Annotated in this window: 54 protein-coding genes and 4 pseudogenes (2 of these 58 running past the window's edge); 33 read left to right on the top strand and 25 right to left on the bottom strand. The window is 61.6% G+C overall.

From position 1 onward, the window contains the following. Positions 1–1,049: the 5' portion of a pyridoxal phosphate-dependent aminotransferase gene (locus M2281_RS25870; RefSeq protein WP_280824089.1), read on the bottom strand. The gene continues 163 nt to the left of window position 1, outside the view; the window shows 1,049 of its 1,212 coding nt (coding positions 1–1,049); it begins with the start codon at positions 1,047–1,049; the stop codon falls past the left edge of the window. A gap of 125 nt (positions 1,050–1,174) precedes the next feature. Between M2281_RS25870 and M2281_RS25865 the strand changes: the two genes are divergently transcribed. Beyond that, positions 1,175–2,041: a LysR family transcriptional regulator gene (locus tag M2281_RS25865; RefSeq protein WP_280824088.1), complete on the top strand. Its 867-nt coding sequence runs from the start codon at positions 1,175–1,177 to the stop codon at positions 2,039–2,041. Between the two features lie 105 nt (positions 2,042–2,146). Here M2281_RS25865 and M2281_RS25860 read toward each other — a convergent pair whose 3' ends face one another. The 8 genes from M2281_RS25860 to pxpB are packed head-to-tail and all read right to left on the bottom strand — an operon-like array spanning position 2,147 to position 9,320. Then, entirely contained in the window at positions 2,147–2,833 is a 687-nt protein-coding gene (locus M2281_RS25860) for a fumarylacetoacetate hydrolase family protein (protein WP_280824087.1), read from the bottom strand. Positions 2,834–2,852: 19 nt separating this feature from the next. Continuing rightward, entirely contained in the window at positions 2,853–4,055 is a 1,203-nt protein-coding gene (locus M2281_RS25855; protein WP_280824086.1) for a M24 family metallopeptidase, read from the bottom strand. A gap of 23 nt (positions 4,056–4,078) precedes the next feature. Beyond that, on the bottom strand, positions 4,079–4,711 hold the full coding sequence (locus tag M2281_RS25850; protein WP_280824085.1) for a GntR family transcriptional regulator: 633 nt from the start codon (positions 4,709–4,711) through the stop codon (positions 4,079–4,081). After that, positions 4,711–5,979 carry a hydantoinase/carbamoylase family amidase gene (locus tag M2281_RS25845; RefSeq protein WP_280824084.1) on the bottom strand — a complete coding sequence of 423 codons (1,269 nt, stop codon included), beginning with the start codon at positions 5,977–5,979 and terminating at the stop codon, positions 4,711–4,713. Before M2281_RS25845 ends, M2281_RS25850 begins: the two co-directional genes overlap by 1 nt. Then, a complete protein-coding gene (locus M2281_RS25840) occupies positions 5,976–6,926 on the bottom strand; it encodes a hydroxyacid dehydrogenase (RefSeq protein WP_280824083.1) in 951 nt (316 codons plus the stop codon). The genes M2281_RS25845 and M2281_RS25840 overlap by 4 nt, the downstream gene beginning before the upstream one ends. A gap of 8 nt (positions 6,927–6,934) precedes the next feature. Next, positions 6,935–7,585: a GntR family transcriptional regulator gene (locus tag M2281_RS25835; protein ID WP_280824082.1), complete on the bottom strand. Its 651-nt coding sequence runs from the start codon at positions 7,583–7,585 to the stop codon at positions 6,935–6,937. Next, positions 7,582–8,604, bottom strand: a complete 1,023-nt coding sequence (locus tag M2281_RS25830) for a biotin-dependent carboxyltransferase family protein (RefSeq protein ID WP_280824081.1) — start codon at positions 8,602–8,604, stop codon at positions 7,582–7,584. Before M2281_RS25830 ends, M2281_RS25835 begins: the two co-directional genes overlap by 4 nt. Continuing rightward, the gene (gene pxpB, locus M2281_RS25825; protein ID WP_280824080.1) at positions 8,601–9,320 is read right to left on the bottom strand and encodes a 5-oxoprolinase subunit PxpB; all 720 of its coding nucleotides are present in this window, start codon (positions 9,318–9,320) and stop codon (positions 8,601–8,603) included. Before pxpB ends, M2281_RS25830 begins: the two co-directional genes overlap by 4 nt. 245 nt (positions 9,321–9,565) lie before the next feature. On the opposite strand from pxpB, the gene M2281_RS25820 reads away from it, so the two are divergent. The 9 genes from M2281_RS25820 to M2281_RS25780 all read left to right on the top strand — a co-directional run bounded on the left by M2281_RS25820 (position 9,566) and on the right by M2281_RS25780 (position 18,375). Beyond that, positions 9,566–10,336, top strand: coding sequence for a LamB/YcsF family protein (locus M2281_RS25820; RefSeq protein WP_280824079.1), 771 nt, complete (start codon positions 9,566–9,568; stop codon positions 10,334–10,336). A gap of 11 nt (positions 10,337–10,347) precedes the next feature. Next, on the top strand, positions 10,348–11,205 hold the full coding sequence (locus tag M2281_RS25815) for a D-amino-acid transaminase (protein ID WP_280824078.1): 858 nt from the start codon (positions 10,348–10,350) through the stop codon (positions 11,203–11,205). A 177-nt stretch (positions 11,206–11,382) separates the two neighbouring features. Beyond that, a complete protein-coding gene (locus M2281_RS25810) occupies positions 11,383–12,003 on the top strand; it encodes an urea carboxylase-associated family protein (protein WP_280824077.1) in 621 nt (206 codons plus the stop codon). Between the two features lie 2 nt (positions 12,004–12,005). Continuing rightward, a complete protein-coding gene (locus M2281_RS25805) occupies positions 12,006–12,830 on the top strand; it encodes an amino acid ABC transporter ATP-binding protein (RefSeq protein ID WP_280824076.1) in 825 nt (274 codons plus the stop codon). Beyond that, positions 12,827–13,480, top strand: coding sequence for an amino acid ABC transporter permease (locus M2281_RS25800; protein ID WP_280824075.1), 654 nt, complete (start codon positions 12,827–12,829; stop codon positions 13,478–13,480). The genes M2281_RS25805 and M2281_RS25800 overlap by 4 nt, the downstream gene beginning before the upstream one ends. 115 nt (positions 13,481–13,595) lie before the next feature. Beyond that, on the top strand, positions 13,596–14,390 hold the full coding sequence (locus M2281_RS25795) for a transporter substrate-binding domain-containing protein (RefSeq protein WP_280824074.1): 795 nt from the start codon (positions 13,596–13,598) through the stop codon (positions 14,388–14,390). A gap of 83 nt (positions 14,391–14,473) precedes the next feature. After that, positions 14,474–15,649 carry a M24 family metallopeptidase gene (locus tag M2281_RS25790; protein WP_280824073.1) on the top strand — a complete coding sequence of 392 codons (1,176 nt, stop codon included), beginning with the start codon at positions 14,474–14,476 and terminating at the stop codon, positions 15,647–15,649. 11 nt (positions 15,650–15,660) lie between these two features. Continuing rightward, positions 15,661–16,689: a DMT family transporter gene (locus tag M2281_RS25785; protein WP_280824072.1), complete on the top strand. Its 1,029-nt coding sequence runs from the start codon at positions 15,661–15,663 to the stop codon at positions 16,687–16,689. 684 nt (positions 16,690–17,373) lie between these two features. After that, positions 17,374–18,375 (top strand): purine-nucleoside phosphorylase, encoded by a 1,002-nt coding sequence (locus M2281_RS25780; RefSeq protein ID WP_280824071.1) that lies wholly within the window; start codon positions 17,374–17,376, stop codon positions 18,373–18,375. A 182-nt stretch (positions 18,376–18,557) separates the two neighbouring features. Here M2281_RS25780 and M2281_RS25775 read toward each other — a convergent pair whose 3' ends face one another. Together M2281_RS25775 and M2281_RS25770 are read right to left on the bottom strand one after the other, a co-directional pair. Then, positions 18,558–18,848: a hypothetical protein gene (locus tag M2281_RS25775; protein ID WP_280824070.1), complete on the bottom strand. Its 291-nt coding sequence runs from the start codon at positions 18,846–18,848 to the stop codon at positions 18,558–18,560. After that, on the bottom strand, positions 18,842–19,180 hold the full coding sequence (locus M2281_RS25770; protein ID WP_280824069.1) for a zinc ribbon domain-containing protein: 339 nt from the start codon (positions 19,178–19,180) through the stop codon (positions 18,842–18,844). Before M2281_RS25770 ends, M2281_RS25775 begins: the two co-directional genes overlap by 7 nt. A gap of 173 nt (positions 19,181–19,353) precedes the next feature. On the opposite strand from M2281_RS25770, the pseudogene M2281_RS25765 reads away from it, so the two are divergent. Then, a pseudogene (locus M2281_RS25765) lies at positions 19,354–20,153 on the top strand (AraC family transcriptional regulator). Positions 20,154–20,278: 125 nt separating this feature from the next. On the opposite strand, the gene M2281_RS25760 reads toward M2281_RS25765, so the two are convergent. Further along, positions 20,279–20,809: a cytochrome b gene (locus tag M2281_RS25760; protein WP_280824068.1), complete on the bottom strand. Its 531-nt coding sequence runs from the start codon at positions 20,807–20,809 to the stop codon at positions 20,279–20,281. Positions 20,810–21,937: 1,128 nt separating this feature from the next. On the opposite strand from M2281_RS25760, the gene M2281_RS25755 reads away from it, so the two are divergent. Then, positions 21,938–25,093, top strand: coding sequence for an autotransporter outer membrane beta-barrel domain-containing protein (locus M2281_RS25755; RefSeq protein ID WP_280824067.1), 3,156 nt, complete (start codon positions 21,938–21,940; stop codon positions 25,091–25,093). 429 nt (positions 25,094–25,522) lie between these two features. On the opposite strand, the gene M2281_RS25750 is transcribed toward M2281_RS25755, so the two are convergent. Then, positions 25,523–26,686, bottom strand: a complete 1,164-nt coding sequence (locus M2281_RS25750) for an MFS transporter (RefSeq protein ID WP_280824066.1) — start codon at positions 26,684–26,686, stop codon at positions 25,523–25,525. Between the two features lie 42 nt (positions 26,687–26,728). Further along, positions 26,729–27,484 carry a sulfite exporter TauE/SafE family protein gene (locus M2281_RS25745; RefSeq protein WP_280824065.1) on the bottom strand — a complete coding sequence of 252 codons (756 nt, stop codon included), beginning with the start codon at positions 27,482–27,484 and terminating at the stop codon, positions 26,729–26,731. 95 nt (positions 27,485–27,579) lie between these two features. Between M2281_RS25745 and M2281_RS25740 the strand changes: the two genes are divergently transcribed. After that, on the top strand, positions 27,580–28,878 hold the full coding sequence (locus M2281_RS25740) for a PLP-dependent aminotransferase family protein (protein ID WP_280824064.1): 1,299 nt from the start codon (positions 27,580–27,582) through the stop codon (positions 28,876–28,878). A gap of 100 nt (positions 28,879–28,978) precedes the next feature. Here M2281_RS25740 and M2281_RS29285 read toward each other — a convergent pair whose 3' ends face one another. After that, the gene (locus tag M2281_RS29285; protein WP_425537804.1) at positions 28,979–29,416 is read right to left on the bottom strand and encodes a pyrroline-5-carboxylate reductase family protein; all 438 of its coding nucleotides are present in this window, start codon (positions 29,414–29,416) and stop codon (positions 28,979–28,981) included. Between the two features lie 62 nt (positions 29,417–29,478). On the opposite strand from M2281_RS29285, the gene M2281_RS25735 reads away from it, so the two are divergent. Together M2281_RS25735 and M2281_RS25730 are read left to right on the top strand one after the other, a co-directional pair. After that, positions 29,479–30,093 carry a TetR/AcrR family transcriptional regulator gene (locus tag M2281_RS25735; RefSeq protein ID WP_280824063.1) on the top strand — a complete coding sequence of 205 codons (615 nt, stop codon included), beginning with the start codon at positions 29,479–29,481 and terminating at the stop codon, positions 30,091–30,093. After that, on the top strand, positions 30,086–31,426 hold the full coding sequence (locus M2281_RS25730; protein ID WP_280824062.1) for a DUF418 domain-containing protein: 1,341 nt from the start codon (positions 30,086–30,088) through the stop codon (positions 31,424–31,426). Before M2281_RS25735 ends, M2281_RS25730 begins: the two co-directional genes overlap by 8 nt. A gap of 197 nt (positions 31,427–31,623) precedes the next feature. Here the strand turns inward: M2281_RS25730 and M2281_RS25725 are convergent. The 4 genes and pseudogenes from M2281_RS25725 to M2281_RS25710 form a co-directional block, all read right to left on the bottom strand. After that, positions 31,624–31,927 (bottom strand): annotated as a pseudogene (locus tag M2281_RS25725) (integrase); the annotation flags it as partial. A 100-nt stretch (positions 31,928–32,027) separates the two neighbouring features. Beyond that, positions 32,028–32,432: a type II toxin-antitoxin system VapC family toxin gene (locus M2281_RS25720; RefSeq protein ID WP_280824061.1), complete on the bottom strand. Its 405-nt coding sequence runs from the start codon at positions 32,430–32,432 to the stop codon at positions 32,028–32,030. Then, entirely contained in the window at positions 32,432–32,686 is a 255-nt protein-coding gene (locus M2281_RS25715) for a type II toxin-antitoxin system VapB family antitoxin (RefSeq protein WP_280824060.1), read from the bottom strand. The genes M2281_RS25720 and M2281_RS25715 overlap by 1 nt, the downstream gene beginning before the upstream one ends. 344 nt (positions 32,687–33,030) lie before the next feature. Next, on the bottom strand, positions 33,031–33,525 hold the full coding sequence (locus M2281_RS25710) for a transposase family protein (protein ID WP_280824059.1): 495 nt from the start codon (positions 33,523–33,525) through the stop codon (positions 33,031–33,033). A 273-nt stretch (positions 33,526–33,798) separates the two neighbouring features. On the opposite strand from M2281_RS25710, the gene M2281_RS25705 reads away from it, so the two are divergent. The 8 genes from M2281_RS25705 to M2281_RS25670 all read left to right on the top strand — a co-directional run bounded on the left by M2281_RS25705 (position 33,799) and on the right by M2281_RS25670 (position 41,978). Next, the gene (locus tag M2281_RS25705; RefSeq protein WP_280824121.1) at positions 33,799–34,662 is read left to right on the top strand and encodes a transketolase; all 864 of its coding nucleotides are present in this window, start codon (positions 33,799–33,801) and stop codon (positions 34,660–34,662) included. Next, positions 34,659–35,636 (top strand): transketolase family protein, encoded by a 978-nt coding sequence (locus M2281_RS25700; protein ID WP_280824058.1) that lies wholly within the window; start codon positions 34,659–34,661, stop codon positions 35,634–35,636. The genes M2281_RS25705 and M2281_RS25700 overlap by 4 nt, the downstream gene beginning before the upstream one ends. A gap of 11 nt (positions 35,637–35,647) precedes the next feature. After that, positions 35,648–36,949, top strand: coding sequence for an aspartate aminotransferase family protein (locus M2281_RS25695; RefSeq protein ID WP_280824057.1), 1,302 nt, complete (start codon positions 35,648–35,650; stop codon positions 36,947–36,949). Positions 36,950–36,986: 37 nt separating this feature from the next. Beyond that, positions 36,987–38,015, top strand: coding sequence for an ABC transporter substrate-binding protein (locus tag M2281_RS25690; RefSeq protein ID WP_280824056.1), 1,029 nt, complete (start codon positions 36,987–36,989; stop codon positions 38,013–38,015). Positions 38,016–38,026: 11 nt separating this feature from the next. Then, positions 38,027–39,073, top strand: coding sequence for an ABC transporter substrate-binding protein (locus M2281_RS25685; RefSeq protein ID WP_280824055.1), 1,047 nt, complete (start codon positions 38,027–38,029; stop codon positions 39,071–39,073). After that, complete coding sequence (locus M2281_RS25680) at positions 39,070–40,344, top strand: ABC transporter permease (protein WP_280824054.1); 1,275 nt, start codon at positions 39,070–39,072, stop codon at positions 40,342–40,344. The genes M2281_RS25685 and M2281_RS25680 overlap by 4 nt, the downstream gene beginning before the upstream one ends. A gap of 3 nt (positions 40,345–40,347) precedes the next feature. Beyond that, positions 40,348–41,151, top strand: a complete 804-nt coding sequence (locus M2281_RS25675) for an ABC transporter permease (RefSeq protein ID WP_280824053.1) — start codon at positions 40,348–40,350, stop codon at positions 41,149–41,151. Positions 41,152–41,234: 83 nt separating this feature from the next. Next, positions 41,235–41,978, top strand: a complete 744-nt coding sequence (locus tag M2281_RS25670) for an SDR family NAD(P)-dependent oxidoreductase (protein ID WP_280824052.1) — start codon at positions 41,235–41,237, stop codon at positions 41,976–41,978. A 19-nt stretch (positions 41,979–41,997) separates the two neighbouring features. Here the strand turns inward: M2281_RS25670 and M2281_RS25665 are convergent, their stop codons facing one another. After that, positions 41,998–42,675, bottom strand: coding sequence for a GntR family transcriptional regulator (locus tag M2281_RS25665; protein WP_280824051.1), 678 nt, complete (start codon positions 42,673–42,675; stop codon positions 41,998–42,000). 187 nt (positions 42,676–42,862) lie between these two features. Between M2281_RS25665 and M2281_RS25660 the strand changes: the two genes are divergently transcribed. From M2281_RS25660 to M2281_RS25645, 4 genes are read left to right on the top strand one after another with little or no spacing between them, the layout of a single operon-like run. Continuing rightward, complete coding sequence (locus M2281_RS25660) at positions 42,863–44,227, top strand: aminotransferase (RefSeq protein WP_280824050.1); 1,365 nt, start codon at positions 42,863–42,865, stop codon at positions 44,225–44,227. A 10-nt stretch (positions 44,228–44,237) separates the two neighbouring features. Beyond that, positions 44,238–45,674 (top strand): amidase, encoded by a 1,437-nt coding sequence (locus M2281_RS25655; protein ID WP_280824049.1) that lies wholly within the window; start codon positions 44,238–44,240, stop codon positions 45,672–45,674. Positions 45,675–45,694: 20 nt separating this feature from the next. After that, a complete protein-coding gene (locus tag M2281_RS25650) occupies positions 45,695–46,777 on the top strand; it encodes an ABC transporter ATP-binding protein (protein ID WP_280824048.1) in 1,083 nt (360 codons plus the stop codon). 1 nt (position 46,778) lies between these two features. Then, entirely contained in the window at positions 46,779–47,783 is a 1,005-nt protein-coding gene (locus M2281_RS25645) for a histone deacetylase family protein (protein WP_280824047.1), read from the top strand. Here M2281_RS25645 and M2281_RS29280 read toward each other — a convergent pair whose 3' ends face one another. Continuing rightward, positions 47,784–47,942 (bottom strand): helix-turn-helix domain-containing protein, encoded by a 159-nt coding sequence (locus M2281_RS29280; protein ID WP_425537807.1) that lies wholly within the window; start codon positions 47,940–47,942, stop codon positions 47,784–47,786. 485 nt (positions 47,943–48,427) lie between these two features. Between M2281_RS29280 and M2281_RS25640 the strand changes: the two genes are divergently transcribed. Together M2281_RS25640 and M2281_RS25635 are read left to right on the top strand one after the other, a co-directional pair. After that, the gene (locus tag M2281_RS25640; protein WP_280824046.1) at positions 48,428–49,000 is read left to right on the top strand and encodes an NADPH-dependent FMN reductase; all 573 of its coding nucleotides are present in this window, start codon (positions 48,428–48,430) and stop codon (positions 48,998–49,000) included. A gap of 20 nt (positions 49,001–49,020) precedes the next feature. Continuing rightward, a pseudogene (locus M2281_RS25635) lies at positions 49,021–49,314 on the top strand (Hsp70 family protein); the annotation flags it as partial. A 44-nt stretch (positions 49,315–49,358) separates the two neighbouring features. On the opposite strand, the gene M2281_RS25630 reads toward M2281_RS25635, so the two are convergent. The 3 genes and pseudogenes from M2281_RS25630 to M2281_RS25620 form a co-directional block, all read right to left on the bottom strand. Beyond that, positions 49,359–50,213, bottom strand: a complete 855-nt coding sequence (locus M2281_RS25630; RefSeq protein WP_425537803.1) for an endonuclease/exonuclease/phosphatase family protein — start codon at positions 50,211–50,213, stop codon at positions 49,359–49,361. Between the two features lie 118 nt (positions 50,214–50,331). Beyond that, positions 50,332–51,789, bottom strand: a complete 1,458-nt coding sequence (gene cls / locus M2281_RS25625; RefSeq protein WP_280824044.1) for a cardiolipin synthase — start codon at positions 51,787–51,789, stop codon at positions 50,332–50,334. Between the two features lie 97 nt (positions 51,790–51,886). Then, a pseudogene (locus tag M2281_RS25620) lies at positions 51,887–52,108 on the bottom strand (DDE-type integrase/transposase/recombinase); the annotation flags it as partial. Positions 52,109–52,499: 391 nt separating this feature from the next. On the opposite strand from M2281_RS25620, the gene M2281_RS25615 reads away from it, so the two are divergent. From M2281_RS25615 to M2281_RS25600, 4 genes are all read left to right on the top strand, one after another. Then, positions 52,500–52,655: a hypothetical protein gene (locus tag M2281_RS25615; protein ID WP_280824043.1), complete on the top strand. Its 156-nt coding sequence runs from the start codon at positions 52,500–52,502 to the stop codon at positions 52,653–52,655. A gap of 177 nt (positions 52,656–52,832) precedes the next feature. Next, entirely contained in the window at positions 52,833–54,056 is a 1,224-nt protein-coding gene (efeO, locus tag M2281_RS25610) for an iron uptake system protein EfeO (protein ID WP_280824042.1), read from the top strand. A 1-nt stretch (position 54,057) separates the two neighbouring features. Continuing rightward, complete coding sequence (locus M2281_RS25605) at positions 54,058–55,323, top strand: Dyp-type peroxidase (RefSeq protein ID WP_280824041.1); 1,266 nt, start codon at positions 54,058–54,060, stop codon at positions 55,321–55,323. Between the two features lie 355 nt (positions 55,324–55,678). Beyond that, positions 55,679–56,020 (top strand): hypothetical protein, encoded by a 342-nt coding sequence (locus tag M2281_RS25600; RefSeq protein WP_280824040.1) that lies wholly within the window; start codon positions 55,679–55,681, stop codon positions 56,018–56,020. Between the two features lie 77 nt (positions 56,021–56,097). Here M2281_RS25600 and M2281_RS25595 read toward each other — a convergent pair whose 3' ends face one another. Then, positions 56,098–56,422, bottom strand: partial view of a DNA polymerase thumb domain-containing protein gene (locus tag M2281_RS25595; protein ID WP_280824039.1) — the 3' portion only. It continues 59 nt past the right edge of the window; only the last 325 of its 384 coding nucleotides appear in the window; its start codon lies beyond the right edge, outside the window; it ends in the stop codon at positions 56,098–56,100.

Here is a 56,422-nt window from a genome sequence, read left to right as displayed (position 1 = left end):
AAGTCCACAGGGGACACGGCAAGTTCTGGTAGGCTCGGGAAGAGGTAGCTACCAGCCTGCGGGGCGCGGGCTTCGATACCCTCGACGGCTCGCAGAACCTTAAGCAGATCGTCACGGATGGCCTGATGCAGGCGGATACGCTCGTCCATCCAGCCTTCCGGCTCTGAGAACCATGTCTGCAGCACTGCTTGGTTGTAACCTGCAGCGCGCAGCGAGACGATGGCTTGCAGCTTTTCCATGCGCTCGATGAGCTTCGGTGCGCCGAAGGCCACGCCAAGCCGGTAGCCGCTCAGCGATTCCGTTTTGGACGGACCCATGATGGTGATCACGTTTGCCGGGTCGATGCCTGTCGCGCGCAGGTGGGTGTAGGCGACATCGGAATAGCGCAAGCGTGAGTAAAGCTGGTCCGCAATCACGGTCGCGCCATATTTGCCCGCCAGCGCGGCGATCTGATGAATCTCGGCCTCCGAATAAACAACACCTGCCGGGTTGTTCGGGTTGGAGAAGACGAAGACCTTCGCGCCCTGGCGGAAGGCATCTTCCAACTGGGCGAGGTCAAGGCCCGCTTCGGCATCCGACTTAAGATAGTCGAGCCGTACGGGAACGATCTCGCCCTCAAAGAACTCGACCAGCTTGCGGTTGGCGAAATAGTCGGGTTGAACAATGGCTACCTTGTCCCCGCGCGCGACCGTGCTGGCGACGGCGAGGAACAGAGCCCCCTGCGTGCCGGGCGTCAGGATCATCCCATCCGCATCGACCGGGGCGCCGGTGAAGGCGGCCAGTTTGCCTGCCAATTCTTCACGAATTTGGCTGGCGCCGCGATATTCGGTGTAGGCCTGTCGCCCGCCGCGGCGGACACCCTCGGCGAACACTTCAAAGGCGCCAGGCGTGGGAGTGAAGGCATCGACATCGCCGTGCGAGAAATCGACGGGCACGCCTGAAAGGGTCTCGCCACGCAGCAGGGTATGTAGGTCGCTCGTCGTCTGGCGCACCTCCTGGCCGGGAGCGTTGTCGGTGCCGAGCTTGCTGAATTTGTCCTGAACGGACATCGGGGAACTCCTTTAGATCGAGGACGGGAACTGAGGCGAATAGCCCGTTGGCACCTGTTGTAGATCGCAGCAACAGATAGTAAAATCTCTGTTCTCGTAGCATCAGAAGATAGAAAATATGACGTATGGACATACGCTTTCTAGAGAGCTTCGTTGAAGTCGCCGATTGTGACTCCATCGCCGAGGCCGCTCGGCGGCTGAATCTAACCCCAGCGGCAGTCGCGCAGCGACTGAAGGCACTCGAGCAGGAACTGGGGCATACATTGGTCGCCAGGGCAGGGCGGACGGTACGCCCTACGGCCTCAGGTCTTGCAGTACTGCAGAAGGCCCGTAAGCTGATTGAGGAGGCGCGGGACCTGCGCGCGATAGCCGCAAATGACCTACCCGCCGGAGAATTGCGGCTCGGCTCGACAGCAACAGGGTTGACCGGCCTTTTGCCTGAGGTCATTGCCTCGATGAGCCAGCGCTACCCGCGGATCGAGTTCTTCATTCGACCGGGGGCTTCCATGGACCTCTACCACAGCGTCCTATCGGAAGAAATCGATGCTGCTGTCGTTGTGCAGCCACCATTCCAAATTCCGAAATCAATTGAGTGGATGACTCTTCGCGAGGAACCGCTTGTCTTGATCACGCCTGAGGAAATGGAGGCCAGTTGCCTCGAGGAAGCCATCAGTACTGCGCGGTTCATCCGTTACGACCGAAACCAGTGGGGCGGGCAGATCGTGGACGGTTACCTGCGGCAGCATAGACTAAAGGTCCGCGAATGGCTGGAGCTTGACGCGCTCGACTCCATTGCCGCGCTGGTCAGTAGAGGGCTTGGGGTCGCCATCGTGCCGGATTGGTCGCCGCCCTGGCCTGAAGGGTTGCGGCTGCGCAAGATTTTGCTTGCCGATGGCAAACACCGCAAGGTGGGCGTGCTTTGGCGACGCTCCGGCCCCAGGATCGTGGCTATTCGCGCCTTCGTCGAGACCTGCGGCGCAACCCGTTGGTAGAAGGTTGCGCCGAGCAGAAGTGACCGGGTCGGAAACTCGCTTCAGTGAGGCCAACAGAAGTCGATTAGTCTGCTGGCATAAACCGGAATGAAGCCTATGCCTTGGTCAAGTGATGGGGGTGACCAGACTGCTGAGGCCATCAATGTCGACCCGCACGGTCTGGCCTCGCTCCACCGCGCCAACTCCGGCAGGGGTGCCCGTGTAAATCAGATCGCCGGGTTTCAGCGTTACCGAAGCGGACAGTGCCGATATGATCTCGTCTACAGACCAAATCATATCGGAAAGGTCGGCCTCCTGGCGCTGCACGCCGTCGACCGAAAGGGCGATCCGCCCCCGGGCGAGATGGCCGACGGCAGCGGCCGGAGAAAGCGCACCGCAGGCCGCCGAGAAGTCGAAACCTTTGGCAAGATCCCAAGGACGTCCGAGCTCTTTCGCCACAGCCTGCAAATCGCGCCGTGTGAAGTCGTTGCCTGCCGCATAACCCCAGATGTGTCCCAGCGCGGCTTCCTGGGAAATATTGTGGCCGCCAGTCCCGAGCGCAACCACCAGTTCGGCCTCGAAATGAAGGTTGCCGGTCTGCGGTGGATAGGGCAGGCCTTGCCCGTCAGTTAGCAGTGCATCCGCTGGCTTCGAAAAGAAGAACGGGGGCTCGCGGTCCGGATCATGGCCGAATTCGCGAGCATGTTCAGCATAGTTGCGTCCGACGCACCAGATGCGCCGCACCGGGAAACGCGCAGTCGTTCCCGCCACGGGAAGCGAAGGTTGGGTAGGTGGTGGAACTACGAAATCCATCTCAGTTCTCAGCAATAGGTCAGCGGATGGTCATGGTCCGGGGCAGGTCGGACAGCGGTTCGACCCCCGTTTCCGTGACAATCACAGTTTCCGACGCGCCCACGGTATAGGCACCGTAGCTGCGAAGCGTGGCCGGCAAATGGAAGACCATCCCGGGCTCCAACGGGCGTGACACGTCGGAAAAGAGCGACAGGATCGCCCCTTCGCCCCAGTCCGGGGCGAAAGCCGCACCCATGGAATATCCAATGCGTTTGCGGAAGGCGGCCGTATATCCTGCCGCGTCGATCACTCTCTGAGCCGCGTTGTGCGCGGCCGCGCAGGGCTCGCCCGGCCGCATGGCCGTCAGTGCGGCGTCCAGCGCCCGCAACGCGGTATCCATCATCGTCTGAACCTCGGCCGGCGGAGGTCCTATCCAAACGCTGCGCATCAGCGCGGCGTGATAGCGATCGTGACTGGCGGCGAGTTCGAGGAAGACGCCGTCTCCCGCGTTCATTCTGCGCCGCCGCCAAGTGGCGTGCGGAATGCCCGAGCGCGGACCAGATGAGACTAGCGGCTCCATGGCCATTGCCTCGGAGCCTGAGGAGATGGCGGCAGCCATCATCGCGGCCGTCACGCCATTTTCGTTTGCACCGTCGTGACAGGCCTCGATCGCGGCAACCATGCCGTCCTGCGCATAAGCGGCGGCGCACCGGATCGCGTCCAGCTCGGCCGGCGACTTGACTGCCCGCAGCCCCTCGACCAGGCCCGAGCCATCCGAAATCCGAATTGGCACCAACGCGGCAGCAATCCGCTCCGACAGTGCCTGGCTGACGAACCAGCTGTTCCGCTCGACCGCCAGATGGCGATAGCCCAACTCCGCTATCAGCGCGCCAAGTGCCTGTGCCGGATCCTCGCCATCTTGCCAGGCACGGATATCCGTCAGCCATGTCGAGGCGCGTGCGCCCGTCATCTCCAGTTGTCGAACCAGCAGGACGGGCTCGCCCGAAAGCGGCACCAAAAGGGTCTGAAACGCAAAGTAGCCGGCGGTCTGTCGGCCCGTCGCCCAGAAGATGTTCTCGGGCCCGGTCAGCATGAGCGCCTCTGCTCCGGTAAGGCTGAGCGCCCTCTGGATCATGGCGATGCGTTGCTCGAACTCGGCGGCGGGAAACACCGCCTGACTGCCAGTCAGCCCGTCAGGCAAGCCATAGGACGAGGTCGCGGCGCAAAGCGAAGCTTGGGGCATTTCATCTTTCTCGAATGGTAATGTCAGCGTGAGAGCCAGCCCAGGAATCGGGCTCGAACATTCTCGAAGTGCAGACTCATCGCAGCTCTGGCCGCTACACCGTCACCGGCGGCGATTGCGTCGATCACGGCGATATGTTCGCGCGCCTGATCCGCGAAGCTGTCATGGGTGCGGGTAATCGTGCAGCGTCTTGCGATAGCGCGCTGCTCGGCAAGTATGGCCGGCAGCAATTCCAGCCGCGCAGCGCGTGCAACGGCAAGATGGAACTTGTCGTCCTCGGCCCAGAAGTCGTCGAAGGCAACATTGCGCCCATTGGCGTAGGCCGTCATGACTTCCCGCAACCCGGCCAGTTCAGCAGTCAAACCGAACTCAGCGGCGCGGGCCGCAGCGGCGCTTTCAAGCGCCTGGCGCAGTTGCACGATCTCAATCAATTGCTCGACGGAGACGGAGCGCACCAGCAGGACGCCATTCTGAAGCCGGCTGATGACGTGTTCCCTCTCCAGGCGCGACAGGGCCGAGCGCAGCGGCGTGCGCGAAATGCCCTGCTGCTCGGCAAGCTCGCGCTCGGAGAGGACAGTGTCGGGCTTGATCCGGCCCTGAAGGATGTCTTGTTTGATTCGGCTGTAAGCCGCCTGCGCGAGCGTCTCTGAACTCATTAGCCCCCCTCCTGGCATATGGATTCATGCACGGATTCCACGGCAAGGGCGAGGTCTTCCAGGTGCATTCCTTCGTCAGGACAATGACTGCCGTTCCAATTGCGGATGAACACCATGACGCTATCCCAACCCGCGGCGGCAAAAGCCGCTGCATCGTGTCCTCCGCCTGAGAGCATGCGGCGCGGTTTGTCGCCCCGCGCCTCCGCGCCGCGTGCCACGAAATCCGCCATGGCAGGGGAAAGTTGCGCCGGCTGGCTGCGGCTCTGCTGGCCGAGATCGAAGCTAATGCCCGGGCGAGCCGCCTCAATGCGGGCGATTTCGACACGGAACCGGCGATCCGCCTCATCGAGGGTGGAAGCGTCAGACGAGCGCATGTCGAGACAGAAGCCTAGCGTTCCTGCAACCTTGGCCATGGCATGGGCGGAACTGGCTGCATCCACTCGGCCGAAGGTCACTGTCAGGTCGGCGCCTTCCGCGAGCATTTCGGCCCAGACCCGATCCATCGCCACGACAAGCTCCGAAAAGGCGACGACGGCGTCCGCCCGTCCCTCATAAGGCGCGGCGCCGGAATGCGCCCAAACCCCGTTCACGCGCGCCGAACGATAGCGCAACCCGCCGCGGATCGCTGTAACAATGCCATAGGGTTCCCCCGCAATGTGCAGGACCGGCCCCTGTTCGATGTGGAATTCAAGGAAGCGAGCCGGCTGCGGCGGCACCAGAGTGGCGACGGCTTCGGGATCATAGCCTTGGTCACGCATATGGTCGGCCAGGCTGCGCTGGGTGTCGACCCGCTTCGCTTCCATCTCTTCGCGGGTGAGGCGTCCGAGTCCGGCGCGGGACCCAACATATGAAACCGGAAACCACACGCTTTCCTCGGCCCGCGTTACGGTCACCACGAGGTCCGCTTCGGGTATGCGGCCTTCCGCCCGCAGCGCGGCGGCGAGCGCCAGCGCGCCGGCAACTCCGGCCTGCCCATCATAGGCCCCGCCTTCTGCGACCGTGTCCAGGTGAGACCCGACGTAGAGCGGCACCACATTGGAGTTGCGGCCTTTCATCCGCGCGAAGAGATTGCCCGCCGCATCGCGAGAGACAGTCAGCCCCAAAGAGAGAGCCTCTTCCTCGATCATCGCATGGGCAGCACTTTCGAGATCACTGTAAGACGGACGGGTCCAGCCCGGCCCCCCAGCCGAAAGTGTGTTTACCCGAGTAATGACGCGCTCGATGGTTGCGCGGATGCTCTGGGCGACAAGGGAGGAACGCCCGGTCATGCCCGAACCTTCCACACTTCAGGGTTAAGGGCGGTCGACGGAAGAGCGCCGGTGAGTGCTGTCATCACATGTCCGGCTGCGGCTTCAGCCACGCGACGAAGCGCATCCTCGGTCGTTGCGCCAAGATGGGGGGTGAAGATCACGTTCGGGAAGGCCGAAAGCGGCCCCGTAGGGGCGCCCGCCGAATAGACATCCAGCGCTGCGCCGCCCAGCCGCCCAGTGAGCAACGCCTCATGCAGGGCGTCTTCATCTACCAGCCCGGCCCGTGCCACATTCACCAGAATGGCTCCGGGCTTCATCAATGCGAGTGCTTCGCGCCCAATCATATGGGATGTTTCGGCCCGCATCGGGGTGTGAAGTGAAATGAGATCTGCCTCTGCGAGCCCCTCAGCGAGGGTGGTGGCACGTGCGTAGCCTCCGACATCCGGAGCCCGAGGGGAATGGACGATGATCCGCATTCCGAAGGCCTGATCCAGCATCCGGCCGACATCACGACCGATAGCGCCCCAGCCGACAATCAACGTCGTTTTGCCCGAAAGCTCCGTAAACCGCGCGGATTCTCGGAAGCCGGCGCGACCCAAGCGTTCGCTGCGGTCACCGGCCGAAATTCCGCGGGCGGCGGCAATCGCCAGGCCGACCGCAAGTTCCGCCACAGAGCGGGCATTCACTCCCGGCGTGTTTGCGACCAGAACGCCTTTCTCAGCAGCCGCATTCTTGTCCACCGAATCGTGCCCGGTGCCGTGGATTACCACGATGCGCAGACGGTCGGCCGCAGCGAAGGCGGCAGCCTTCAGCCCGGCGTCACGGGTAATCACCGCGTCACAACCCGCAATGTGGGCGGCGACGGTCTCCGTTTCCGAGGAAGGGCATAGGACAGGTTCAATCCCATGCTTCCTGAGCAGAATCAGACCGGCCTCATGAATGGGCTGGACGATTAGACATTTCATGATGGACCCTACGGTTGGATCTGGATCTGATGAAGGCGCGCGAAGATCGCGTCACGCGCATGAGTGAGGTGCCGGGCCATGGCGGCCTCGGCTGCTGCGCCATCGCCAAGGCGGATGGCCTGGAGTATTTCGAGATGCTCTTCGCAACCCTTGAGGAAACGTTCCGGCACTTGGGTATGGTCGAAGATGCAGGTCCGGCGATGCAGTCCGGCAATCACGTCGGCAACGGTGCGATTGCCTGCCGCACGGGCGATCATCCCATGCAAATCGCTATCGATATGCCATTGCACGTCATCTGGCGCAGCTTCCGGGCCGTCTGCCATAAGTACACGTATGCGGGCCTCAATTTCGTCGGTGCCGGAGGGAGGCGTCGCTGCGGCTGCCCGGGCGCAAATCGGCTCAAGTTCGAGCCGCAAGAAGAAGATTTCTTCGATTTCGGCGGCTCCCAACTGACGAACTCGGGTGAACCGGCCCTCGGTCGCGGCCAATCCCTCACTTTCGATGCGTTTGATCGCTTCGCGTACCGGGGTGCGGGACATACCTAGCGCTTCGCCCAAAGAAGCCTCCTGCAGGGCGTCACCAGGTTTGAGGACGCCTTCCAGAATCATGCCGATGATCCGTTGGTGTGCGTCGCGCGCAAGACTAGTGGTTGTGGTCATTCCGCTCCCCTCTCTTCTGGGGCGAAAATACCGCCAATCAGATTGCAGGAAAGCAGATATTCCGACGTAAGAAGTCCCTCGGGTTTCACCTGCAGGTCAGCCAGTGCAGCACGCAGAGCTCGCGTGTGTGCCAGCCAAATAGTCTCGCCCTCGTCACGCGAAACGACGGCAAAGCGGAAACGCCGGCCGATTGGCATTTGCGCCAACCGTGGCAGGTCTGCCGAGATGACGGTAGCGATCTTCGGATAACCGCCGGTCGTTTGGCTTTCAGCCATGAGGACGATGGGCTGGCACGAACCCGGAACCTGGATCGAGCCTGGGACTGTTGCGTCGGACACGATATCGTGTCCGCGGGCAGCCGGGAGCTCAGCCCCGCCCAGCACCATGGCCATACGGTCGCGCTGCGGCGTGACCGTGAACTCGGTTTCAGTCAGACTGGCAATGGTCTCGGGGGCAAAATAGTTGTCTTGGGGCCCTAGGACGATGCGGATCGGACCGCCTACATTAGCCGGCAAATGACTTGCAGTGCGCAGGCAGCGATCTGCGGCTTCGTCCTCATCTAGCGGCAGGATATCGCCGGTTCTCAGGGCGCGGCCTTCGAGGCCGCCCAACCCACTGCGAAGGTGAGTGGCTCGGGACCCCAATGCAGGTGGGACAGAGATCCCGCCGGAAAAAGCTATGTAGCCCCACACGGTATCCCGCATCGCCCCGATCTTAAGCGTTTCGCCGGGGTTCAGTCGATGACTCTCGCCCGGCAGGACGCGTCGGTCGGCGATGTGGATGTCGCAATCTCCGCCCGTCACAGCAAATCGAACCGGACGGGTGGTGCTGAAATGACCTCCTGTGCTTGCAAACTCCAACGCGGCCGCTTCTGGCGAGTTGCCACACAGAGCATTTGCAAGCGACATCGCCGGGCCATCCATCGGCCCCGCGTTCGAAACGCCGAAACACCTGAGCCCTTTCCTGCCTCCATCCTGGATGGTCAGCATCGGGCCTGCGGCAAGAACTTCTATACTCATGCCGCTTCCTCAGGTTCGATTACGGTTTCGCCGGCGGCAGCGCGCGCTGCAAGCCGTTCACCGGTCTCCGGATCGATCGGCACAAAGGACACGCGGTCGCCGGCTTGTAGAAGAAAGGGAATCTTGCGCGCCGGGTCGAATACCCTGATCGGCGTCCAACCAATGAAGCGCCAACCCGAAGGTCCTGCGACCGAATTTACACTGCCCTGTTGGCCGCCGATGCCGATGGCCCCGGCCGGAACGCTCTGGCGGGGCTTTTGCAAGCGGGGCGTATGAAGGATTGCTGGTAGCCCGCCGAGATAGGCAAAGCCCGGCGCAAACCCGATCATAAAAACGCGGTATTCACCGCCCGCATGCAGGGCAATCAGCTCTTCCGGCGAAAGGCCCTTCATGGCTGCGATCTCTTCCAGATCTTGTCCGACTTCGCCACCATAGACCACAGGAATGTTCCAGCTGCGCGCTTGAGCGCCAGACACCTCGAGGTGTTCTGAAAGATCCGCCAAACGCTCCTCGAGCTCCCGCCCGCGAATGATTTCAGGGTCGTAACGGACTAAAACCGAACGGTAGCTGGGCACGATCTCTACCACGCCTGGGATCGCAGCCGCTTCCACCGCCGCTGCCAGAGAAATGACGCGGGCGTTCACGTCGGCGTCTATGCGGTCGCCTAGCTCAATGACCAGCGCGCTGTCTCCGCAGGGAAGGAAGGTAGGAATCATGGCGTCACGCGTGCTTCGCATCGGTCACATCTGCGCCCGGGCAACGGGGAGGCGAGCCAACTCGTATCCATCGGCTTCCCCCCCGCGCATCGTCGAGCATTCATCAAAAGGGCTTGTGATTTCGGTATACCACATGTATCCATTATGCGGAGCCGGGGTGGTCCTGTCAATCAGGGCAGCGCGGGCTACCCACACTCAACAGACCAAAACGGGCCATAAACGTGCCCGATCCACGGGAACCCGGAATGACTAGAAAGGTCGATCTTAACTGCGACATGGGCGAAAGCTTCGGCGCCTACTCGATCGGTGACGACGCTGCGATGCTGCAGTTGGTCAGCACGGCGAACATTGCCTGCGGCTTCCATGCCGGCGATCCGGTGGTGATGCGTCGCACGATTCGTATGGCGCGCGAAAACGGCGTCTCAGTCGGCGCCCACCCCTCCTTTGCCGACCTCTATGGCTTCGGTCGCCGCCGCATCTCTGGCGAACGCCCCGAGGATCTGGAGACCCAGCTGATCTACCAGATCGTCGCCATGCAAGGCATGTGTGCACTGGAGGGTCACCCGATGACCCACGTGAAGACCCACGGTGCGCTGGGGAACATGGCGGCGGTGGATCCAGACCTGGCGGCGCTGTGTGTGCGGGCGGTGAAGGTGGTGGACCCAGCTCTCGTCTACGTTTCGCTACCTTATTCCGAGACTTACAAGGCAGCTGAAAAAGCGGGCCTTCGCGTCGCTTGCGAAATCTATGCTGATCGCACTTACACCGATGCGGGCGAGCTGACGCCCCGCAGCCAGCCTGGCGCAGTAATCCACGATCCGCAGCAAAGCCTCGACCAGGTTTTGGAAATGATCGTCGGTGGCCATATCCCGACTACGGGTGGCAAGCGGCTTCCGGTCGAGCCAGCAACGCTGTGCGTCCATGGCGATACGCCTGGCGCAGTTGAGATTGTCCGCGCCCTGCGTGCAGCCCTTTTGAAGAACGACGTGGAAATCGCGCCGTTCGCCAAACCCTGAAGGATCCCGAAATGAGCAGAGTTGTTTACCTTGACGGCGCTTGGCTGCCCGAGGAAGAGGCCAAGGTCTCTGTCTTCGACCGTGGCTTCCTCATGGCCGACGCCATCTATGAGGTGACCTGCGTCCTCGATGGCAAGCTGGTTGAATACCCCGGTCATGCCGCACGGCTTCAGCGCTCAGCCCGCGAACTGGGGATCGTTGTGCCACTGAGCGAGGAAGCGCTACTTGCGGTCCATCGTGAGATCGTGGCGCGCAATGCGTTGGATCAGGGCATGATCTATCTGCAGCTGACGCGCGGCGTGGCCGACCGTGATTTTGCCTACCCGCCTGCTGATACACCGCCCACGCTGGTGCTGTTCACGCAGGCGAAGAACGTGTTGGAAAACCGCGCCGCCGAAACCGGCATTGCGGTCTCGCTACTCCCGGACCTGCGCTGGGGACGCCGCGATATCAAGACGATTCAGTTGCTTTATCCCTCCATGGCCAAGATGGAGGCCAAGGCCCGCGGTGCCGACGACGCGTGGCTCGTCGAGGAAGGCCATGTGACCGAGGCCACTGCCGCGAGCGCCCACATCGTCAATGATCAGGGTGTGCTTGTGACCCGCGATCTCTCGCATGCGCTGCTGCCCGGGATCACTCGCGCTTCGGTGCTGGAATTGGCTGCACGGCACGGCATTCGCGTCGAGGAACGTGCCTTTACTCCAGAAGAGGCCAAGGTCGCGCGCGAAGCCTTCATCACTTCGGCTACCAATTTCGTCGTGCCGGTCACCCGGATCGACGAGACCTCTGTCGGGACGGGCGCGCCTGGCCCGCTGACCCGCGACCTGCGGCGGCTCTATGTCGAGACCCGTCGTGCCGCGGCAATCTGAGGTCCACAGTGCCGAACTGACCTCTTCAGCAGTCTCTTGGGCTGCCCATCTAGGAACAAAGTTTCCGGGGGAAATGCCTTGAGATTTGGCAATTCCATCTTTGCCGCGTAAGAATTCCAGCGGTATACTGAACAAGGCCATTCGACAAAAGATCGAAGGCCTCATCGGGGAAAAACAATGGACCGTCCAGGTCAAATCCTTCAAGCCTCGCAAGGAGTTGCTGTCACACTGCGGAGAGGGCAGGCGATCCGTATCGAGAACGTCCACGGTTCACAGGTCGTCGACACGTGGGCGGTTTCGGTGGACGATCCTCTGGAATACGCCTCGATGGAGCATACTCGCTCGTGGAACAGCAGCATCTTTGTCGAAGAGTCGATGGCAGTGGTCAGCATCCGGCGCCGGCAGATGCTGACCATGATCGCCGACAGTTCCCCGGGACGACACGATACTCAGCTATGCCCCTGCAGCGCGGAACTTTATGAGCAGTTGAACTGCCACGGTCGACATCGCAGCTGCACTGACAATTTTCATGAGGCGCTGACGCCGCTCGGCGTCAGGCTTTCCTTCACGCCCGCCTCGCTGAACCTGTTCATGAACGTCCCCATCGCCGAAGACGGCGGCGTCACCCGGCTGCCGCCTGCCAGCCGAGCGGGCGACAGTGTGACACTGCGCGCCGAGATGGACGTGATTGTTGTCCTTTCGGCCTGCCCCCAGGACATAACACCAATCAACGGCGCGGACCATACGCCCCGCGACATCGCCTTCGCAGTCATCGATGACTGCCAAACTAGGAATTAGCGATGATAGAAACTGAAGACAAACCTTTGTTGAAGCTTCGGAATATCCGAAAGAGCTTTGGCGCGCTCGAGGTCATCAAGGGTATTGATCTTGACGTGAAGACAGGCGAGGTCGTCTCGATCATTGGTGCCAGCGGTTCGGGCAAAAGCACCTTCTTGCGCTCGATAAACGCCATCGAAATGGCCGATGTCGGGCTGATGGAATTCGAGAAATTCCGTTTCGACTTCGCCGCCGGTTCCGCCAACCATCCAACCCGTCGTCAATTGCAGGAATTGCGCTCGCGCATTGGCATGGTGTTCCAGAGCTACAATCTCTGGCCGCATCTGACCGTGCTGCAGAACGTAATCCACGCGCCGGTCAAGGTGCTCGGACTACCCCGGAGTGAAGCAATCGAGATCGCCGAGGCGCTGCTCCAACGCATCGGCCTTTACGACAAGCGCAACAGCTATCCCTCGCGGCTTTCCGGCGGCCAGCAGCAGCGTGTCGCGATCGCCCGCGCGCTGGCGATGAAGCCGAAGTTGATGCTCTTCGATGAAGTGACTTCCGCGCTCGATCCCGAACTGGTGCACGAGGTGCTGACGCTGATGGCGTCGCTCGCGGCCGAGGGGATGACGATGCTTCTGGTGACGCACGAGATTTCGTTTGCCCGCGACGTGTCATCGCGAGTGCTGTTCTTCGAAAAAGGCGTCATCGCCGAGGATGGCCTGCCGAAGGACGTGCTGCAAAACCCGCAGAGCCCGCGGCTGCAGCAATTCCTGCACCGCATCCTGCACGACAATGTAAAAGCTGGCGGCGAGGCTGCCGACAAGGAGGCCGTGGCGAAATGACGTTCTGGTCCGATCTATCCACCTACGGCCCCGGCTTCATGACCGCGGCATGGATTGTGCTGTGGGTCACCATCCTGACAATATTGCTAAGCTGGGTCTGCGGCCTCGCCGCCGCCCTGGCGCAAAGGTCACATTTGAAGACAGTGCGGGCTATTGCCGCCTTCTACATTTGGTTCATTCGCGGCACGCCAGCCCTGATCCAGATCTTCATCGTCTATTTCGGCTTGCCGCAATTGGGCGTGCGGCTTTCGCCGTTCACCGCCGGCGTTCTGGCGCTCGGCGTCAACAGCGGAGCTTACGTAGCTGAGATTATCCGCTCGGGCCTGTCGGCAATCCCGCGCGGTCAGACAGAATCCTCGCTGGCCCTGGGCTTCAGCCCCGCGCAGACCATGCGTACTATCATCCTGCCCCAGGTGTTCCGGATCATTCTGCCCTCTATGACGAATGAGGCGATCTCGATCCTAAAGAACACTTCGCTGCTTTCTACCATCACCGTGGTCGAGCTGACGCTTTATGCGCAGACGCTAATTTCGGCCACCTTCCGTCCCTTTGATTTCTACATCGCGGTCGCACTGATCTACCTGGTGCTGACTTCGGTGCTGACCCGATTGGCCAGCTGGCTCGAGCACCGCTACGGCCAGTTGGGCTGATAAAGCGGCCCGTCGCGGAATCGATCCTCCGCGGCGGGTAACAAAAAAAAATTTCGCGCGGGCCTCCGCATCCCGCCGATTCACCGCGAACTAACCTCAACAGGGGAATACCGAAATGAAACTAAGAATGCTCTTCATGGCGCTCGCCGCTGTGACGCTCTTGCCCTTCGCTAATTCTGCCCAAGCGGATGACAAGTTGGAACTGCTGGTGCCGGGTGAAATCAGCGTCGCGACCGAAGGCACTTTTCCTCCGTTTTCAATGCGTGCGCCAAACGGCGACCTCGACGGCCTGGAAATCCGGGTGATGAAGGAGATCGCCCGCCGGCTTGGCCTCGAATACAAGCCGGTTCTGGTAAAATGGGAGTCCGTGCTGATCGGGCTCGAGGCCGACCAATACGACATGATCAGCGACGCGATGGACATCACCGCCGAGCGGCAGAAGAAGGTTACCTTTGCCGATGGCTGGCTGGAATCGGGCGGGCGCATCATCATCCGCAACGACTCCGACATTGCCAAGCCTGCCGATGTGAAGGGTCGCACCGTTGGAACTCTGGTCGCCTCCAGCTGGACTAAACTCGCCGAAGGCCTCGGCGGGGACGTCAAGACCTACAAGGCCGAATCCGATGCCATTCAGGATCTCGCCAACGGCAACATCGAAGCGGTCATCACCGATTCCATCGCCGGCGCCTATGACATCAAGGTCTCCAACTTGCCGCTTAAGCAGGTGGAGGAGCCGGTCAGCTCGATCCAGAAAGGTTTTGCCATCAAGAAGGGCAAGCCGCAGCTGGTCGCCGCTATCAACAAGGCCTTGGCGGAAATGATCGCCGACGGCACCTATTCAAAATTGACCAGCGATCTAATCGGCGTCGATCCGGCCCCGAAAGAGCCAATCCGCACCCTGGCGGAGTAATCCGTCCCCGGCGGGGCATCCTCGTGTCCCGCCGGGTTACCCGAACGCCCTGATGGGGCGCCCAACCAATCAGGACAGAGATCATGCTGCGCTACTTTCCGATCGAAGAATATCAGGACCGCTGGTCGAGAACCCTTGCCATCATGGAAAAGCAAGGTTTCGAAACTGCGGTTGTTTTCGGCCGTGGTGGCGGCACGACGGACAATTGCGGCGATATTCTTTACCTGACCAATCACTACTCGGTCAGCGGCGGAACGGACTCCTTGATCTGGTCGGCCCGCTCGTTTTCTGGCGTCATTCTTCGCAAGGGACACGAGCCCGAACTGCATATTGATGAACCGGAGCCACGCGTAGATCTTCTGTCGCTGGATAATGTCCACTGCGACAACCATCCGTTCCTCAGCATCGCAAAGGCGCTGCGGGAAAAGGGTATTTCCGGTCCTGTCGCATTCTGTGGCAGCCAGTTCGTGCCGATGAAATACTATCGGCAGTTGGAGGAGAACACGCCAGACATCGAATGGGTGGTCTGCGACGATCTTGTTCGTCGAGCCCGCGCGATCAAGAGTTCGCGCGAACTCGATTGCTATCGGATCGCTGGTGAAAACGCGACCGAGGCCATGACCGTGCTGATGCATGAATTGATTGCAGGCCGCTCGGAACGGGAGGCGGCGGGCGAGGCCGCCCGCATCATAGTGGGTCGCGGTGGCCGCATTCAGGCTATTGGTGCCAACCACGGCGCGACCATGGACTACGACTATCGCTTTCCTCTGACCGGCTCCAGCGCGGATAGCCCTGCCATGGGCGACATGGTGCGCGGCACTGTCCACGCCGCCTTCTGGCAGGGCTACTATCTAGACCCGGGACGCACCGCCGTGCGCGGCACAGCTGATCGCGAGCAGACCCGCCTGATGGAAGCCACCGTGAATATAGTGCAGCGCCTGTCGGACATGATGCGGCCCGGTGCGCGCCTATTGGACGTTGCGGCGGAGGGAGACCGCCTGACCGCTGAGTTCGGGGGCGAAGTCTCTTCCATCATGAAGAACTTTCCGTTCTTCGGTCATGGGATCGGCCTTTCGTTCGAGCAGCCGCGAATATCGACAGTTATGTCGCTGCCAAGCGATGTCGTGCGTGAGAACATGGTCTTCGGCGTAGAGGCCTTCCTCTCTAGCGCAGGGATCGGCTCGGCTTTTGTCGAGGACATCATCATCATCGGCAAGGACAAGAACGAGCTGCTCACCAAGTCGCCTTACTTCTATTGAGCCGCCAGTCCATGAAGCGGTTTTTGCTGGGGCGGAAGCGGGACGACGACGCACCTGTTTTCCTCTCCGGCAGCAGGAGTTGCGCCGGGGCGCGGATGTGGCGTCGGCCGTTTGGCCATCTCCGGCTGATGATATCGCATGGTGAACATTGTCCGAAATCCGTCTCGCACGTGAAGACTCCGATGCCCGCATTCGTTCCCGTTTTAGCGCTCTTGGCCGCGATGATTTCCTTTCAGGTCGGAGCAACGGCGGCAAAATCGCTGTTCGCGATATTCGGTGCCGAAGGAACCGCCGCCCTGCGGCTCTGCCTGGGCTCTCTGATCCTGATAGTCACGCTCAGGGCCTGGAAGGCACGGATAGACGCGTCGAACTGGCAGGCCCTGCTTGGCTACGGCGTCTCTCTCGCCGGCATGAACCTTATGTACTACATGGCGGTGAGCCGACTGCCGCTGGGCATCGCCTCGGCCATCGCATTCCTGGGCCCCCTGTCAGTTGCGGTCGTCTTCTCGCGCAGGTCGCTGGATTTCCTCTTTGTCGGCTTGGCCGCGACCGGGTTGTTGCTACTGACGCCGATGGTGGGAACGTCGGATAGTCTCGATCCCATCGGAATTCTGTGGGCATTGGGCAACGCCGTCTGCTGGTCGGTATACATCGTTCTCGGCAAGAAGGCCGGCCAGCAACACGGCGGGCGGACGACGGCTTTGGGCATGACCATCGCAGCGCTCATCGCCCTTCCCATTGGTCTGCATCAGACGGAAACGTTTTCTCTGGATTTCGGCCTTGTGCCGCTGCTACTCGGCATGACGCTCCTGTCTACGGCGATACCCTTCACGCTGGAAATGTTTGCGCTGCGCAACCTGCCCTCTCGTTCGCTCGGAACCCTGATGAGCCTCGAGCCGGCAATCGGCGCGCTGGTCGGCCTGATCATCCTTCACGAGCGGTTGGCGAGCTCACAGCTATTGGCAATCGGCCTGATCGTCCTCGGCTCAGTCGGGACGGTAATCACGGTACGGTCCCGTGAGGTCAAGGTCGATGGCTGAGGCTGCCAATGATAACAGCGCTCGAAGAGGGGAATCCAAGCGGAAGAAGCTGCTAGCCGAAGGCTTGTCAAGCTTGTCGTCAATCTGACATCGACGACAGCGGGTGCGCGCAGCACGCGAGAAACGACATCGCTGATGCTGGTGAGAACCTCGCGAGTGTTCTTTCGAGCCTTCTCAACTGTTGCCCCCGTGCCAGATATTGTCACGGTGCGCTTGCATCCGGCGCGGTCTAGCCGGGCATGCTCCTTAGGATCGGTGTCTGCCGCACGTAATGCGTCGAAGAGATTTCGTTCCTCGGAAGATGGACCGGAATGAAATCGAGGCTTCGGACAGCGCTTGGAATTTCATCCGACATTGGCTCGCGCCCAACCGGACGTTTCGTCGGATCGGCGATGGGAACCGTTGAGAGCAGCTTACGGGTAGGGATGCCGCGGGTTACCGAAGACTGAACGACGGTCTCTTATTTCCACGGTCTCGTCCAAATACATGACTGCATGATCGTTGCCGGGTTCGCCACCCATATGTGCGTCAGCGCCACGACGCGGGCCGCCCTCGACCTCGAAGCTAGAGGCATTGAGCAGCTTTGGTTTGTCGGCTACATGAGCTGCACGGCCGTGTTGCAGTTCGCCAACTCGCGCCAAAAGCAATGAGCAGACTGAAAACAAAGTCCACCTTGGAGTTTCCATGTCCCTGAAATCGCTTTCACTCGCCGCCTTGACCGCCACCATCCCGTCATACGCGCTGGCCGCGCCGATCGCGCCCAAGGTTCTGGTCATCACCATGTTTGGCGAAGAAACGAAGCCGTGGCTGGAAAATCTCAAGCTGGATGAGAAGATCGCGGTTCCGGGCCTTGCTGCGGATGCGCCAACCGTCGCCTGCAACGCGGATATCTGCGTAATGACGACGACCATGGGCTTCGCCAATGCCGCCGCCTCGACTGCGGCAGTCGCACTGTCCGACAAGTTTGATCTCTCAAAAACCTATTTCATCATTGCCGGCATTGCAGGCATCGACCCCGCCAAGGGCACGTTGGGCGCTGCGACCTGGGCCGACTATGTCGTTGACGGCGGCTTGTTCCATCGCATCGGCCGCAACGAAGTTTCGGCAGACTGGAAGTCGGCCATTGTTGAACTGGGCGCTAAGGCGCCCGGCGAAAAGCAGGGCTGGGGCGCCGGCACGGAAGTCTATCAGATGAACAAGCCGTTGCTCGACGCCGCCATGGCCGCCAGCAAGAGCGTCGAACTTGCCGACAGCGAAGACGCCGCCGCCTATCGCGCGCATTACAGCCAAGCAGCCGCCAAGGCTAAGCCGGCGGTGACTGCATGCACGACCGTCTCAGCCGACACCTATTGGCACGGGGCCGAGATCGCGACCGAACTGGCCGAGCATGCCAAGACGCTGACCGACGGCAAGGCCGACTATTGCACCAGCCAGATGGAAGACAATTCGACGCTCACCGCACTGAAGCGTGCCGCCGATGCTGGCCGTCTGGATTTCAATCGTATCGCGGTTTTGCGCACGGCTTCCAATTTCGACAGACCGCACGAAGACCAGGCGGCGATTGATTCTCTGAAGGCGAAGTCTGGCGGTTTTGGTCCGGCGACGCAGAACGCCTACCGCGTCGGCAATGCTTTGGCGCAGGACATCGTCAGCTCCTGGGACCGCTACGAAGCCGGACTGAAATAAGCGCGGGCAACGGCGCCTCGGCAAGCATCGAGTGGTTGCTTGCCGCCGCCAAGCCGGATGTATCAGCGCGTTCGTTATCCGATAGGTCTGTTCTTGGCGTGCTGCTGGTCGACGCAGGGGAGCGCAGTGGCGAGTGCGGGCGTCCAGAACCTAGGGAAAGAGCGGCCCACGTCGAACAGGTATCAGTGAGCACCTCTGAGCCAGCTGTCATACAGCACGCCAGAAGAACCGTACTCTGCCTTGCGCGCCGCGAGCCTATCCATCTCCGCCTTCATGCTGGCGTGGAACATGCCGGCCTTGATCGCCTCGATGACGCCGCGGATCTGTTTCGCCACCTTTACGAGGTCCCCCTTCCAGGCGCTGGCGTTGGCGCGGTGTTCGCGGTTGAGCCGGTTTGTCACCTCGGCACAGGCGCGCAGCGCCGCTGCCGCCGCCTCCGGCGCCATCAGCCGGTCTTTCAGGCCGGCTAGCACCCGCTGCTCGGTGCGATGGTGCGCCTGTTCGAACAGGCGCCATTGCTGGTATGGCTGGAGCAGGCGAAGCGGTCGACGCTGCGCAGCGCATAAGGACCGCCGCAGCAGCCACAGACCACTAGGCCCGACAGCCGCGACTTCGGCCGGCGAGCGCCGTTCAGTCGGTTGCGGCGGTGATGGGCGCGGATCGCGTCACTCAGCTTGACGTGCCGGTCGGCGATGGCGCGCTCCGTGTCGGCCGTAGAGGCAGGTTGCGTCACTGCCGGGAAGCAGACATTGGGAGGTCGCGCTGTAGCCCCGCCGCTGGCCGCGATTGCGGGCGGACGGATCATGGCGCCGTCGTTCATCCCGCCTGAGCAGGCGGCATTCGGGATCTGTTTCCGACCCGATGTAGACATCCCGTGCGTGCGCAACGACGATCAAATGGCCGCGTTTGGAATCGACCATAAGGGGGGAGGTCTTCATGGGAGCGCGCATGGATCCTGTCGCGAAAGCCCTGTAGTTCATTGAGAGCCGCTTCGCACAAGCCATTTCGTTGGCGGAGGTCGCAGAGGCGAGCGGCGTCTCGCGCTTTCATTTGTCGAGGGCCTTCGGGGCCGCTACTGGCCACACCGTGATGGGTTATCTCCGCAGCCGCCGCTTGGCCGAGGCTGCGCGAGCGCTTTCCGGCGGCGCACCAGACATTCTAGCCGTGGCACTGGACGCAGGTTACGGCTCCCACGAGGCTTTCTCCAGGGCCTTCCGCAATCACTTTGGCCTTACGCCCGAACAGGTGCGCGGCCAAGGTCATATCGAAAACCTAGAACTTTTGGAGCCGATCAGGATGGATCCCAACCTTCTCGTTGAGCTGGAAGCCCCGCGTATGGAGGACAGTCAAGCCCTGTTAATTACTGGCCTTGGCGTCCGCTACACTTTCGAGACCAACGAGGGCATTCCGGCGCAATGGCAGCGTTTCGGGCCCTCTATTGGTAATATCCCCGGGCAGCTCGGGTGGACGACCTACGGAGTTTGCTGCAACAGCGACGATGCGGCAGTTTCGAGTACATCTGTGGTGTGGAGGTCTCCGACTTCTCCGATATTTCCGCGGAATTGAGCCGTATTCGAATCCCCGCCCACCGTTACGTGGTGTTTACGCACCGAGGGCATATCTCCACGTTCCGCAGCACCACCTATACAATCTGGAACAAGTACCTGCCGGAGTCGGGTCTTGAGGTGGCGGATGCGCCAGACTTCGAGCGCTATGACGAGCGTTTCGATCCCGAGAGCGGCTTCGGTGAGGTCGAAATCTGGATTCCGATCAACTGATCAATGGAGCGGACACACCGTCGGCGGGGACGACCAAAGCTGCGCCATCGTCGGTCGCGTCGGAGCCGTCCAGATGATCGACACCTCCACATCGGGCAGCGCGATCTGCGGGGCGTGATCTCTGGTTAAGGCAGCATTCTTGTCAGAACCGCATCTCGCCGCACGAACTTGTGCCAGAGAGCGGCCAGCGCATGCAGTCCGGCGATTATGAGGATGCCGTTGGCGCAAAGGCTATGAAGTTCGCGAATGTTTCGAGCGATCCCGCGGTCCGGCGTGACCGGAGATGGAATCGTGAACAGGCCGAAAAAGCTGAGATCATTTCCGCGATACCAGGTCAGGAGAATTCCCAGCACCGGAATGGCGATCAGCAGTGTGTAAAGAACCAAGTGGGCGATCTTGGCACCTGCGCGTTCAAGTTCACTCGTGTTTTCCGGTAAGCCGGGTGCACCTCTCAAGGTGCGCAATACCACCCTCCAGAGGACCAGTGCGGCGAGAAGCAACCCGACCGAGATATGTACACGCCAGATTGCGTCAACGGTCGGATCTCCTCTCTGGAACAGGTCCTCTCCGAAGGTGAGCGCGTAAAGAAATACCACGAGCGCAAACAGAGCCCAGTGCAGAAGCTTCTGCGTTGAAGAGTAGGTAGTGGGAGCCATCGCATCGTCTCCTGAAAGGCAGTGGCACAGCCTTCTTGGACTACAAGGCGAAGTTGTGGCCGTAAAATTAAGGTTTTGTAATGCTAAACGCCAGAGGACCGGCTGGTACGCCAGTTCGGCACCGGCGAGGAGATAAGCGAGGGCGATGTGATCGGCTTTCGCGCAGACTGCGGAAAAATCGTCGCGCCTTATGACGGCGCCGTCATCTATCTGTGCAAGATCAGCTCACGGCTCGGATAGCGGGTTGCATCGCAAATGCCAACTGGAGACGCCGGCAGCCCGCCAGACGCTGCTCGCGCTGCGCGCAAGTTGAACAGTAGTCAGATTAGTTTCGCGGGCGTGTTCTAGGCGCGCCGTGCCTGGGTCACGCTGCCCCACGGCCTTCCTATGCGCGACGGCCTTGACGGTCCGTCGCGTGCGCGCAATACAGGAAATGGGGGCGATCTCGTTCAAACTGGTACCTGAAGCAAATGTCGGTATCGGTGGTTGCGAGCCCCCGCAACCAACAACTACGCTACCGCACGCCCTATTAGCCGAAACTGCGATCGAGTGCGCCAAGACACTACGATCAACAGCTGCCAAAACACCGTCAGAAAACCGAAAATCCAAAATCGATAGGTGCAAAGCGGCCAGTTTCGGTGGCCGCTTTCAGCCGCGGAGTGAGGGCTTCGCGGTAGCTGTCGACCTCCATGTTCCGGCTACAGGTGTAACTCGCGGCGCGTCACCTAACGGTATACCAAATGCAATGGTGGCGGTTGACCGCGACGAGGTCACAGAACATGCCTGCAATTCGGTTGTGCGTCGATTGCGAAATGTCGCCTTCGGGCCGGTAACTGCAGCTTCGGAGCTCAGACAGTCAGAAGCCCTTTAGGCGCACTTGGTGCATTGACGTGAACTGCCCCGAACACGACAACCGAGATCCAGGCGATTAGATCGGCTTGCGACAAACTCTACATATGTCGCACCAAAAGGCGCGCGGCGTCTTTACATGCGTTTACATCGCGCAATCACATTGCCGGCCAATTTTCGCGCGACGCGACGTAAATACCTTCAATCGAGCCGTACCAGACGGGCGGGCGGCGACTAATGCGATTGGGGTACAAATTGGAAATTTCGAGACTGCGTTGGATGGCCCAGGATGCTAACAAGGCCATCCCTCGGGCACTCTGCATCAGCGGCCTGGTGACGACACTTCTTCTCAGCACAGCTCTCACGACGCCGGCATTTGCCGGCGGTGGTGACTCGCGGTCTGACATGATCAACTACGCTTCTGGCGGCGACGATGCCTACATGCCGTGGAACAGGGGCGAGGACGGCGGCGATGGATCCGTTGTCGGCGATCGCGGCAGCGGCGGCGGCGGTGGCGGCGCCGGCGCAAGCGGCGGTGACGGCGGCACAGGACATGACGGATTTACGGCTGGAGGCGCCGGCGGCAAATTTTTTTCCTCACGCGACGGCGGCAACGGTGTAACGGACAGCGACGGATATGGCAGCGGCGGCGGCGGCGGCTCGCATGGCTATGTTGATTTTGCTGGCAGTGGGATCCCGCAATACTCGACAACCGGCGGCAATGGCGGCGCCGGTGGCGCGGCCATTACGTACGGAGCTGCAGGCGGCGGCGGCGCCGGCGGCTACGGCGCAGCCGTCCAGCTAACAGATGCGAGCCAGGGGGGAGGCGTGCTGTGGTCCCATCTCACTCTCACCGGCGGCAATGGCGGCGCCGGCGGTGACGGACTCTATGGTGCTCGCGGCGGCGATGGCGGCAGCGGTGGAACCGGACTGGCAACCTATACCCCGCTCGATGGGGATGGGTATCGCCCGGCCTTTTTCATCGAAGGTACGGTGACCGGCGGCAATGGTGGCGACGGCGGCGCAAATGGCGGCTACGGCGGCAACGGTGGGGCCGGAATAACGGTATCCCAGACGTTGGGGGATCCCACTCCGGTGTGGCTCGATATCTACGGTACGGTGATGGGCGGCAATGGCGGTGCCGCCGGCTCGAATGGCGGCGTCGCTGGTCTCGGCGGGGGTGGCGTGGAAGGCTCGTCGTTGTTCATCACGATGTACAATGGCGGCAGCATCACCGGCGGGATGAGTGGTGATCCCCTGAGGCAGGCAAACGCCATCAACTTCACGGGTGGATACAATATTCTGACCTTTACCGGTGCAACTTCGCAGTTGTCCGGCAATATCGACGTCGCACAGGGCGCGTCCGTGCGGTTGGTTTCCTTCCCGAATGACGGCACGGTGGTCGACAATGTCATCACCGGGGGTGGAACCGTTCAGATGTCGTGGTCGGGCTTCATCACGCTGACCGGTGCCAATACCTATTCCGGCGGCACCAGTGTGTCACACGAATCCGTGCTGAAACTTTCCGGCGCCGGCACGCTGGGAGCCGCATCCGGCAAGACGACCGTTGATGGCGCCACGCTTGATCTCGGCGGCACCACGCAGACGCAAGCTAGAGTGGATCTCGGCGGCAACGGCACGATCCAGAACGGCAAGCTGAATGCGGCCATCTACTCGACCGGCGGCACCATCAAGGACATAGGCGGCACCGCCAGCCTCACCACGACCTGGGGCACCACGACTGTGCTGGGCACCAACAACTATAGCGGCGCCACTGTTGTGGACTACGGCACGCTCAATGTGCTGGGAGTGCTCTCCGGTACATCCTCCGTCGATGTGAACGACGGCGGCACGCTCAAGGTGCAGGGAACGATTACCAGCGCTTCCTCGGTCGACGTGAACCACGGCGGCATCCTGGGAGGCAACGGCGTCATCAATGCGCCTGGCGTCCGCATCAACGACGGCGGCATCGTCGGCCCGGGCAACTCGATCGGCTTACTCACCATCAATGGCGATCTCGATCAGAAGAAGGGCTCAACCTACGAGGTGGAATTGAACTCGGCGGGTCTGGCCGATCGCATGAATGTGTCCGGTACGGCGACGATCGAAGACGGTGTGCTGCTCAATGTGGTGAAGCTCGATAACGGGCCCTATCTGCAGGGCAAGCACTACACGGTGCTGGAGGCCGACAACGTCATCGGCACCTATACGCTGACCGGCGACACTGCAGTTTCGGCCTTCATGGGCCTGGTCGCCTACTACGACCCGACGCATGTCTATCTCGATGTGGAGCAGAACAAGACCTTCACCGACGTCGCCCTGACCTCGAACCAGAGGGCGGCCGGCGCGGGCGCGGAAAGCCTGGGCAGCGGCAACCCGCTGTATGACGCTATCCTTATGTCGTCGACCGACGCGGTGGCGCAGCACGCCTTCGACCAGCTCTCGGGTGACGTGCATGCTTCTGCCAAGGGGGTGATGATCGAGGACAGCCGCTTCGCGCGTGATGCCGCCATGGATCGCCTGCGCGACGCTTTCGACGCGGTCGGTGCGGTGCGCTCGCCGGTGACGACCTATGTCGACGGCAAGCCGGTCTTGGCTGCTGCCAGCACCGATGGCTTTGCCTTCTGGGGCCGTGGCTTCGGTTCCTGGGGTCAGTGGGACGGCGACGGCAATGCCGCTACCATCAAGCGCGACATCGGTGGCTTCTTCGCCGGTGGCGACGGCATTGTCGCCGACAACTGGCGCGTGGGCGTGCTCGGCGGCTACAGCCGTTCGACCTTCAACGTCAGGGATCGCTACGCGGCGGGCTCGAGCGACAACTACCATGTCGGCCTCTACGGCGGCACGCAGTGGGGCGATCTCGCCTTTCGCTCGGGTGCTGCCTACACCTGGCACAAGGTCTCGACCGACCGGGTGGTGGCGATCCCGGGCTTCGTCGACAGCCTGAATGCCGACTACAATGCCCGCACCGCGCAAGCCTTCGGCGAGCTCGGCTATGGCATCCAGGCAGGTGGCGTGGCCTTTGAGCCGTTCGCCAATCTCGCCTATGTCAGCCTTGCCACCGACGGGTTTGGCGAGAAGGGCGGCGCGGCAGCGCTGAGCAGCGCCAGCTCGACCACCAACGCGACCTTCACCACGCTTGGCGCGCGCGCCGCGACCAGCTTCAGCCTGGGTGCGACGACGGCTACGGCCAAGGGCACGCTCGGCTGGCGTCATGCCTATGGCGACGTGACCCCGGTCTCGCAGATGCGCTTTGCCGGCGGTGACGTCTTCAGCGTTGCTGGGGTGCCGATCGCGCGCAATGTGGGCGTGGTCGAAGCAGGGCTCGACTTCGCCCTGTCGCCCAGCGCGGTGCTTGGCGTCTCCTATGGTGGCCAGTTCGGCTCCGGTCTCTCCGACCAGTCCGTCAAGGCCAACTTCAACGTGAAGTTCTAGGCAAGGGGCGCATTGCTTTTGTTCCAGGAGAGCAATGTGCTGGTTCCGGTGGCCGATTAGGCGGGTAAGGCATACTTTGCCCGCCGTTTCGCCCACCACCCTAGTCCGTGAGAATTACGCTGCTCGACGCCGGCTGGCGCGTTGCGACGATCTGGGAGTGCGCGCTGCGAAAACCGCAGGACGTTGGCGCTGCCGCGGAATTGCTGGCGAAATGGATCGCGACAGATTCGGTCGAACTTGAAATCGGGGAGGGTGATGCGGTCGGTATGACATCCGAGGACGGGCGATTAATTCGGCATATGCGTTCTAATCCCGCCCGGTCCGCCATTTGCCGCTGACTACGCTATAATCTGCGAGATAATTCCCCAATCACCGCCGATGACCGCACGAGCTTCTGCGGGACTGAAACTGCCTACGTTGACTTTTTCACTAGGATTTCTGCGACAGAAGCAAAGCGATCCCGGCTGAGATTGCGCCGAATGTACATGTTCCGGCCCAGCCCCAGGCGGCATACGCCGCACCACCAATGCCGGCCCCGACCGCACCCCCGGCAAGCATTGTCGCCATGAAGACGGTGTTAAGCCGGCTTCGGGCCGTGGGATCCAGCGCATAGACGCGGGCCTGATTGGCAACTTGCGAGGATTGCACAGCCAGATCAAGGATGAGGATGCCGACCACCAGCCCGACAATAGATCCTTGCCACAGGGCGAAGATGCCGAAGGCCACGACGATGAGGGCAGCTCCGACCGAGACAACAGCAGCCGGACCACGCCGATCCGCCAAGCCACCGGCGATCGGTGCGGCAAGTGCGCCGGCGACGCCGACTAGGGCCAGAAGTCCGACTGCCGTTCCGCCGAGTTGATAGGCCGGGCCGGACAGCAGAAGGGCAAGGTTCGACCAGAAAGCGATAAAGGCCGCGAAGATCAGGAATTGCACCGCAATAGCCTTCCGGAGCACCTCATGTGTGCGCACCAGACTCCATAGCGAGCCGATCAGCCGGGGATAGCTCAGATCGGTTGTCGGCTCGGCACGCGGCAGCCAACGCGCCAATGCGATGCCGATTATCGTCATGAGTGCCGCCGCGAACCAGAAGACATAGGGCCAGCCCCACAGATCTGAAAGCGTCCCGCTGACCGTTCGCGCCAACAGAATCCCGATCAAGATTCCGCCGGTCACCTTGCCGAGAATCCTGCCACGTTCCGCAGGCGGAGCCAGATGCACGGCCAGCGGCACGATCTGTTGTGCGACTGTCGCGAAGAGGCCGACCGCGAGACTGGCGACCGCGAGCCAGACAAAGCCCTGAGACAAGGCAGCACCGATCAGCGACATCACAAGCGCCGCAATCGTGGTGACAATGAGCGACTTGCGTTCCAGCCGATCGCCAAGCGGAGCGAGGAACAGGACGCCGAGCGCATTACCGGCTTGGGTTAGCATTGGCACGACGGCCGCACCTCCACTGACCAGCCCGAAATCGGCACTAAGATGGCCGATGAAAGCCTGATTGTAATAGCTGTTTGCGACGGCCGCGCCTGCGGCGATAGCGAGAAGCCGAACGAGTGAGGTTGAGAGGCTCTCGGCCTGAATGTTGGTCATGTTCTGCATCGCAAAGCTGTGGGGCGTCATGTTCTGTGAAGTCTATGGAACGAGCAGTTTTGCTGCGGCTAGTATGCTAACGATCCACATGGCCACTCTAATCAAGTTATCGCCGAACAGCGTGACGGCGCGCGCGCCAAGTGCGCCACCGATTGCGCAACCGAGGGCAAGGGGAACGGTGATTGTCCATGGCACGACGCCGCGCCCAACGAACACTGCGACCGATGCGCTTGATATGATCAGGCTCAAACGCGTTCCGAGTGCAGCCGCCGTGGACGGCGAATGGCCGTGAAGGGTTACCAAGGCCCAAATCAAGAAGACCCCATATCCCGCGCCAAAGAAGCCAGAATAGACAGCCAACACCAGAACAATGAGAAAACCAGCCACCTTTTGAAAGCGACTTGGCGCGGCATTGACCTTCTTATTGCTCCACGTTGCCCAGACTGTGCCAATGATCGACGCGATCAGGAGCGTGAGAACGAGACCGCGCAATTTGGCAGGGTCGATAACAGTGAGTAATTGGGAGCCGAATATCGCTCCTACCAAACACATCGGCCACAACCACCAAGGTATTGCGACCGCTGCTTCTGGCAGCCTGCGGGCATGAGTTAACGAACCGGTCAAAAACGCTCCCCAGAGCGCCACTTTGACAGCAATAACGCTGCTGTCTGCCGCTGTTCCTACGAGCATCAACAAGGGAATGCCGAGTGTTACCCCGCCTCCTGCCGTCACGGCAACGATGCCACACGGCAGGCCGAGCAGGAACATAACTAGCTGCTGTTGCGTGACGAAACCCATTGCTTGCTCCGAGGTGATCCTCGGGAAGCATTGCAAACTATCTAAATACAATCCATCAATTGTATTGAGAACAATGAGTGTGCGAACCTCAAGTCATGAAGATCTACGAACGCCTGGCTGCCGAACTGGCTACGGCCATCCGGGAAGGTCGCTTCCCGTCAGGTTTTGCATTGCCACCGATACGTGAATTTGCAAGGCAACGGGGCATCGGTCACAGCACTGCGGCAAGGGTGTATGGAGACCTCCGGCTTCAGGGGCTCGTGACAGGCGAGGTCGGGCGAGGCACTTTTGTTCGTGAGAGGCCCAGGGAGCTAGGCCCGCTATCGGCAGAGGTACGCTATACGGCCAAAGCTCGCTTGGCTGAAGGAATCACCCCCCAGAATCTTCGGACGGCACTGAAGGCGGTTTCGGCGCTGCCGAACGTCGAACGCTTGACTGCGCAAATCAGTCCACTGGGAAACCTCGTGCTTCGGCGAGCACTCTCGCACTATCTGGCCGCACAGGGATTGGATGTCGTTCCTAGCCGCATATTCGCGACGAACGGCGGACTTGCGGCTATGCGCTTGGCAATTCTCTCGGCGGGGTTGGCGCGTGGACAACGGGTCGCGGTCGACGCGGCGACCTATCCCGGTTTGAAGCTCGTCGCTAGTCAACTTGGCTTGGAACTTGAGCCGTTGCCATTTGACCTGAATGGTCCGATTCCATCTCACCTCGAGGAGTTGCTGAGCAAAAAGCGGGTTTCTGCGATTCACACCATTCCCACCGCGCATCTTCCTCTGGGATGGGTGATGCCAATACAGCGCCGCCGCGAGATCGTGGAGCTAGCGCGAGCCCATGACGTCACGTTGTTCGAGGACGTCACCTACAATCACTTGGTAAGCGGTGCGCCGCCTGCGCTGTGCGATCTTGCTCCCGAGCGCACCTGGGCCATCGGTAGCTTGTCCGGTCTGCTGGGCGATGGCCTGCGATTTGGCTACGTGGTCGCTCCCCAGCCTCAAGGCGGTGGGTTGGAGAAGACCGCACTGTCGTGGGGGCTCGCTGCACCGCCTCTGATTTGCGAGCTGATCCGGCTTTGGCTCGAGGGCGGGATCGTCCGATCGATCCAGGTCGCGCAGACCGATCACGCCGAGTTGGTTTGGGACCATATTTCAAAGAGCGGATTGCAGGGTCTCAGCCCTTCGGCCGCCGGCTGGTGTCTCTGGCTTCCCGTTGGCCGTGGGTATCGCTGCGAAGAGATCGCCTCCGAACTGCGAAGCGAGGGAATCGACGCAGTGAGTAGCGAGCCGTTCACTATTGCACCTCAAAAGCCGAATGCTCTTGCCGTGCGACTGCGCTCGATTGCCCCAGAAGACATGGAGAAAGGGATTCACTTGATTCTGCGCGTATGCGCATAGATGCAGTCTGAGTATGCGTATTCAGGCTTCGGTGTACCACTGGAGCAACCCGAGCGCGCTTGTCGGTGTGGCTCGAGGCGGAACGATTGACGACGATGCCTTAGCAGCCAAGTTCACGTGCCCGCTGATGAGCAGCTCGGACGGTCTGACATAGCAACCGCGCAAGCGTGTTTTCGTGCCGAAGAACCGACAAACCGGCTTCGGTGGTGCCTTTCGAGCTGGGCACCGCAACCTTCAGACTTGCTGCCGATTTTGTCGTCGAAGCAAGTAGCATCGCCGAGCCGAACAGCGTTTGGCGTACCAGCGTGTCAGCGACTTCTGGTGAAAGTCCTTCTGCTTTGGCAGCCTCGATGAGGTCCTCGGCGATCGCGAATATGAAACCCGGCCCGCTCCCAGATACGGATGTCGCTCTATCGATGTCGGACTCACTGGCCAGCCATTCTATGCGGCCAATACACGTGAAGAGTCCCGGGCTCTGACTGCCACAGCCGGAGTTAAAGCCGGGGCGCTCTGGAGGCCATCGGAGCGGCCCATACACCTTGACGGAGTTGGTCGCTTCAAATAATAAACAGAGTACGCGCGTTATTAAATAGGTTTCCTATGCGTACCGTCGATCCGGATAAACACGCCGCCCAGCGGCAGGTCATTCTCAGTGCCGCCAAGACCTGCTTTGCGAGGAACGGGTTTCACAAGACAAGCACCGAGGCGATCTGCGCAGAGGCTGGCACGAGTTCCGGCAAGCTGTTCCACTACTTCCCGAACAAGAAAGCGATCATTCTCGCTGTCGTCGAGGATCAGGCACGCCAGACGACCGACTATTTCGGGAATCTGCTGGAGCAGCCGGACCTGTCTGCGGCCTTGTCGGATTTCTTCGATGTCATCTTGCATTTGGCCAGCGACGCGGAAGAGAGGCGGCTGATACTGGAGATCGCCGCAGAAGCCGCCCGGGATGAAGACGTTGGCGCACTGAATGCGAAAGGTGACAGACTTTTGGCGGAGGGTCTGACGGCGCTTCTAACCGAGGCGACCTCACGCGGTCAGGTCAAGCCAGTTGTGCCGGTGGGGCATGCCGTCAGGTTTCTCATGGTCATGATCGACGGGATTTTCAGCCGCGTATCGGTTGATGCCGCCTTCGACCCAGCCGAGGAACGCGCGTCGCTTCAGACCATCTTGCGCAGCGTTCTTCGCATCGGCCGGGAAAACGCCCATGCATGACACTGATCGCATCACCAATATCGACGCGCTGCGCGGATTTGCCTTGTTCGGGATATTGGTGGTCAACATCCTCGCTTTTTCGTCGGTCTATTACGGCACCGATATTTTGCCGCTTGGTGGGCGGTCGCCGCTCGATGCTGGTCTGGCCATTCTGATCTCCGCAGTCTTCGAACTGAAGTTCTACCTGCTGTTCTCTTTCCTGTTCGGCTACAGCGTCACGCTTCAAATGCAATCGGCCCAAAAGGCTGGCACGGCCTTTCTGCCGCGTATGTTGCGCCGACAGGCGGGTTTGTTCCTAATCGGCGTCATTCACGCAATCGTTCTGTTCCATGGCGACATCCTCACGACCTACGCCGTTCTCGGCTTGCTACTGCTCGCGTTGAGGAACCTGAGCGACGAAACAAAGATTCGTTTTGCGACCACGCTTGTTGTCGTGACGACGGCGCTTTGGTTCGTTCTGGCGTTTCTCCAATGGAATGAGCCGGGGCGGGACGATAGTGGATTGGTGATGCAACACGCGCAAGCGGCGCTCGCAGCCTACCGGGGAACTCCTGTCTCCGTTATGATCCAGCATCTGGCGGACCTCCAGTCATTCCTGCCGATGCTGTTGCTGCTTCAGGCGCCCTGTGCCCTTGCGATGTTCCTTATCGGTTTCGTTTTCGGACATCGAAAGCTGCTGGAAAACCCTGATTGCTATCGGCCTTATCTCAGCCGTGCCGCGTTGTGGGGATTGATCGTCGGCCTACCTGGCGGCTTTGTTTACGCCTCCGCGACACAGTTCGCCCGCGGCACGTCGCTCGAAACGGCGGGTCTCGCGCTTTCCATCCTTACGTCGCCATTCCTCACGGCAGCCATGATCGCCGCGATGCTGACGATGTTCGATTCCAGTCGCATCATCCGTTGGCGCGATTACCTGGCAAGCGCCGGTCGCATGGCGCTGTCCAACTACCTAATGCAATCAACTGTGTGCGCCCTAATCTTCCACGGCTATGGTCTCGGTTTGATCGGCCAGCTCTCTCTTGCAGAGACGTTGGTCGTGGCCGTCGTTGTCTTTGGCGCTCAGCTTCTGGCGAGCCGCTGGTGGCTTCGGCGTTTCAGTTACGGACCTGTCGAGTGGCTTCTTCGCGCTGCGACCATCGGCCAATGGCCGCGGTGGAGGGCCGGGGACTTCTCTCCCGTGACGAAACGGGGCCAGAATGACACCTGCACATCAGAAACCGGAAGTGATCGCGCGGATGTCGCACACCGTGCTCGTGAGAGTGCAGGGGCTTCGGAATATCCAGCCATCCATCCACGGCAAGTCTGTAAGTCCGATGCGAGCAAGCAATCCTAGGGAACTTGGAGCGATTTCGTATCAAACTGCAATCTGAAGCAAATGTCGGTATCGGTGGTTGCGTGCCCCCGCAACCAAAATAACAACACTCCCGCGCGAACCCCGCCGGGAGTGTTCTTGTTTGGCGGCTTGCTCCTAGTGTGTGGCGCGCAACCCAGTTGATGAGCGTGCCCAGCTCGCTATACAGCGTCGCGGTGGCCGCGCTGCGCACAGTTCCACGGGAGGGACGATAACTGTCGCTCGATGGTGCGGCCGGAATTTGCTTTCTTGTCACCGGTCACGGTTCCGGAGGCAGGCCATCCGAGGAGAGGGCGGCAACAAGTCCAAGCCTTGGCGGCCGCACCAGCCGGAAAAGTGCTTCCAGTCGGCCGCGTAGGCGCGGCTCGTGTTGGCCGAGCTTGCGGCTTCGACATAGCCCCGCGCCCGCACGGCAAGGCCTTCGAGATACCCGGGAAGCCGTTCCCGGTCGCACGTCGAGACCGGCAGGGCGGGGGAGGGGATATTTTCGCGTTATGCCGGCGGCTGCCCCATTTCCATCACGACGTCGATGAGGTCGGGAGGGTCGTTGTCTCCGCTGTTCCCACGCAGTCTATCGGCCTCTTCAATCTGCGTTGGCAGACAACGCCGCATGGATGTCGGTCTGGGAAAAATCGTTGCCCTTGAACAGCAGGGGTTCATCGGTCAGCTTGGCAAGTGCGTAGGAGAAGCAGTCGGCATAGTTCAGGCCTGCCGGATGACGGCCCTTGCCATATCGGCGCCAGGCGCGACGTGCCTGATCAGCGTGTTCGACCTCGACCGCGACAATGTCGACGTTCGCCCTTGCCAGCCACAAGTCGAGTTCGACCCCACCGGGTTCGCCAAAGCGCGTCTCCAGCACCATGGCTGCTTCCAGCACGGTGGCGGCCGAGATCAGACGCACGGGATCGTCGGCGATCAGTTGTTCGAAGGTCGGCGCTTCGGGCTCGTTCTGGGCGATCGCGACAATCGCAGATGTGTCGATGACCATCAGACTGGCAAGCCGTTCTCGTCATAGCCAAGAATGTCGTCGGCGCTGCGCGTGTCGAGAACGGACATGGCGCTCCAGCGCCGGCGGCTGCCGGCCAGATCTTCGAGCAGCGCGGCCTTGCGCGCGTCGGAGCCGAGACGCCGCAGCCGCTCCTCGAGCGCCCGTCGCGTGGCGACCGTGATGGTTTCGCCTGTTCGTTCCGCGAGGCTGCGGGCAAGGCGCTCGGTCTCGGGATCCTTGATGCTCAAAGCCATCGGCAGGTTCCAATCTACCTGAATATCTATATTCTTCCTAAATAACACGCCAGACATCGAATTGCACGCCATTAAGGGCGTTGTCTGTGATCGTGCGCCAGACTGATCTGCGAGTAGGTGCGTTTCATCTGCGGTTCCTTGTGTGCGATAAGCCTTTGGTATCGCTGCAAAGTCGCACTTCAAGGTAGAACCCTACAGCGCTACGTCCAATGTCAAGGCAAGTTAAAGAAGAGACAAAGTCGTCAACCTAGTAACGCGACATCGTCATACTGCCTATCGCTGATAGTTCAAGAAATTGTATTTTCACAATACGCGGACGCAAGCCGCCGGCCGGGCGAAGTTGGTCAGGGTTGCGTAGCCCGGTCGGGGGCGGATGGCCCCGGCTGCAACATACTCTGCCGCGCCAATGCCTGCTGCAACAGTGTGAGGTTGCTCACTGGCATCATGAGGCGATTTGCAAAGGCTGCCGCAGGTCTACCACCCTGCGCCAGGCCAAGATGATGGACGATCGTTTCAAGTCGTTGGGTTCGCCGACCATAGCGAGCCAGGACGCTGTTATCGAACTGTTCGCAGAAGATGCGCCGACCGCACAAGACGGCATCACACCAGAATCGACGAGCCACGATAGTCAGATCTACGCGACGACCACCAGGGGGAAGGTCCGCTGGCCGGCGCACATATTGGCTTTGAACTCGTCGGCTTTGAAGTCCGCAGTCAGGGCAAATCCCCGTGGGCAAACGTGGTCGCAACTGGATTTGCACCCTCACCCCAACGAACTTGACTGAATCTACTGCAAAGCCGTCCGGCGCGAGGCGCGCGCGCTGAAATCGATGGTGCATCCGCTGATCCTCCCGTGAATCAGCAGTGTCCCCTACAACAGCAGCAAATATGAGCCAGAGCCAATTCTCGGCGGAAATCCCGGGTCAGTTCCTGGTGGAAATCAACATCTTCGGGCAACCGTCGCGACGAAACGGCGGCGTTTCAAGGAACCAGACCGCTATGAAAAAATTGTTGCACACGAGCTCATTTTCTATATCTTATAACTTATAAGTTAGAAGAACAGCGGGAGTAGATCCTTGTCAGTGCGACAGATTCCAGGCGGCCACCTTTCGGTGGCGCGCAACGATGACCTATTGTTCGGAGAACAGCTTGCCTTCCTTCAGGAACGCGCACGTTTCGTCAGGCTCGAGACGCTTCGGCTGATCTCGATCGCCAAGGTGGGCCACTACACCTCCGTCTTCTCCTGCGCGGAGATCTTTGCGGCGCTCTATTACGATGTGATGCGGCTCCGAAAGGGCGAGCCAGCCTGGGGCGACCGGGACCGCTTCCTGATGGGCAAGGGCCATGCGGCCGTCGGCCTTTTTCCCATTCTCGCCGATCTCGGCTTCTTCGATCCCGCATGGCTTGAAGGCTATACGCGGCTCGGCAGTCCGCTCGGCGACCATCCCGATATGACGAAGGTTCCCGGCGTCGATTTCAGCTCCGGCTCCATCGGGCATGCTTTGTCGAACGGCGTCGGCATGCTGCTTGGCGCGCGCTTCCAGAAGCGGGATTTCAATGCCTTCGTCCTCCTCGGCGACGGGGAAATGCAGGAGGGTCAGGTCTGGGAAGCCGCCTTGTCCGCCGCCGCGCACAATCTCTCCAGCCTCGTCGCCATCGTCGACCGCAACGGCTACCAGCTCGACGGCAAGGTCGACGACGTCCTGGCGATCGAACCGCTCGACGAGAAATGGCGCGCCTTCGGCTGGGAGGTCCATACCGTCGACGGCCATGACCTTGCGGCGCTGACGACGCTGCTGCGCAGGGTCAAGGCCGATCGCATGCGCGAAAAACCCTGCTGCATCATCGCCCGCACGGTGAAGGGCAAGGGCATCGACTACATGGAAACCGAACCCGGCTGGCATCTTGGCTATCTCGGCGCGGAAGACGAGGCCAAGGCCCGCGAAACGATCCTGAACACGGTAATCTGCCAATGACCCAACTGCTTTCCAAGGACTCGTGGCAATACCGCGAGATTAACCGCCGCGCGCCCTCGCTCCCCACGCTGTCGAATGCGCTCATCGCCCTTGCCGAGGCCGGCCACCCGGTCATGGCGGGCACGGCGGACCTGCAATATTCCAACGGGCTTTCCGCCTTCGCCCAGCGCTATCCGGAGCGTTTCGTGCAGTTCGGCATTTCCGAGCAGAACATGGTCTCGGCCGCGGCCGGCATGGCGACGACGGGTGCCATTCCCTATGTGGCGACCTTCGCCTCGTTCCTCGCGCTGCTGTGCTGCGAGCAGATCCGCATGGATGTCGCCTATTGCAAGCAGCCGGTTCGCCTGATCGGACATCACACCGGCGTCTCGCTTGGCTTTTACGGTACCTCCCATCACGCGACGGAAGACATCGCCATCATGCGCAGCATCGCGAACCTCGCTGTCGTGTCGACGGCGGACGGGCCGGCGCTCGATGCGGCCCTCAGGGCGACCGTCGACTATCCGCTTCCGATCTATTTCCGCATCCACCGCGGCCATGATCCGGTCGTCTACGAGAACGGCGTCGCCTTCGAACTCGGCAAGGCGATTGTGCACGGTATCGGCAAGGACATTACGATCATCGCCGCTGGCTATCCCGTGCATGGCGCCAAGCGCGCGATGGAGGAGTTGAATGCCGCCGGCCATTCCGTCGGCCTGATCGACATGCATTCGATCAAGCCGCTCGACGAGGAGGCGATCATCGAGGCCTCGGCCCGTTCCAAGGTCATCCTGACGGTCGAGGAGCACAACATTCTCGGCGGCCTCGGCGGTGCCGTTGCGGAAGTGCTGGCTGAAAAGGGCAGGGGCGCGCGCCTCGTCCGGCACGGCATCCGCGACGAGTACAGCCTGATCGCACCCCCCACCCATCTCTACAGGCACTACCGCCTGGACGGCGACGGCATAAGGGCCGTTGCGCTCGAAAGCCTTGCGTAAGGAGAATGCCGATGTCGACGAACAACGAAACGATCGCCGCGCGCGCGGAAGCCGTCATTCCCGGCGGCCTGTTGAGCCCCAGCCGGCGCCTCGGCGCGCCGATCGCCTTCGCCCGGGCCGAGGGGGCCTATCTCTATGATGCGGACGGCAACCGCTACACCGACTATCACTGCGCCTTCGGTGCCAATGTGCTCGGTCATCGCCCGCCCGCCGTTGCCGCCGCGATTGCCGAGACGGCCGAAAACCTCGATTTGATCGGCGCCGGCGTGCTGGAGCTGGAGGTCGAGGTGGCCGAGCTCCTCGTGAACGCGATCCCCTGCGCCGATCAGGTGGCGTTCTGCAGCAGCGGCTCGGAGGCGACCTACCATGCCCTCCGTCTCGCCCGCGCCTATACGGGGCGAAAGCAGATCATCAAGTTCCAGGGCGGCTACCACGGCTGGCACGATTATGTCGCCATGAACGGCCAGTCGAGCCGCCAGATGCTCGGCTCCTACGACCCGATGTCCGACGGCATGCTGTTCGATGCCGCCCGCCACACCGCCATCCTGCCCTATAACGATGCCGGTGCCGTCGAGGACTATATCCGCAAGAATCCGGGCGAGGTCGCGGCGATCATCGTCGAGCCGATCGCACACAATATGGGCGCGGTCATTGCGGAGGCGCAGTTCCTCTCCGACCTGCGCCGGATCACCGCCGAGCACGGTGTCGTCCTCATTTTCGACGAGGTGATCACCGGTTTCCGGCACGCGCTCGGCGGCTACCAGTCGATCGTCGGCGTCACGCCCGATCTTGCCACCTTCGGCAAGGCCGCGACGAGCGGATATCCGATCGGCATCGTCGCCGGCCGGCGCGAGATCATGGAACGGGTGGGGCGCACGGGCGAGGGCGCCGTCTTCATGGGCGGCACGTTCAACGGCACGCCGTCCTCGATGGCGGCCGTCAAGGCGACGATCGAGGAGCTGGCCAGACCGGGCGTTTACGAGCGGCTGTTCGGGCTCGGCGCCTATCTGCGCGGCGAGATCGACGGCATCATCGCGCGACACGGCCTGAAGGCGCAGGCCGCCGGCTTCGGCTCGGTCTGGCTCGTCTATTTCTTCGACGGCGCGTTCCGCGACTACACGGACCTTCTGCGCAACGACAACGATCTCGACATGCGCTTCCGGCGGGCGCTGATCGCCGGCCGGCAGGTCTTCCAGCCGCTCCAGCTCAAACGCCTCTACCTCTCGCTGAGCCACGACCGCGCCGTCCTCGACGATACGCTCGAACTCATCGACACGACCATGGCCGGCCTCGTCCGTTCCGTCGCGGCCTGATCTTTCCAACCTGCTCTCAAACACAAAAGGGGAACCCATGAGAACTCGGTTTTTTGCAATGATGGCGAGCGCCGCGCTCGTCGTCGCGTCTCCGGCGCTGTCCCGTGACCTGACCGTCGTCGGCTTCGGCGGCGCGACGCAGGAAGCGATGCGCGAAACGCTCTTCAAGCCCTATCAGGAGAAAGCCGGCGCGCCGCTACTGGAGGAATCCTATACGGGCGGCATTGCCAAGGTGAAGGCCATGGTCGAGACCGGCACGACGACCTGGGATGTCGTGCAGATGGACGAGAACGAGATGATTCTCGCCTGCGACCAGGGCCTTTTGGAGCCGTTCGACTGGGCCAGCCTACCGAACAGCGCCGACATCATCGCGCCGGCCAAGTCCGATTGCGGTGTCGGCGCTTTCGTCTGGTCGAAGATCCTCGCCTATGACGGCGACAAGACGAGCGGCGTCACCTCCTGGGCGGATTTCTGGAATCTCGAAAAGTGGCCGGGAAAACGCGGGCTGCGCAAGCAGGCGCGCATGACGCTTGAAGTCGCCCTGCTCGCCGACGGCGCAAAGCCCGAAGAACTCTACGACATCCTGGCGACCAAGAAAGGACAGGACCGCGCCTTTGCCAAGCTCGACGCGATCAAGCCGAGCATCCAGTGGTGGGAAAGCGGCGCGCAGCCGATGGAATGGCTGGCCTCCGGCGAGGTGACGATGACCTCGGCCTATAACGGGCGCGTCATCGCCGCAAACCAGCAGGGCCGGCATTTCAAGATGTCCTGGACCAACCAGCTCTATGCAATGGACTTCTGGGCCATTCCGAAGGGCGGCAACAGGGACCAGGCCTTCGACATCGTCAACTTCATGACGAGCCCCGAGCCGCAGAAGGCCTTTGCGGAGAAGATGGTCTACGGCGTGACCAATGCCAAGGCGATGGACGGCATCTCCGCCGACATCAAGCCGCAGCTGCCGACGGCCGAGGAGAACATGGTGGGGGCGCTTGCCGTCAGCACGCCGTTCTGGGTGGACCACGAAGAGGAACTTCAGCAGCGCTTCAACCGCTGGGTCGCACAATAAGGGAGGATGTCATGACTTATCTTGGGCTTTTTGGCGGGCTGGGCATGCTCGCTGTCCTGGCGGGTGCTCCCGCCGCATTTGCCGATGCCGGCAAATTGACCGTCGTCGGGGCCGGCGGCGTGCTGCAGGATGCCGAGCGCAAGGCCTTCTTCGAGCCCTTCGCGGCGTCCTCCGGTGTGGTGCTGACGGAAGATTCCTATTCCGGGCAGATGGCCAAGGTACGTGCCATGGTCGACAGCGGCAGCGTTTCCTGGGACGTCATGCAGGTGGAGCAGAACACGCTCCTGTCGGGCTGCGCCGAAGGCCTTTTCGAGGAGCTGGACTGGAGCAGGATCGGCAAGCGGGAGGATTTCATTCCCGAAGCCTACAGCGACTGCGGCGTCGGCGCTTTCGTCTGGTCCATGGTGCCGAGCTACGACAAGGCGAAGCTGGCGGATGGGCCGAAGAACTGGGCCGACCTGTGGAATGTCGAGAAATGGCCCGGCAAGCGCGGGTTCCGCCAGACGGCGAAGATGACGCTCGAAATCGCGCTCCTTGCGGACGGGGTTAGCAAGGACAAGGTCTATGATGTGCTTGCCACGGACGAGGGCCAGGACCGCGCCTTTGCCAAGCTCGACGAGATCAAGTCGTCGATCCTCTGGTGGGCGACGGGCGCGGAATCCGTCGAGCGCCTTGCCGCCGGCGACGTCGTCGCCACGGCGACCTTCAACGGCCGCGTCGCGGCGGCGAATGCCTCCGGCAAGGACTTCGCCCTCATCTGGGATGGGCAGGTCTTCGGCATCGACTACTGGGGCATCGTGAAGGGCTCGCCCAACCGGGAGAATGCGGAGAAGTTCATCGCCTTCGCCTCGACCGAGAGCGCCCAGGCGACCTTCCCACAGCATATCGCTTACGGCGTCACCAATCTCGCAGCTATTCGCGGCGTCAAGCCGGAGATCGCAAAGGATCTTCCGACGACCGAGGCGAATATGGCCGCGGCGGTGGCGCTCAACACGGAGTTCTGGGCCGACCACGGCGAGGCGCTCGAGGCGAGATTTGCGACATGGCGTGCGCAATGACGTCGGATGTTCTCCTGCGGCCGCGCATTGGCGCGGCCGACGGCCAGCAGGGGCGGGTTTCCGCCCTTGCCACGGGCTTTCGCGCCGACAGGCGGCGGCAGACGATCGTCAGCCTCGTCCTGATCGGTCCTCTCGTCGCCTTCATCGTCTTCGCCTTCGTGCTGCCGCTCGGCACGATGCTGTTCCATGCCATCAACAATCCCGAGGTCCGCAATGCGTTTCCGACGACGCTTGGCTCTCTGGAGGACTGGGACGGGGTCGACACGCCGCCCGATGCGGCCTTCGAGGCGCTGGCCGCCGACATCCGGGCGGGCGCCGATCCCAAGATCTTGGCGGAGGCGGGCCGCCGGCTGAACTACGAGATCACCGGTTTCCGCAGCCTTCTTGCCAAGACGGTCCGAACGATCCGCAAGGCGCCGGAGGAACCTGCGAAGGCCCAGTTGCTCGCCATCGACGGCAACTGGGGCAACCCGGCCTATTGGCGGGTCATCCAGCGCAACGGCGCGCCGCTGACGGCCTTCTACCTGCTCTCGGCCGTCGACCTGCGCCCCGGCGAGAACGGCGGCGTGCAGATGGCCCCGCCGGAGGAGCGGCTGTTCCTTTCGACGCTGATGCGGACATTGACGATCAGTGCGCTGGTCACGGTGATCTGCCTCTTCGCAGCCTATCCGATCGCCAATGCCATCGTCGCCATCGGCGGACGTTTCTCGGCGATCATGCTGGCCTGCGTGCTCTTGCCCTTCTGGACGTCTCTTCTGGTCAGGACGAGCGCCTGGATCGTCATTCTGCAGAAGGAGGGGGTGGTGAACCGCCTGCTTCAGGCGCTGAACATCACGGATGCACCGCTCGAACTCGTGTTCAACCGGACCGGCCTCTACATCGCGATGGTGCATATCCTGCTGCCATTCATGGTGCTGCCGCTGGTCAGCGTCATGAAGGGCATCTCGCCGTCCTATGTCAAAGCCTCCGCTTCGCTCGGTGCGGGACCCGTCACGACGTTCCTCAGGGTCTATCTGCCGCTCACGCTACCGGGCGTCGGAGCAGGATGCCTCCTCACCTTCATCATCTCCGCCGGTTATTACGTCACGCCCACCCTCGTCGGCGGCGCATCGGACCAGATGCTGAGCTACTTCGTGGCCTTCTACGCCAACACCACGATCAACTGGGGCATGTCCGCCGCGCTCGGTGTCCTGCTGCTGACCTGCATCCTCGCGCTCTACGCGGTTGTCGGGCGGATCGTCGGCATCGGCCGCATCGTTGGAATGGAGTGAGAGATGCCTGTTGCCTTGAGACGTGTGCAGATCGCCTTCTGCTGCCTCGTAATGATCTTCCTGATCGGGCCGACGCTCGTGGTCATCCCGATCTCCTTCAGTTCGGCCAACTTCCTGTCCTATCCGCTGCCGGGCTTTTCCCTGCAATGGTACGAGAAGATCCTGCAGCCGCAGCCCTGGATGTCGGCGCTCCTCAACAGCCTGATCATTGGCGCCGGCGCGACGCTGGTGTCGACGGTGCTGGGGACGCTCGCGGCGCTCGGCATGTCGCGCAGCCGGCTTCCGGCCCGTTCGATGATCCTCGCGGTGGTGATCTCACCGATGATCGTGCCCGTCGTCATCAGTGGCGTCGGCATGTATTTCTTCTTCGCCAAGTTGGGCCTCGTCGCGTCCTTTCTGGGCCTCGTTCTCGCCCATGCGGTTCTGGCGGTGCCATTCGTGCTGATCACGGTCACTGCCACGCTGAAGAACTTCGACATGAACCTTGTTCGGGCGGCGGCAAGCCTCGGCGCGAGCCCGTTCCATGCCTTCCGCACGGTGACGCTGCCGCTAATTGCGCCGGGTGTCATCTCGGGCGCGCTCTTCGCCTTCGTCTTCTCGTTCGACGAGGTCGTCGTCGCGCTCTTCATCAGCGGCCCGGGCCAGCGCACACTGCCGCGCCAGATGTTCGATGGCCTTCGGGACAATATCGATCCGTCGATCCTGGCGATGTCGACATTGCTTGTGATCATCTCCATCGTCCTGATGGGGGGCGGGGCCTTGGCCCAGAAGCGCGCGGCGGCGAACCGTTCGACCGGCAACAGCTAGGCGCCGGAACCTTGTTTTACCGTATCAGTCGATGCCGGAGCGTTGTCGCTCCGGCTGGACATGCTTTTGTGGAGTGAATGGAAATGATCATCGTGACAGGTGCCACGCACGGGATAGGGCGGGCCTGCGTGGAGAGGCTTGCATTGGACGGCGCCCGGGTGGTGGCGACGGGCCGCGATGCGGAGGCGGGCAGGGCGCTCGAGGAGATAGGTCCCGGCGTCACCTTCGTGCCCGGCGATGTCAGCCGCGAGGAGGATTGCCGGCGCGTCATCGACCGTGCGCTCGACCTTGGCGGCGGCGAGATTTCGGGCCTCGTCAACAATGCCGGCATGTCGAAGCGCATCTCCTTCGCCTCCGCGACGCAGAACGATTGGGACGAGGTGCTGGCGGTCAATGCACGCAGCACGTTCCTTTTCATTCGCCATGCGCTGGAAGGCCTGCGGCGCGGAAAGGGGTCGGTCGTCAACATCGCCAGCATCGCCGGAAAGACCGGTGAGGAGGGGCTTGCCGTCTACTGTGCCTCGAAGGCCGCCGTCATCGGCCTCACCCAGGCGTTGGCGCTGGAGTTCGGCGAGGAGGTGCGCTTCAACGCGGTCTGCCCCGGCCAGATCGAAACGCGCATGATGGGCAAGATCATGAGCGACGCCCTGCGCAAGAAACAGCTCGAACTGCGCATCCCCGCCAACCGTTTCGGTGCCCCGCAGGAGGTGGCGGATGTCGTCGCCTGGCTGCTGTCAGGTCAGTCGACCTATGTCAACGGCACGGTCGTGACCGTGGACGGCGGGGAAACCGCCGGCCTGCGCACCCCGCGCATCGCGCAGGTCTAAAACCTTTCCGGCGCCGGCTTCACGCGGCGCCGCGTTCCTCGAAATACCGCAGGAGACTGGGTGAGGCCCGCTGGATGTCGTTCTCGATGGCCTGGCGGGCCTTCTTCTTGTCACCGACCCTGAGGGCCTCGATGAGATGGTCATGTTCCTCCGCGCCGGTATAGCCGTGCGGGATTTCCCGATAGTAGACATTGAGGATCGGCCCCATCGAGACCCACATGCTCTCGATCTGGCCGACCAGCATCGGCATGCGCGACAGGCGGTAGACACCGAAGTGGAAGGCGCGGTTGGAGGAGCGCGCCTCCTCCAGATTGCCGGCCTTTTCGTTCTTCACGAAGGCGGCGTGGAAGCCTTCGAGCTGCGCAAGATCTGCGGCGGTCACGTGGTCGGTGGCATGTTCTGCCGCCAGCCCTTCGAGCGCCATACGGATGAGCTTGATCTGGATGTAGCGGGCGCGGCTGAGGTCCGGCACCGTGACGAACCGGCCGGAGCGCAGTTCCAGCGCCTGTTCGCTGACGAGCCGCAGGCAGGCCTCGCGCACCGGCGTGACGCTGGTCCCGAGCTGCTCTGCGAGATCCTGCATGAGGAGGCGGTCGCCCGGCGCGAAGTTGCCGACGATGAGGCCTTCCCGCACCTTGTTGTAGATCCGGGCGGACAGGCTGCCCGCTTCGCCGGGCTGCATCTCCATAACGCCCATGGGACTTCTCCTCATCTTTGTTGCAGCTCTAGCTGAAATGCCCTGAGCCGCCAATCGCTTATATCTTATCGCTCGCCACGGCGGCGCGACGCCGCAAAAAGTTTCCCGTCTCCGGTGAAATTCGCTTGCACGCGTTTTCTGATAACTTATAACTTATAAAATAGCAAACACGGTTCCGGAGGCTATCTTGCACAATTCGCTGCGGGCGCGCGACATGGCGTACCACTTCCATTCCCAGACCAACCCGCGCAAGCACGAGGCCGAAGGCCCGTTGGTGATCTCGGCGGGGGAGGGCTGCTATGTCATAGACGAGATGGGAAATCGTTATCTCGAAGGCATGGGAGGTCTGTGGTGCGCCTCGCTCGGCTTTCGCAATGAGCGGCTCGCGGATGTCGCGGCGAGCCAGATGCGCAAGCTCGCCACCTACCACACGTTCAATCACCGATCGAACGACCCGACGGTCGATGCCGTCGAGCAGATCGCGACGCTTTCCCCCATCCCGGGCAGCAAGGTCTTTCTCGTGAATTCGGGCTCGGAAGCCAACGACACGATGATCAAGCTCGCCTGGTACTACAATGTCGCGCGCGGCAAGCCCGGCAAGCGCAAGATCATCAGCCGCAAGGGCGCCTTCCACGGCAGCACGGTCATGGGGGCGGCCCTCGGCGGGCTGCCGCACATGCATGAGAGCTTCAACATGCCGGGCCTCAACGTGATCTATACGGAGAAGCCGCACTATTACCGCAACGCCCTGCCGGACGAGAGCGAGGAGGCCTATTGCGCCCGGCTGCTCGCCGCGCTGGAAGCCCTGATCGAGGCGGAGGGGCCGGAAACCATCGCCGCGATGATCGCCGAGCCGATCATGGGCGCGGGCGGCGTCGTCACGCCGCCGGCGGGATACTTCCCGGCGCTGCGGCAGCTTCTGACGAAGCGCGACATCCTGCTTCTTGCGGACGAGGTCGTTTCCGGCTTCGGGCGAACCGGAAAGTGGTTCGGATCCGAGGCCTGCGGCTTCGTTCCAGACATGATGTCGGTCGCCAAGGGATTGTCCTCCGGCTATCTGCCCATCGCCGCGGCGGTGATTGGCGATCCAATCTATCAGGCGATCGCCGACGAGGCCGACCGCATCGGGGTCTTCGGCCACGGCTTCACCTATTCCGGCCATCCGGTCACCGCCGCGGTGGCGGCCGATGTGCTGCGCATCTATCAGGAAATGGATGCCCCGGGTCGGGCCGCTGAACTCGGCCGCCGGCTCTTCGCCGCGCTCGACGCGCGCATTGCGGACCATGCCCTCGTCGGCGAGGTCAGGGGGACTGGTTTCCTTGCCGGCATCGAGCTCGTGGCCGACAAGGCAAGCCGCGCACCCTTCGATCCTGCCCTCAAGGTCGGCGCGCTTGTCGAGCAGCGCTGCCGGGCGCATGGCGTCATGATCCGCAATATGGGCGATGTCATTTCGATATGCCCGCCCTTCGTCATGACACCAGAGGAAGTCGACCAGCTCGTCGACGGCATAGGGGCGGCGCTCGACGATGTCGCCGGCCGGCTTGCAGCGTGAGGGCGTGACGATGGACGATTTTGTCAATCTGGACCTCACCGCGCAGGCGGATCTCGTGAAGTCGGGGCAGGTCACGGCGGGGGAACTGGTCGAGGCGGCCATCCGGCGTGCCGAAAAGGTGAATCCCGCGATCAACGCGATCATCGCGCCGCTCTACGACGAAGGGCGCGCGGCGGCCGCACATGCGGGCAAGGACAGCCTCTTTGCCGGGGCGCCGTTCCTGGTGAAGGACCTCTATTGCCACATGAAGGGCGTGCCGACCACCGGCGCCTCCCGGCTGACCCGGAGCTTCGTGCCCGCCCGGGACAGCGAGCTGATGCGCCGCTACCGCGCGGCCGGCCTCAGCACGTTCGGCAAGACCAACCTGTGTGAATTCGGTACGCTGGGCACCACCGAGCCGAAGCTGTTCGGCCCGACGCGCAATCCCTGGAACGTCGCGCGGTCAAGCGGCGGTTCGAGCGGCGGCGCCGGTGTGGCGGTGGCAGCGGGCATCGTGCCGGCGGCGCATGGCGGCGACGGTGCGGGCTCCATCCGCATTCCCGCGTCGTGCTGCGGCGTCTTCGGGTTGAAACCCTCCCGCGGGCGCATCACGCTGGGGCCGGATCTCGGCGACAGCACGGGCGGGATCGTGAACGAACATGTTCTTTCCCGCAGCGTGCGCGACAGCGCCGCCCTTCTCGACTCAACGCAGGGTTCGATGCCCGGCGACCCCTACACAGCGCCGTCTCCTTCGGGCCGCTATGCCGATGCGATCCGGACGAAGCCGCGCCGCCTGCGCATCGGCTTCACCACGGCCTCCCTGCTCGGCACCGCGGTCGATCCCGACTGCGTCGCGGCGACGATCGAAACGGCGCACCTTTGCGAAAGCCTCGGCCACGAGGTCGTGGAATGTGCACCGTCGATCGACGGGGACACCTACCGCACCCTCTACAAGCGGTTCTGGGCGATGACAGCGACGCGCGCGATCACTGCGCTGGCGCGAAACCGCGGCGAGAACCCGTCCGCGCTCGTGGGCGAGGTGGAGAGCTTCAACCAGTATCTCTACGGTGTCGGCTCGCGGATTTCGGCGGCTGACTATCTCGTCGATCTCAACTGGTTCCACACGACGGGCAGGACGCTGTCGAATTTCCTGCTCGACGTCGACGTCTGGCTCACCCCGACGCTCGGCACGCCGCCGCCGGAACTCGGCCATTTCGATGCCGACAGGCATGGCGGCGAGGCGGTCATGGAGCGCTTCCTCGAATTTCTCGCCTTCACGACCTTCGCGAACATGGCGGGCCTGCCGGCAATGAGCATGCCGCTCTCCTGGACGGCTGACGGCCTGCCTGTCGGCACGCAGTTCACGGGCCGGTTCGACGACGAGGCGACATTGCTTCAGCTCGCGGCGCAACTGGAAGAGGCGCGCCCCTGGGCGCTGCGCCGCCCCGCGGTCCACGCGGCTGAATGACAGATAAAAGGGGAACCAGAATGTCATCCTCCAACTACGTCGAATTCCTCAACATCGATAAGAGCTACGACGGCCGCAGCCTCGTGGTCGATGATCTCAACCTCACCATCGCGAAGGGCGAGTTCCTGACCATGCTCGGGCCGTCCGGCTCGGGAAAGACGACGAGCCTGATGATGCTGGCGGGCTTCGAGGCGCCGAGTTCCGGCAGCATCCGGATCGACGGGCGGTCGCTGGAAGCCGTGCCGCCGCATCGCCGGAACATCGGCATGGTGTTCCAGAACTATGCGCTCTTTCCTCACCTCACGGTCGCCGAAAACCTCGACTACCCCTTGCGGGTTCGAAAGATCGCGAAAGGGGAGCGGGCTGGCCGCGTTCGAAGGGCGCTGGATATGGTCCAGATGGGGGCGATGGGCGAAAGAAAGCCCGCCCAGCTTTCCGGCGGACAGCAGCAGCGTATCGCGCTCGCCCGCGCCATCATCTTCGAGCCGGATGTGGTGCTGATGGACGAACCGCTCGGCGCCCTCGACAAGAACCTGCGCGAGCATCTCCAGCTCGAGATCAAGCATCTCCACGAGCGCCTCGGGATCACCGTCGTCTATGTCACGCATGACCAGTCCGAGGCGCTGACCATGTCCGACCGCGTCGCCGTGTTCAATGCCGGCAGGATAGACCAGCTTGCCCCGCCCAGCGAACTCTACGAGCGTCCCGCGACGGCCTTCGTCGCCGGTTTCATCGGCGAGAACAACCGGTTCACCGGCAAGATCGTCAGCAGCGAAGCCGGCGAATACGGCGTGCGCACGGAGGACGGGCAGGTCATCAGCGTCTCCAGCAGCGCGGCCTTCTCGAAGGGCCAGCCCGTCATCGTCTCCCTGCGTCCGGAGCGGCTCTATGTCGACCAGGCCGCAGCCTGCGCAAACCGCTTTTCCGGAACCGTCGACGAGGTCATCTATCTCGGCGACCACCGACGGGTTCACGTCCGTTTCGGGGAGAACGCGACGCTCGTCGCCAAGATCCCCAATGCGGGCACGGGCACCGATATCGCGCCTGCGCAGGCCATTTCGCTCGGCTGGAACAGCCGCGACGCCGTTCTGATCCCGGCCTGACATGAAGGCGGTCTATTCCGACCGGCACCGGCTGCACAGCCCGGGCACCGTCGTCGAAGGCGGCGTTGCCCGGCCGAGCCGGGACGTGCCCGCCCGTCTCGATGCGCTCTTGCGGGCGGTGCGGCGCGCCGGACTTGCGGTCGTCGATGCCGTCGATCACGGCAGGGCACCGCTCGCGGCCGTCCATACGGATCGCTATCTCGACTTTCTCGCTGCATCGGAAGGTATGAAGCACGGGCCGCTCGCGCCCGCCATCTTCGAAAGCCGTCCCGATGCCTATCGGCCGGACTGGTCGCTGATCGCCAAGGCGGGTTTCCATCTGCGTGACCAGCTGACACCTCTTGGCGAGGGCACATGGCAGGCCGCATACTGGGCGGCGCAGGTGGCGCTTACCGCCGCTGCGTTCATCCGCGAGGGGGAGCGGCGGGCCTATGCGCTCTGCCGGCCATCGGGCCATCACGCCGGCCGCGACTTCGGCGGCGGCGCGACCTATCTGAACAATGCCGCCATTGCGGCACGGGCGCTTGCCGCATCCCTCGGGCGGGTAAGCCTCATCGATATCGACGTCCACCACGGCAACGGCACGCAGGAGATATTCTGGGAGGATCCAGATGTGTTTTTTGCTTCCTTGCACAGGTCCCCAGCCAGTTACTATCCGCACTGCACCGGTTTTGCCGACGAGACAGGGGGACGATCCGCCTCGCACCTCACACTGAACCATCCGCTACCTGAGGAAACCGGTGATGAGGCCTATATTACAGGTTTTATGGCATGCCTTAACGCGGCGCTCGCAAATAAGCCCAGTGTCCTAGTCATCTCTCTTGGTTTCGATACACTGGAAAGCGATCCCGCTAAGGGGCTTCAACTTTCCATTGAAGCATTTCGCAAGATTGGAGAGATGCTTGCAAAAATTGAATGCCCGGTGCTTTTGATCCAAGAGGGAGGGTATGATCTGACAAAGCTCGAAGACGCTGCTTTGACGTTCCTATTGGGACTAGGTGTTTGATCAGAACGCCGTGTCCTCAAGGTTCTCGAGGTCGATGGACGACTGCCGAAACCCTTTTCCCATCCTCAATTCCCGTGGTGTCTTCCCGAAAGCCCTGCGTATGTGGCGTGCGAAGTGAAATGGATCCTGATAGCCGCAGTCATAAGCGATTTGGCCAATCGGTGTTCCGCATTATCGAATAAGCAATTGTCTGGGTCGCCTCCCTCCCCAAAAGCCAAGTCTGGATGGGTCAACTGACCGCAAACGACAAGCTGCCAACCTAGACCGGGAGCGATCGTGATCCGCGTCGAGAACGGCTTAGGCGCGGGCATCGGTGTGCGTGCTCCCCGGCTCTCACGCAGGCAGCTGTCGGGGGACAGGGCCAGCAAAGCCGTGATTTCCCTGCTCCGCCTGTACGTAACGCCGTGATCCGAGATTGGTAACAGCGGCCATCCCAACCCTTCGCCAGTCGGCCTGTGTACGTCGATCTCCTCGCGGCAGAGCTCACCAGGAGTGGGGCCCGCTTCGAGATCGCGGACGACGCTTTGGCTGACCGAGGGGGAGGAACCGGGGACCACGTCAGACGTTTCTCGCCAGGCGTCCCAACTCTCGGCGCTTGGCGCGTCGCTGACCGGCGATCCTTCATCGTATAACAGGAGGAATCCATGACCACGCATAAGGTCGGCTACCTCATTGGCAGCCTCGCCAAAGAATCGATCAACCGCAAACTCGCCAAGGCGCTGGTTCGACTAGCTCCGCCGGAGCTCGTCATGTCAGAGATTTCCTTCAAGGATCTGCCGCTTTACAGCTACGATTATGACGCCGACTATCCTGCGGTCGGCAAGGCGTTCAAGGATGCCATTACGGCCGTCGATGCCGTACTGTTCGTTACCCCGGAATACAATCGTTCGATACCGGGTGGACTGAAGAATGCGATCGACTGGGCGAGCCGTCCATACGGCAACAATTCATTTGCTCGGAAGCCGTCGGCAGTCATCGGCACGTCGCCAGGCGCGATCGGCACCGCTGTCGCCCAGCAGAGCCTGCGCAGCGTGCTCAGTTTCTGCAACTCGCCTCAGATGAACGCTCCCGAAGCTTATATCCAGTTCACGCCAGGTCTGATCACCGACGATGGCGAAGTCACCAACGAGGAGACCGCCAAGTTTCTGCGCAACTACATGGCGGCATTCCATGTCTTCATTGCCCGGGTCCGGTCAGCCTTGCCTAAAGACGCATAGGCTTCCGTTGTCATCATCGCTCTGCGCGTTTCATTGAGAATGCCGAAGGCGGACGGACCACACCGTCCATAGTCGCATTCACCAAGGACGGGGAAATCCTCGTGGGTCAGCCCGCCAAACGGCAGGCCGTGACCAATCCAGAAAACACGATCTTTGCCATCAAGCGCTTAATCGGGCGCCGATACGACGATCCGACCGTCGAGAAGGACAAGGGCCTTGTGCCCTATAAAATCACCAAGGCTGACAATGGCGATGCTTGGGTCGAGGCGATGGGCAAAAAATACAGCCCAAGCCAGATCAGCTCCTACATACTGGTCTGATATATCGCCCCTGGGATGCAACTCGACCGAATTCCGGCTCAGGCAGCTCTTTGCTCTCCTCCCTTGCCAGCTGGATCGCGGTCATCGACCGCAAAAGCAGGGCTAATGAAGGCTTTGATCGGCAGATGATCCGAAGCCGCCCGTGCGAGCGGCGTGTTATGCACGCTCACCGATAAAACGATATCCCTGCGGTTTGCAATAATGCGGTCCAGTGCCAGCAGCGGCAGTCTGGAAGGAAAGCTCGGAACAGCCGGTGGCAGTTGTCCGAAAGCTGCCTCGAACATGCTGAGCGCAGAGCGGTCGTTTACGCGCCATTCGTTGAGGTCGCCCAGAAGCAATGTAGGCTTCCCATCGTCGTCGTCCATGATATCCAAAATCATGCGGACCTGACGGGTACGCGAATGACGCAGAAGCCCGAAATGCGCTGCTATGATCCTTATCGTGCTTCCCGCCTTCAACTCGATTTCCGTGACGATCGCGCCGCGCGGCTCCAGCCCAGGAAGCTTGATCTGATGCACGTCGCGAACGGCGCCACGCCTGAAAAGCACGACATTTCCATGCCAACCATGCGCCTTGGCACTTCCAAAAACAGGCACCAGTGCGAGGCCTGCTTCCCGTTCGAGATGGACGAGGTCGAGCAGACCTTCACGGTTTCCAAAACGCCTGTCGGCTTCCTGCAACGCAATGACGTCCGCGCCAATCTCGCGAATGACCCGGCCTGTGCGCTCTGGGTCGAACTTTCCATCGGTGCCGACGCATTTGTGAACGTTGTACGAGGCTACGAGCACTCCGGGTATCTCGCTGCGCTCCATCGCCCGTCCCGCATAGTCCCTACGCTTCCGGATCTGCCGAAGTATGCTTTCGCGAAGACCGCTACCGCCCCACCTATACATATCCTCTTCTCCTTGGGGGCCGCGAGGTTAGCTCCCTTGCATCCGTTGGATACCTTCGGCTTATGTAGATGGGCACGATGCCCTATACAAATCTTCTCGGCATCCACAGGCTGTTCTGTCAAAGGTAGGGCGATCCGAGCCACAGAATTCGCTCGATCAAACGCACCAGCAAAGGGCGGGCGCGCAGTCTTGCAAGCGTCACTTGCGTCGCCGAGCCGATGACGGTGTCAATATGGGCGTCGATCTTGCTCGCAAAACCGGCGTCCAGCACTTCAAGGTCGATTTCGAAGTTCAGCCTCAGCGATCGGGGATCGAGATTTGAAGAACCGACGAATGCCCAGTTGGAATCCACCGAAAGCAATTTGGAATGGTCGAAAGAACCATTTGCACGCCAGACCCGACAGTAACTTCTGAGGACCTGGTCGAATTGAGCCGTCATGGCACGGTCGACGAGGACGAGGTTGTTCGCGGACGGAACCACAATATCGATCTTTACCCCACGCAGGGCTGCTGTCGTCAGGGCACTGACTAATTCACGATCGGGCAGGAAATAGGGAGACATGATGCGAATAGAGTGCTGGGCCACGGAGAATGCGCCCATAAGCATCTTGTGGTTCGTCTCCAGGCTGGCATCGGGCCCAGAAGGAATAACTCGCGCAAACACCGGTCTGTCCGGGTCACCGGTCTGCGGCTCGAGTTGCCAGGCTTCGTCGCGCAGCCTCTCGCCGGCTGAGAAATACCAATCCTCAGCGGCGACCGCAAAGATGTCGGCTACGACCGGCCCTTTCACGCGAAAGTGCGTGTCACGTGCGCTGTGGGAACCCGCGAATTCCGTGGTAAACTCCTGGCGGATATTCATTCCCCCGACAAAGGCAATGGCGCCATCCACCACAAGGATCTTCCTGTGGGTTCTCAGATTGGCATAGGGCAGTCGCAGTCCCATGATGATGCTGCCGTTAAACACTTCGGTCGAGACGCCTCCCTCGCGGAGGTAACCAACGATGCTAGGAACCGAATAGCGTGCTCCGACCGCATCGATCAGCACCCGCACGCTCACCCCGTTTTTCACGGCCCCGATAAGGGTGTCGGCAAGCCGCATTCCAATCGGATCACGATCGAAGATATAGGTTTCCAGGATCACGCTGCGGCGCGCACCCGCAATCGCCTCGATCATCGCAGCATATGACTCATCACCTGTCTTCAGTATGTCGATGCTATTTGCCGTCGTCAGCGTATGATGAGTTATCCTGTCGCCCACCGACTTGAGAGCAGCAAATCGTCTGTCGAAGCGCTGTGCAACGATGTCATGGGTGGCATCGAAGCTCTGATGTGTCAGCATCTCATATCCCGCTGCCGATCTTCCAGCTGTGATCGAGCCGCGCCTTATCCGGTTTATTCCAGCAATCGCATAGACTAATGCGCCCACGATCGGCGACAGGAGGATGATGCCGACCCAGCCGATGGCCGAACGCACTTCGTCTTTCGTCATCGCCGCATGGGCAGCAGCGACCGCCGCGACCAGCACGGAGACAATGGCGAGGATATGAGGCCAGTACGTTGCGAGCAGGGTCCACATGGCAGACAACTTATGCAATCATCTGCTCGTTGTCGTGCGCGAGAGGCGCAATTTCCTGCCTCAACGATCGGCAAGCGCGGAAAGCCGGCATGACCTAACGTCGTGCCGCATCATATGAACGAAGCTTGTCGGTAATCATGCGCTTTGGCGCCATGCCTTGTTCCTTCAGAAGCCGCGTCAGCAGTCAGCAAGCGTCTGGCTGCTTTACTGTTTCGGGCCTCTGGACGATCTCATCGAGCACATAGCCGTCCTGGTCAACGGCGCGCCATTGCCAGCTTCTCTGATCATTGATGCGCACGACAAGCTCGTCGACATGCCAGGTGAACCTTGATCCCCAAACAGAACGAGAAAAGCTGACCAGGATCGTTGCTTCCACTCAAGCATTGACCCTGGCCGGCCTCGCCGGTCCAATGCAACGGGCTTCCCGGTTTGATCCGAGGCCCGCGCCCATGCTCGCTTGCCGCGCTGCCGATCAGTTGAACAACGCCGTCACGGACCACCGCGTTGACGATCGGCCGTGGTGCCCATCTCTTGCCGCTGATCTCCCGCAAAATATGCCTGCGGATAGCCAGGTCTTCGGCCATTTAGGCTTGGCGCGTTGCTGACCTGATTGAGGTCCTCGTCACCCCGTGGTCGCCGACGATAGACGGACGAGAGCTGACAGATTTGTGATCGCGTAGCCCCGCTGCCGCTGGTCCAGATGAAAAGAAATGAGTAAAATCAAGCATAAAGACAAAGCAAAGAAGCATGTTTTGAGCATAAAAGATGAAATAATTTGGATGGATTATAGACTGTTGTTCTTGCCGGTCTTTTGCTTTGGCTTAGATAAAGGCGTTGAACAGCAGGTGCGATTGCTCTGGGCTTGAGCCGCAAATGGGTCGTCGCAATCGGAAAGAATGGGACGTCCGGTGTCACCGGAGAGCGAAGGCTGGCTATAAGCAGCGTGGCGGTGCCGGCATGCTAGCGACGCTCGTGATCGGTTTGCTCGAAGGCCTGGAGGCATCGCTGCCGCCGTGCCGATCCCTCAGCAGAGGAAGCAACACATGCCGCGCACCAACCCTGCCACATGGATGCTTTTCGCAACGACCGCGTCGGCGGCTTTCATCACATCTGCCATCTCACCGGGCGCCGCCGCGCAGGGCAAGTCGGCGGCTCCCGTTGAGAACGGCGCCTCCCAAGTACGGATCACGCTGACCGCCGACAATGGCAATAGCTGTGCGCTCGACCACGCGACCGCAAAGGCTGGCCCCATCACATTTACCGTGACCAACAAAACTTCCACCGCGATCACCGAGGTCGAGCTGATGAGCAACAATCGCATCCTGGGCGAAAAGGAGAACCTCGCGCCCGGCCTGCCCTCGGTCGGCTTCACGCTGGCCCTCGGCGGTGGAACCTACCAGGTCTATTGCCCCGGCGCGGCGCAGGAGATGCAGAGCTTCACGGTGGTCGGCAAGGCCACCGCCGCTCCCTCCAGAAGAATAGCCGACATCCTCGCCACCGGAACCAAGGACTATGCCGGCTACGTCGATGGCGTCGTCGACGCCATGCTCATCTCCGTGCAACGGCTGAAAGCCGATATCGATACGGGCGACCTCGAAAGGGCCAAGGCCAACTATGCGAAGGCACGTCCCTTCTACGAACGCATCGAATCCGACGTCGGCGGCTTCGTGCTGCCCGGCTTCAAGCCGACCGACAATGCGGGCAATCTCGACTATCTCATCGACATGCGCGCCTCCAACCTCGACGACAAGGTGGGGTGGCATGGCTTCCATGCGATCGAGCGCGAGCTTTTCCAGGAGAACAAAATCACTCACGGCACCAAGGCGTTGGCCGCCGAACTGGAGAAGAACGTCGCCCAGCTCGACCGGCTGGTCAAGACGCTATCTTACAAGCCCGAGGATCTCGCCAACGGCGCCGCCGGTCTGCTGGAGGAGGTGCAGCGAAACAAAGTGACCGGGGAGGAAGAGGCGTTCAGCCACTACGATCTCGGTACTCTCGCCGGCAATGTCGAGGGTGCCGAGCAGGCCTTTGCCTTCCTCGAGCCGGGTCTTGAAAAGATCGATCCCGATCTCGCCAGGCAGGTGGGTGCCCAGTTCCTCAACGTAAAGACGCTGCTCGACACTTACCGCGACTCGAGCGTGCCCGGCGGCTACAAGGCCTATACCGTCGAACTGAAGGCGTCCGACGGCCCAAAGCTGAGCAAGACCGTGCTGGCGCTCCAGGAACCCTTGTCCAAGATCGCCGAGAAGGTGGCGCAGGCGTACTGACATGACTAACAGGGACATGTGGTATCTTGGTCCGAACAATCGGTTGTCACGCCGCGGCCTGCTCCTTGGAGCGACCGCTGGCACTCTCGGCGCCGCCGCTTCCGCGGTCGCGCCGGCAGCCCTCGCGATCACAGCCGACCCGCAGGACACGGTCGATCTAAGCCGGCAATACGACTTCTACGGCACCGGCGGGCAGGCAGGCATCCGCACCCCGCCGCAACGCCATGTCTTCTATATGGCGTTTGACCTGACCTCCGGGAGGCGCGCGGACCTGCAAGTACTGCTGGCGCGCTGGTCCGGAGCGATAGCGCAATTGATGAAGGGCGAGACAATCGGCGAGGTTGAGCCTCCGCGCGACAGCGCCGTTGGTTTCGACACCGGAGAGGCGCTGAGGCTCGGCCCGGCCTCGCTGACCGTAACGGTGGGGATCGGCCCTAGAGTGTTCAGCGATGCCTATGGTCTCGCCGACAAGAGGCCGCCTCTGATGCGAGCGCTCATGCCGCTGCCCAGCGATGCGTTCGACCCATATTATACAGGCGGCGACCTGTCGCTCCAAGCCTGCGCCGATGATCCGCAGGTTACTTATCACGCCGTGCGCGACCTCGCCCGCATCGCCAAGGCAACCGGAACTGCGGCCGTGCGCTGGACCGTCATCGGTTTCGGCCGCGCTTCTGCCGGCAAGGGACAGAGCACCCCCCGCAACCTGCTCGGCTTCAGAGACGGCACCCGTAACATTCGTGAAGACGCCGAATTCGACAGGTTCGTGTGGATCTCCGACGGTCCCGACTGGCAGCGCCACGGCTCTTATCAAGTTGTACGCAAGATCAAGATGAACATCGAGAACTGGGACACACACCGGGTGAGCGACCAGAACAACGTCTTTGGCCGTCACAAGGTTTCCGGCGCGCCCCTAACCGGCACCAAGGAGTCCGAGCAGCCGGATTTTCAGAAAATGGATGCTGATGGGACCCTCGTCATCCCGCCGACGGCGCATATCCGCCTGGCCGCGCACGAGAGCAATGACGGGATTAGGATCCTGCGCCGATCATACAACTACACGGACGGGCTTAGCGAGGTCGGCCTGCTCGACGCCGGTCTCTTGTTCATCTCGTACCAGAACGATCCTGCGCATTTCGAGGCGCTGCAAGCCAGGCTCGGCGCCTCCGACGCGCTCAACTCGTACATCTCCCACATAGGTTCAGCGATCTTCTATATTCCGCCCGCGCCCGCCGAGGGCTCCTACATCGGCGAAGCGTTCTTCACTTAGTCGCCCGCGCCAGCGCAGGGATGCGGGTGCAAACGGTGAGCCGGCGATTGTTGCCCGCGATCGGTTAGTTGGCAATGCACCGGTCAGGCGCTCGCTCTTCCGTATGACCATTATGGCTATCGCCGCATCCCGGCGATGCTGCACGAGGCAGGCTAGATTGTGAACGTGAGGCGTGTCGAGCGGATATGGGCCGTAGGGCACTCCCCTGCACTCGCCGACCATCGTCATCGGCGTATCGGTGCTGTTGCTTTGGGTGTTCTATCATTGGACGCGCGCAACAGACGATCTCGTTGCCACGCGTCGGAACGTCTAGTCTTCAGCACCGTTTTGACGGATATGGGTGAAGGACAAGGCAATGGCTAATACTCCCAAGGCAGCGGGTCTGAATATAGGCAACGTTCAGAAGGCGCTCGAGATGCAGATCGCGGACCTCCGCGGCGAGATAGGTAAGATCAACAATTCCATTGAGGAAAGGGGGGCCAGGCTGGCCCGCGAAGCGATCGAGACTGCGTCCGCCCGAGCTTCGCGTGCCGCAAAGCGGCTTGGCACGCAGACACAATCAATGTCTGAAGTCGCTCGCGGGACTTCAGGTGCTGTTACCTTAGTATTTGGAGCGGCGGCATTGCTCTGCTTCACGATCGGTGTCGCTGTAGGTATGAGGATCAACAGCCCAGGCCGCCGTAACTATTGGGGCTGAGCAGCATATTCGAGAGCCAAGATCCCCTCTTGCCGCCGCCGCGCCACGCGGCCATGCCCGACGATACCACGCTCGGCCTACGGCGCCTGCACGTCATAGCCATGCAGGGCATCCAAGAGCCGTTCGCCCGTAACATTGTTCCAGAGCTTGCGCATATGCTTCGGCAGCAGCCGGTATAGATCCTCGGCTGTACAGATGCCCGAGCGGATCAGCCGACGTTCCATGTTGCCACCGACGCCGGGAATGTCCGAAAGCTTCAGGGCGAGGAGAGGGGCGGGCAGGTCTTCCGGCCGCCACACCATGCAGCCGTCGCCGCACCTTTCGCCCGAGCTCTTGCCCGCCTTGCAAGCCATCTTGGCTAGTTGGCGATTGGCGGCAAAGACGATCGAGCAGGTCACGTAG

Origin of the sequence: Pseudaminobacter soli (ex Li et al. 2025) (genome assembly GCF_029892515.1) — a bacterium.
Classification (GTDB): domain Bacteria; phylum Pseudomonadota; class Alphaproteobacteria; order Rhizobiales; family Rhizobiaceae; genus Pseudaminobacter; species Pseudaminobacter soli_A.
This window is presented reverse-complemented; position numbering and strand designations above follow the sequence as displayed.

Coding starts and splice junctions, on each gene's coding strand:
- M2281_RS25860 (WP_280824087.1), bottom strand. CDS start 2,833: ATGGATTTCGTAGTTCCACCACCTACCCAACCTTCGCTTCCCGTGGCG.
- cls (WP_280824044.1), bottom strand. CDS start 51,789: ATGTGGACCCTGCTCGCAACGTACTGGCCTCATATCCTCGCCATTGTC.
- M2281_RS25710 (WP_280824059.1), bottom strand. CDS start 33,525: ATGCACCATCGATTTCAGCGCGCGCGCCTCGCGCCGGACGGCTTTGCA.
- M2281_RS25615 (WP_280824043.1), top strand. CDS start 52,500: ATGAGTAAAATCAAGCATAAAGACAAAGCAAAGAAGCATGTTTTGAGC.
- M2281_RS25600 (WP_280824040.1), top strand. CDS start 55,679: ATGGCTAATACTCCCAAGGCAGCGGGTCTGAATATAGGCAACGTTCAG.
- M2281_RS25835 (WP_280824082.1), bottom strand. CDS start 7,585: ATGACCACAACCACTAGTCTTGCGCGCGACGCACACCAACGGATCATC.
- M2281_RS25865 (WP_280824088.1), top strand. CDS start 1,175: ATGGACATACGCTTTCTAGAGAGCTTCGTTGAAGTCGCCGATTGTGAC.
- M2281_RS25680 (WP_280824054.1), top strand. CDS start 39,070: ATGACGTCGGATGTTCTCCTGCGGCCGCGCATTGGCGCGGCCGACGGC.
- M2281_RS25735 (WP_280824063.1), top strand. CDS start 29,479: ATGCGTACCGTCGATCCGGATAAACACGCCGCCCAGCGGCAGGTCATT.
- M2281_RS25695 (WP_280824057.1), top strand. CDS start 35,648: ATGTCGACGAACAACGAAACGATCGCCGCGCGCGCGGAAGCCGTCATT.
- M2281_RS25685 (WP_280824055.1), top strand. CDS start 38,027: ATGACTTATCTTGGGCTTTTTGGCGGGCTGGGCATGCTCGCTGTCCTG.
- M2281_RS25630 (WP_425537803.1), bottom strand. CDS start 50,213: ATGTATAGGTGGGGCGGTAGCGGTCTTCGCGAAAGCATACTTCGGCAG.
- M2281_RS25795 (WP_280824074.1), top strand. CDS start 13,596: ATGAAACTAAGAATGCTCTTCATGGCGCTCGCCGCTGTGACGCTCTTG.
- M2281_RS25645 (WP_280824047.1), top strand. CDS start 46,779: ATGAAGGCGGTCTATTCCGACCGGCACCGGCTGCACAGCCCGGGCACC.
- M2281_RS25770 (WP_280824069.1), bottom strand. CDS start 19,180: ATGATCCGTCCGCCCGCAATCGCGGCCAGCGGCGGGGCTACAGCGCGA.
- M2281_RS25760 (WP_280824068.1), bottom strand. CDS start 20,809: ATGGCTCCCACTACCTACTCTTCAACGCAGAAGCTTCTGCACTGGGCT.
- M2281_RS25655 (WP_280824049.1), top strand. CDS start 44,238: ATGGACGATTTTGTCAATCTGGACCTCACCGCGCAGGCGGATCTCGTG.
- M2281_RS25730 (WP_280824062.1), top strand. CDS start 30,086: ATGCATGACACTGATCGCATCACCAATATCGACGCGCTGCGCGGATTT.
- efeO (WP_280824042.1), top strand. CDS start 52,833: ATGCCGCGCACCAACCCTGCCACATGGATGCTTTTCGCAACGACCGCG.
- M2281_RS25750 (WP_280824066.1), bottom strand. CDS start 26,686: ATGACCAACATTCAGGCCGAGAGCCTCTCAACCTCACTCGTTCGGCTT.
- M2281_RS25650 (WP_280824048.1), top strand. CDS start 45,695: ATGTCATCCTCCAACTACGTCGAATTCCTCAACATCGATAAGAGCTAC.
- M2281_RS25820 (WP_280824079.1), top strand. CDS start 9,566: ATGACTAGAAAGGTCGATCTTAACTGCGACATGGGCGAAAGCTTCGGC.
- pxpB (WP_280824080.1), bottom strand. CDS start 9,320: ATGATTCCTACCTTCCTTCCCTGCGGAGACAGCGCGCTGGTCATTGAG.
- M2281_RS25805 (WP_280824076.1), top strand. CDS start 12,006: ATGATAGAAACTGAAGACAAACCTTTGTTGAAGCTTCGGAATATCCGA.
- M2281_RS25840 (WP_280824083.1), bottom strand. CDS start 6,926: ATGAAATGTCTAATCGTCCAGCCCATTCATGAGGCCGGTCTGATTCTG.
- M2281_RS25745 (WP_280824065.1), bottom strand. CDS start 27,484: ATGGGTTTCGTCACGCAACAGCAGCTAGTTATGTTCCTGCTCGGCCTG.
- M2281_RS25690 (WP_280824056.1), top strand. CDS start 36,987: ATGAGAACTCGGTTTTTTGCAATGATGGCGAGCGCCGCGCTCGTCGTC.
- M2281_RS25700 (WP_280824058.1), top strand. CDS start 34,659: ATGACCCAACTGCTTTCCAAGGACTCGTGGCAATACCGCGAGATTAAC.
- M2281_RS25830 (WP_280824081.1), bottom strand. CDS start 8,604: ATGAGTATAGAAGTTCTTGCCGCAGGCCCGATGCTGACCATCCAGGAT.
- M2281_RS25670 (WP_280824052.1), top strand. CDS start 41,235: ATGATCATCGTGACAGGTGCCACGCACGGGATAGGGCGGGCCTGCGTG.
- M2281_RS25810 (WP_280824077.1), top strand. CDS start 11,383: ATGGACCGTCCAGGTCAAATCCTTCAAGCCTCGCAAGGAGTTGCTGTC.
- M2281_RS25715 (WP_280824060.1), bottom strand. CDS start 32,686: ATGGCTTTGAGCATCAAGGATCCCGAGACCGAGCGCCTTGCCCGCAGC.
- M2281_RS25790 (WP_280824073.1), top strand. CDS start 14,474: ATGCTGCGCTACTTTCCGATCGAAGAATATCAGGACCGCTGGTCGAGA.
- M2281_RS25850 (WP_280824085.1), bottom strand. CDS start 4,711: ATGAGTTCAGAGACGCTCGCGCAGGCGGCTTACAGCCGAATCAAACAA.
- M2281_RS25755 (WP_280824067.1), top strand. CDS start 21,938: ATGGCCCAGGATGCTAACAAGGCCATCCCTCGGGCACTCTGCATCAGC.
- M2281_RS25740 (WP_280824064.1), top strand. CDS start 27,580: ATGAAGATCTACGAACGCCTGGCTGCCGAACTGGCTACGGCCATCCGG.
- M2281_RS25640 (WP_280824046.1), top strand. CDS start 48,428: ATGACCACGCATAAGGTCGGCTACCTCATTGGCAGCCTCGCCAAAGAA.
- M2281_RS25855 (WP_280824086.1), bottom strand. CDS start 4,055: ATGCCCCAAGCTTCGCTTTGCGCCGCGACCTCGTCCTATGGCTTGCCT.
- M2281_RS25675 (WP_280824053.1), top strand. CDS start 40,348: ATGCCTGTTGCCTTGAGACGTGTGCAGATCGCCTTCTGCTGCCTCGTA.
- M2281_RS25780 (WP_280824071.1), top strand. CDS start 17,374: ATGTCCCTGAAATCGCTTTCACTCGCCGCCTTGACCGCCACCATCCCG.
- M2281_RS25815 (WP_280824078.1), top strand. CDS start 10,348: ATGAGCAGAGTTGTTTACCTTGACGGCGCTTGGCTGCCCGAGGAAGAG.
- M2281_RS25800 (WP_280824075.1), top strand. CDS start 12,827: ATGACGTTCTGGTCCGATCTATCCACCTACGGCCCCGGCTTCATGACC.
- M2281_RS25785 (WP_280824072.1), top strand. CDS start 15,661: ATGAAGCGGTTTTTGCTGGGGCGGAAGCGGGACGACGACGCACCTGTT.
- M2281_RS25605 (WP_280824041.1), top strand. CDS start 54,058: ATGACTAACAGGGACATGTGGTATCTTGGTCCGAACAATCGGTTGTCA.
- M2281_RS25665 (WP_280824051.1), bottom strand. CDS start 42,675: ATGGGCGTTATGGAGATGCAGCCCGGCGAAGCGGGCAGCCTGTCCGCC.
- M2281_RS25720 (WP_280824061.1), bottom strand. CDS start 32,432: ATGGTCATCGACACATCTGCGATTGTCGCGATCGCCCAGAACGAGCCC.
- M2281_RS25845 (WP_280824084.1), bottom strand. CDS start 5,979: ATGACCGGGCGTTCCTCCCTTGTCGCCCAGAGCATCCGCGCAACCATC.